Source organism: Nocardia sp. NPDC059228 (genome assembly GCF_042754245.1).
GTDB lineage: Bacteria > Actinomycetota > Actinomycetes > Mycobacteriales > Mycobacteriaceae > Nocardia.
The window spans coordinates 1-53,440 of the sequence record NZ_JBHZAL010000040.1 but is presented as its reverse complement, the minus strand read 5'-3'; the positions used below and the strand labels follow the sequence as shown (position 1 = coordinate 53,440).

52 protein-coding genes are annotated in these 53,440 nt (G+C 68.5%); 19 read left to right on the top strand and 33 right to left on the bottom strand.

The window, feature by feature from the left end; genetic code table 11:
* From ACFXKA_RS36815 to ACFXKA_RS36775, 9 genes are all read right to left on the bottom strand, one after another.
* A partial coding sequence (locus ACFXKA_RS36815) for an AMP-binding protein (protein WP_354848092.1) occupies positions 1–817 on the bottom strand: 817 nt, incomplete at its 3' end.
* A 113-nt stretch (positions 818–930) separates the two neighbouring features.
* On the bottom strand, positions 931–1,722 hold the full coding sequence (eutC, locus tag ACFXKA_RS36810) for an ethanolamine ammonia-lyase subunit EutC (protein WP_379430892.1): 792 nt from the start codon (positions 1,720–1,722) through the stop codon (positions 931–933).
* Positions 1,719–3,131 (bottom strand): ethanolamine ammonia-lyase subunit EutB, encoded by a 1,413-nt coding sequence (locus tag ACFXKA_RS36805; RefSeq protein WP_379430891.1) that lies wholly within the window; start codon positions 3,129–3,131, stop codon positions 1,719–1,721. Before ACFXKA_RS36805 ends, eutC begins: the two co-directional genes overlap by 4 nt.
* Positions 3,128–4,558 carry an ethanolamine permease gene (gene eat, locus ACFXKA_RS36800; RefSeq protein ID WP_379430890.1) on the bottom strand — a complete coding sequence of 477 codons (1,431 nt, stop codon included), beginning with the start codon at positions 4,556–4,558 and terminating at the stop codon, positions 3,128–3,130. Before eat ends, ACFXKA_RS36805 begins: the two co-directional genes overlap by 4 nt.
* A gap of 25 nt (positions 4,559–4,583) precedes the next feature.
* Entirely contained in the window at positions 4,584–5,141 is a 558-nt protein-coding gene (locus ACFXKA_RS36795) for a DUF779 domain-containing protein (protein ID WP_379430889.1), read from the bottom strand.
* A complete protein-coding gene (adh, locus tag ACFXKA_RS36790; RefSeq protein ID WP_354848106.1) occupies positions 5,141–6,664 on the bottom strand; it encodes an aldehyde dehydrogenase in 1,524 nt (507 codons plus the stop codon). The genes ACFXKA_RS36795 and adh overlap by 1 nt, the downstream gene beginning before the upstream one ends.
* Before the next feature lie 92 nt (positions 6,665–6,756).
* Entirely contained in the window at positions 6,757–8,088 is a 1,332-nt protein-coding gene (locus ACFXKA_RS36785; RefSeq protein ID WP_379430894.1) for a transcriptional regulator, read from the bottom strand.
* A 122-nt stretch (positions 8,089–8,210) separates the two neighbouring features.
* On the bottom strand, positions 8,211–8,333 hold the full coding sequence (locus ACFXKA_RS36780; protein WP_379430888.1) for a hypothetical protein: 123 nt from the start codon (positions 8,331–8,333) through the stop codon (positions 8,211–8,213).
* A gap of 280 nt (positions 8,334–8,613) precedes the next feature.
* Positions 8,614–9,651, bottom strand: coding sequence for a beta-ketoacyl-ACP synthase III (locus ACFXKA_RS36775; protein ID WP_379430887.1), 1,038 nt, complete (start codon positions 9,649–9,651; stop codon positions 8,614–8,616).
* 97 nt (positions 9,652–9,748) lie between these two features.
* On the opposite strand from ACFXKA_RS36775, the gene ACFXKA_RS36770 reads away from it, so the two are divergent.
* From ACFXKA_RS36770 to ACFXKA_RS36760, 3 genes are all read left to right on the top strand, one after another.
* Positions 9,749–10,333 carry a TetR/AcrR family transcriptional regulator gene (locus ACFXKA_RS36770; protein WP_354848117.1) on the top strand — a complete coding sequence of 195 codons (585 nt, stop codon included), beginning with the start codon at positions 9,749–9,751 and terminating at the stop codon, positions 10,331–10,333.
* A gap of 112 nt (positions 10,334–10,445) precedes the next feature.
* Complete coding sequence (locus ACFXKA_RS36765) at positions 10,446–11,429, top strand: aldo/keto reductase (RefSeq protein ID WP_379430886.1); 984 nt, start codon at positions 10,446–10,448, stop codon at positions 11,427–11,429.
* A 33-nt stretch (positions 11,430–11,462) separates the two neighbouring features.
* Positions 11,463–11,939 (top strand): RpiB/LacA/LacB family sugar-phosphate isomerase, encoded by a 477-nt coding sequence (locus ACFXKA_RS36760; protein WP_379430885.1) that lies wholly within the window; start codon positions 11,463–11,465, stop codon positions 11,937–11,939.
* Here the strand turns inward: ACFXKA_RS36760 and ACFXKA_RS36755 are convergent.
* From ACFXKA_RS36755 to ACFXKA_RS36740, 4 genes are all read right to left on the bottom strand, one after another.
* Entirely contained in the window at positions 11,901–13,496 is a 1,596-nt protein-coding gene (locus ACFXKA_RS36755; RefSeq protein ID WP_379430884.1) for an acyl-CoA synthetase, read from the bottom strand. The two genes, ACFXKA_RS36760 and ACFXKA_RS36755, sit on opposite strands and share 39 nt — an antisense overlap.
* A 34-nt stretch (positions 13,497–13,530) precedes the next feature.
* A complete protein-coding gene (locus tag ACFXKA_RS36750; protein ID WP_379430883.1) occupies positions 13,531–13,944 on the bottom strand; it encodes a gamma-glutamylcyclotransferase family protein in 414 nt (137 codons plus the stop codon).
* Between the two features lie 83 nt (positions 13,945–14,027).
* On the bottom strand, positions 14,028–14,804 hold the full coding sequence (locus tag ACFXKA_RS36745; protein WP_379430882.1) for an MBL fold metallo-hydrolase: 777 nt from the start codon (positions 14,802–14,804) through the stop codon (positions 14,028–14,030).
* Positions 14,805–14,917: 113 nt separating this feature from the next.
* Entirely contained in the window at positions 14,918–15,826 is a 909-nt protein-coding gene (locus ACFXKA_RS36740; RefSeq protein WP_379401570.1) for a hydrogen peroxide-inducible genes activator, read from the bottom strand.
* A 108-nt stretch (positions 15,827–15,934) separates the two neighbouring features.
* Here ACFXKA_RS36740 and ACFXKA_RS36735 point away from each other — a divergent pair, with 108 nt between their 5' ends.
* The 3 genes from ACFXKA_RS36735 to ACFXKA_RS36725 all read left to right on the top strand — a co-directional run bounded on the left by ACFXKA_RS36735 (position 15,935) and on the right by ACFXKA_RS36725 (position 17,947).
* A complete protein-coding gene (locus tag ACFXKA_RS36735; RefSeq protein WP_354848138.1) occupies positions 15,935–16,522 on the top strand; it encodes a peroxiredoxin in 588 nt (195 codons plus the stop codon).
* Positions 16,523–16,545: 23 nt separating this feature from the next.
* Positions 16,546–17,085: a carboxymuconolactone decarboxylase family protein gene (locus ACFXKA_RS36730; protein WP_354848140.1), complete on the top strand. Its 540-nt coding sequence runs from the start codon at positions 16,546–16,548 to the stop codon at positions 17,083–17,085.
* Positions 17,086–17,254: 169 nt separating this feature from the next.
* Positions 17,255–17,947, top strand: coding sequence for a PhzF family phenazine biosynthesis protein (locus tag ACFXKA_RS36725; RefSeq protein ID WP_379430881.1), 693 nt, complete (start codon positions 17,255–17,257; stop codon positions 17,945–17,947).
* Positions 17,948–17,993: 46 nt separating this feature from the next.
* Here the strand turns inward: ACFXKA_RS36725 and ACFXKA_RS36720 are convergent, their stop codons facing one another.
* Positions 17,994–18,359 carry a VOC family protein gene (locus ACFXKA_RS36720; protein ID WP_379430880.1) on the bottom strand — a complete coding sequence of 122 codons (366 nt, stop codon included), beginning with the start codon at positions 18,357–18,359 and terminating at the stop codon, positions 17,994–17,996.
* Positions 18,360–18,485: 126 nt separating this feature from the next.
* On the opposite strand from ACFXKA_RS36720, the gene ACFXKA_RS36715 reads away from it, so the two are divergent.
* Entirely contained in the window at positions 18,486–20,045 is a 1,560-nt protein-coding gene (locus tag ACFXKA_RS36715; protein ID WP_379430879.1) for an MFS transporter, read from the top strand.
* A gap of 26 nt (positions 20,046–20,071) precedes the next feature.
* On the opposite strand, the gene ACFXKA_RS36710 is transcribed toward ACFXKA_RS36715, so the two are convergent.
* Positions 20,072–21,298 (bottom strand): aspartate aminotransferase family protein, encoded by a 1,227-nt coding sequence (locus ACFXKA_RS36710; RefSeq protein WP_379430878.1) that lies wholly within the window; start codon positions 21,296–21,298, stop codon positions 20,072–20,074.
* Between the two features lie 105 nt (positions 21,299–21,403).
* Positions 21,404–22,021 (bottom strand): DUF5134 domain-containing protein, encoded by a 618-nt coding sequence (locus ACFXKA_RS36705; RefSeq protein WP_379430877.1) that lies wholly within the window; start codon positions 22,019–22,021, stop codon positions 21,404–21,406.
* Between the two features lie 469 nt (positions 22,022–22,490).
* Between ACFXKA_RS36705 and ACFXKA_RS36700 the strand changes: the two genes are divergently transcribed.
* The gene (locus ACFXKA_RS36700) at positions 22,491–23,555 is read left to right on the top strand and encodes an MspA family porin (protein ID WP_379430876.1); all 1,065 of its coding nucleotides are present in this window, start codon (positions 22,491–22,493) and stop codon (positions 23,553–23,555) included.
* A gap of 29 nt (positions 23,556–23,584) precedes the next feature.
* Here ACFXKA_RS36700 and ACFXKA_RS36695 read toward each other — a convergent pair whose 3' ends face one another.
* From ACFXKA_RS36695 to ACFXKA_RS36685, 3 genes are all read right to left on the bottom strand, one after another.
* Positions 23,585–23,788 (bottom strand): hypothetical protein, encoded by a 204-nt coding sequence (locus ACFXKA_RS36695; RefSeq protein WP_379430875.1) that lies wholly within the window; start codon positions 23,786–23,788, stop codon positions 23,585–23,587.
* 186 nt (positions 23,789–23,974) lie between these two features.
* A complete protein-coding gene (locus ACFXKA_RS36690) occupies positions 23,975–24,703 on the bottom strand; it encodes an IclR family transcriptional regulator (RefSeq protein ID WP_379430874.1) in 729 nt (242 codons plus the stop codon).
* A 5-nt stretch (positions 24,704–24,708) separates the two neighbouring features.
* Positions 24,709–26,148 carry an APC family permease gene (locus ACFXKA_RS36685; protein ID WP_379430873.1) on the bottom strand — a complete coding sequence of 480 codons (1,440 nt, stop codon included), beginning with the start codon at positions 26,146–26,148 and terminating at the stop codon, positions 24,709–24,711.
* A 278-nt stretch (positions 26,149–26,426) separates the two neighbouring features.
* On the opposite strand from ACFXKA_RS36685, the gene ACFXKA_RS36680 reads away from it, so the two are divergent.
* Together ACFXKA_RS36680 and ACFXKA_RS36675 are read left to right on the top strand one after the other, a co-directional pair.
* Positions 26,427–27,944 (top strand): APC family permease, encoded by a 1,518-nt coding sequence (locus tag ACFXKA_RS36680; RefSeq protein ID WP_379430872.1) that lies wholly within the window; start codon positions 26,427–26,429, stop codon positions 27,942–27,944.
* A gap of 375 nt (positions 27,945–28,319) precedes the next feature.
* Positions 28,320–28,781, top strand: coding sequence for a GNAT family N-acetyltransferase (locus tag ACFXKA_RS36675; RefSeq protein WP_379430871.1), 462 nt, complete (start codon positions 28,320–28,322; stop codon positions 28,779–28,781).
* Positions 28,782–28,822: 41 nt separating this feature from the next.
* Here ACFXKA_RS36675 and ACFXKA_RS36670 read toward each other — a convergent pair whose 3' ends face one another.
* Positions 28,823–29,446 carry a Pr6Pr family membrane protein gene (locus tag ACFXKA_RS36670; RefSeq protein ID WP_379430870.1) on the bottom strand — a complete coding sequence of 208 codons (624 nt, stop codon included), beginning with the start codon at positions 29,444–29,446 and terminating at the stop codon, positions 28,823–28,825.
* Between the two features lie 137 nt (positions 29,447–29,583).
* On the opposite strand from ACFXKA_RS36670, the gene hrpA reads away from it, so the two are divergent.
* Positions 29,584–33,996, top strand: a complete 4,413-nt coding sequence (gene hrpA, locus ACFXKA_RS36665) for an ATP-dependent RNA helicase HrpA (protein WP_379430869.1) — start codon at positions 29,584–29,586, stop codon at positions 33,994–33,996.
* A gap of 180 nt (positions 33,997–34,176) precedes the next feature.
* Here hrpA and nrdR read toward each other — a convergent pair whose 3' ends face one another.
* The 3 genes from nrdR to ACFXKA_RS36650 all read right to left on the bottom strand — a co-directional run bounded on the left by nrdR (position 34,177) and on the right by ACFXKA_RS36650 (position 36,574).
* Positions 34,177–34,653 (bottom strand): transcriptional regulator NrdR, encoded by a 477-nt coding sequence (gene nrdR, locus ACFXKA_RS36660; protein ID WP_354848181.1) that lies wholly within the window; start codon positions 34,651–34,653, stop codon positions 34,177–34,179.
* Between the two features lie 106 nt (positions 34,654–34,759).
* Positions 34,760–35,983 (bottom strand): hypothetical protein, encoded by a 1,224-nt coding sequence (locus ACFXKA_RS36655; RefSeq protein WP_379430868.1) that lies wholly within the window; start codon positions 35,981–35,983, stop codon positions 34,760–34,762.
* Between the two features lie 186 nt (positions 35,984–36,169).
* The gene (locus tag ACFXKA_RS36650) at positions 36,170–36,574 is read right to left on the bottom strand and encodes a hypothetical protein (protein WP_379430867.1); all 405 of its coding nucleotides are present in this window, start codon (positions 36,572–36,574) and stop codon (positions 36,170–36,172) included.
* A 318-nt stretch (positions 36,575–36,892) separates the two neighbouring features.
* On the opposite strand from ACFXKA_RS36650, the gene lexA reads away from it, so the two are divergent.
* Complete coding sequence (gene lexA / locus ACFXKA_RS36645; protein ID WP_354848357.1) at positions 36,893–37,585, top strand: transcriptional repressor LexA; 693 nt, start codon at positions 36,893–36,895, stop codon at positions 37,583–37,585.
* 70 nt (positions 37,586–37,655) lie between these two features.
* Here the strand turns inward: lexA and ACFXKA_RS36640 are convergent, their stop codons facing one another.
* The 5 genes from ACFXKA_RS36640 to ACFXKA_RS36620 all read right to left on the bottom strand — a co-directional run bounded on the left by ACFXKA_RS36640 (position 37,656) and on the right by ACFXKA_RS36620 (position 42,535).
* On the bottom strand, positions 37,656–38,120 hold the full coding sequence (locus ACFXKA_RS36640; RefSeq protein WP_379430866.1) for a DUF2231 domain-containing protein: 465 nt from the start codon (positions 38,118–38,120) through the stop codon (positions 37,656–37,658).
* Between the two features lie 130 nt (positions 38,121–38,250).
* The gene (locus tag ACFXKA_RS36635) at positions 38,251–39,042 is read right to left on the bottom strand and encodes a hypothetical protein (protein ID WP_379430865.1); all 792 of its coding nucleotides are present in this window, start codon (positions 39,040–39,042) and stop codon (positions 38,251–38,253) included.
* A gap of 255 nt (positions 39,043–39,297) precedes the next feature.
* Entirely contained in the window at positions 39,298–40,947 is a 1,650-nt protein-coding gene (locus tag ACFXKA_RS36630; protein WP_379430864.1) for an alpha/beta hydrolase, read from the bottom strand.
* A gap of 227 nt (positions 40,948–41,174) precedes the next feature.
* The gene (locus ACFXKA_RS36625) at positions 41,175–41,483 is read right to left on the bottom strand and encodes a hypothetical protein (protein ID WP_379430863.1); all 309 of its coding nucleotides are present in this window, start codon (positions 41,481–41,483) and stop codon (positions 41,175–41,177) included.
* A gap of 104 nt (positions 41,484–41,587) precedes the next feature.
* The gene (locus ACFXKA_RS36620; RefSeq protein ID WP_354848200.1) at positions 41,588–42,535 is read right to left on the bottom strand and encodes an acyl-ACP desaturase; all 948 of its coding nucleotides are present in this window, start codon (positions 42,533–42,535) and stop codon (positions 41,588–41,590) included.
* A 505-nt stretch (positions 42,536–43,040) separates the two neighbouring features.
* On the opposite strand from ACFXKA_RS36620, the gene ACFXKA_RS36615 reads away from it, so the two are divergent.
* Positions 43,041–44,078 (top strand): YbhN family protein, encoded by a 1,038-nt coding sequence (locus ACFXKA_RS36615; RefSeq protein ID WP_379430862.1) that lies wholly within the window; start codon positions 43,041–43,043, stop codon positions 44,076–44,078.
* Positions 44,079–44,112: 34 nt separating this feature from the next.
* Here the strand turns inward: ACFXKA_RS36615 and ACFXKA_RS36610 are convergent, their stop codons facing one another.
* Entirely contained in the window at positions 44,113–44,367 is a 255-nt protein-coding gene (locus ACFXKA_RS36610; protein WP_354848205.1) for a hypothetical protein, read from the bottom strand.
* Between the two features lie 92 nt (positions 44,368–44,459).
* On the opposite strand from ACFXKA_RS36610, the gene ACFXKA_RS36605 reads away from it, so the two are divergent.
* Positions 44,460–44,813 (top strand): YggT family protein, encoded by a 354-nt coding sequence (locus ACFXKA_RS36605; RefSeq protein ID WP_379430861.1) that lies wholly within the window; start codon positions 44,460–44,462, stop codon positions 44,811–44,813.
* On the opposite strand, the gene ACFXKA_RS36600 is transcribed toward ACFXKA_RS36605, so the two are convergent.
* Positions 44,803–46,050 carry an MFS transporter gene (locus ACFXKA_RS36600; RefSeq protein ID WP_379430860.1) on the bottom strand — a complete coding sequence of 416 codons (1,248 nt, stop codon included), beginning with the start codon at positions 46,048–46,050 and terminating at the stop codon, positions 44,803–44,805. The two genes, ACFXKA_RS36605 and ACFXKA_RS36600, sit on opposite strands and share 11 nt — an antisense overlap.
* Before the next feature lie 125 nt (positions 46,051–46,175).
* Between ACFXKA_RS36600 and ACFXKA_RS36595 the strand changes: the two genes are divergently transcribed.
* Genes ACFXKA_RS36595 through ACFXKA_RS36585 form a run of 3 tightly spaced genes read left to right on the top strand, consistent with a single transcriptional unit; the run spans position 46,176 to position 48,086 of the window.
* Complete coding sequence (locus ACFXKA_RS36595; RefSeq protein WP_379430859.1) at positions 46,176–47,108, top strand: LysR family transcriptional regulator; 933 nt, start codon at positions 46,176–46,178, stop codon at positions 47,106–47,108.
* Between the two features lie 29 nt (positions 47,109–47,137).
* Positions 47,138–47,650: a DinB family protein gene (locus ACFXKA_RS36590; protein WP_379430858.1), complete on the top strand. Its 513-nt coding sequence runs from the start codon at positions 47,138–47,140 to the stop codon at positions 47,648–47,650.
* A 31-nt stretch (positions 47,651–47,681) separates the two neighbouring features.
* Positions 47,682–48,086, top strand: coding sequence for a VOC family protein (locus ACFXKA_RS36585; protein WP_379430857.1), 405 nt, complete (start codon positions 47,682–47,684; stop codon positions 48,084–48,086).
* Positions 48,087–48,099: 13 nt separating this feature from the next.
* Here the strand turns inward: ACFXKA_RS36585 and ACFXKA_RS36580 are convergent, their stop codons facing one another.
* On the bottom strand, positions 48,100–49,077 hold the full coding sequence (locus ACFXKA_RS36580; RefSeq protein ID WP_379430856.1) for an oxidoreductase: 978 nt from the start codon (positions 49,075–49,077) through the stop codon (positions 48,100–48,102).
* Between the two features lie 296 nt (positions 49,078–49,373).
* Here ACFXKA_RS36580 and ACFXKA_RS36575 point away from each other — a divergent pair, with 296 nt between their 5' ends.
* Entirely contained in the window at positions 49,374–49,541 is a 168-nt protein-coding gene (locus tag ACFXKA_RS36575; protein ID WP_379430855.1) for a hypothetical protein, read from the top strand.
* Positions 49,542–49,829: 288 nt separating this feature from the next.
* Here the strand turns inward: ACFXKA_RS36575 and ACFXKA_RS36570 are convergent, their stop codons facing one another.
* On the bottom strand, positions 49,830–50,606 hold the full coding sequence (locus ACFXKA_RS36570; RefSeq protein ID WP_379430854.1) for a GntR family transcriptional regulator: 777 nt from the start codon (positions 50,604–50,606) through the stop codon (positions 49,830–49,832).
* Positions 50,607–50,761: 155 nt separating this feature from the next.
* Here ACFXKA_RS36570 and ACFXKA_RS36565 point away from each other — a divergent pair, with 155 nt between their 5' ends.
* Positions 50,762–52,210 carry an ABC1 kinase family protein gene (locus ACFXKA_RS36565; RefSeq protein ID WP_379430853.1) on the top strand — a complete coding sequence of 483 codons (1,449 nt, stop codon included), beginning with the start codon at positions 50,762–50,764 and terminating at the stop codon, positions 52,208–52,210.
* 84 nt (positions 52,211–52,294) lie between these two features.
* Here ACFXKA_RS36565 and ACFXKA_RS36560 read toward each other — a convergent pair whose 3' ends face one another.
* Positions 52,295–53,419, bottom strand: a complete 1,125-nt coding sequence (locus tag ACFXKA_RS36560) for a DUF1254 domain-containing protein (RefSeq protein WP_379430893.1) — start codon at positions 53,417–53,419, stop codon at positions 52,295–52,297.
* Positions 53,420–53,440 lie beyond the last annotated feature (21 nt).

The following is a 53,440-nucleotide window of genomic DNA, read 5'->3' as shown; positions in this document are numbered from 1 at the left end:
GCAGGATGCCCTTGGGCTTTCCGGTGGTGCCGGAGGTGTAGAGGATGAACAGCGGGTGCTCGGCGTCGAAGGCCTGCGCCTCGTGCTCGGGGGAGGCGTCGGAAACCGTGTTGTGCCACCACAGATCACGCCCCTCGGTCCAGGGCGTCTCGATTCCCGTGCGCTGCACTACCAGCACGTGCTCGACACTCGAATCACCCTCGGCGAGGGCCTCGTCCACGGCCGCCTTGAGCGGGGCCGGCTTGCCGCGCCGCCACTGGCCGTCGGTGGTGACGACCAGCTTGGCCGCGGCATCGTCGATTCGCTGCCGTAGCGCACTCGCCGAGAAGCCCGCGAACACCACCGAATGCACCAGACCGAGCCGGGCGCAGGCCAGCATCGAGACAATGGCCTCGGGCACCATCGGCATGTAGATGGCGACGCGGTCGCCCATGGACAGCCCGAGGTCGGTGAAAGCGTTTGCCGCCCTGGATACTTCGGCCAGCAGCTCGGCATAGGTGATGTCGCGGGAGTCGCCGGGCTCGCCCTCCCAGTGGATGGCGACCCGGTCGCCGTGCCCGTCGAGCACGTGCCGGTCCACGCAGTTGTAGGCGACATTGAGCTTGCCGTCGGCGAACCACTTCGCGAAGGGCGCGTCGTCCCAGTCCAGCACCTGGGTGAAGGGCTGATGCCAGTGCAGGCGCCGTGCCTGCTCGGCCCAGAACCCGTCCCGGTCGGCTTGGGCTCGAGCATAAAGAGAGGCGTCGCCGTTGGCGGCGGCCGCGAACTCAGCGCTGGGCGGATAGGCATCCAGGTGGTCGGCGGTGGTTTCGGTCATCTCGTCTCTTCTTCTCTCGCATGCAGGCCACGTGGGGGTGACGGCGGCACTACAACACTGGATGGCGATCATGTCGGCCGCCGCCGTGTCCGGGGTCGGCGGCGACCCTTCTTCTATTCGGCTGTATCCAAAATCGTCAGCGCCGCAGTGGAAGCCAATTCTTGGGCGCGGGAGGTGTCCTTGAGGTCCACGCCGGATCTGCCGAGCTTCCGTGCGCCGGAGATCAAGCTGGACACCACCTTTGCCGCCTGGTGGTAGCCGAGGCCTTCGGGCGGATGAATATTGGAGATGCAGTTGCGGTCGGCGTCGGTTCGGCCGGGCCGTGGTAGGTGAGTGAGGTAGATGCCGAGGCTGTCGGCCACCGAGAGGCCAGGGCGTTCACCGATGAGGACGACCAGGGTGCGTACGCCCATGGCGGTGGCGATGTGATCCCCGAGGGCGACACGGGCCTGGGTGGCGATGACTGGTGGCGCGATCGAATAGGTGTCGGCGAGTTCTTCGGCGATGGCGGCAAGAAGAGGTGCGCCGTGGTTCATGAGGGCGCGCGGTGACAGTCCGTCGCCGAGAACGAAGCCGAGGTCGGCACCGGTGTGGGGGACGGCGGTCAGGTCGTCGGGGAGTCGGCCGAGGTCGGGGCGGCGCAGGTATTCGGGACGAGAGGTGGCCCGGCTGCGAATGGTCACGGGTGTGCCGAGGCCGACCGCTTCGACCCGAGCTGCCAAGACGGGTACGTCGAGTGGCAGGTGTACTGCATCGCGGGCCGCAGCGTGTGCCGAGCGGAGTTCGAGCACATTCGCCGTCGGCAGTGCGTCGCCGACGCGGCCCAGACCGATCCTGGACTGGGTGCTCGGGCGCAGCATGTCCCAGAAGTCTTGCGGCGTTCGGTCTCCGCGTTCGACGCTCATAGCGCTCCGGTCAATTCGCGTAATGGGGAGGAGGCGATTTCGACAGGCAGTATCCGCCCGCCCGCGTCGGCCATGCCAAGTCCTTGCAGCCACGTCTCGAACTCCGGTGCGACGCGCAGGCCGAGTACCCGCCGCGCGTATAGGGCATCGTGGAAGCTGAGGCTCTGGTAGCCGAGCATTACGTCATCGGCGCCTGGCACCGCGATAACGAACGCCGCTCCGGCCGCGCCGAGGAGAGTGACCAGGGTGTCCATATCGTCTTGGTCGGCTTCGGCGTGGTTGGTGTAGCAAACATCGACGCCCATGGGCAGGCCGAGCAATTTGCCGCAGAAGTGGTCTTCGAGGCCGGCGCGGATGATCTGTTTGCCGTCGTAGAGATACTCGGGGCCGATGAAGCCGACGACGGTATTCACCAAGAGCGGCTGCAGATCTCTCGCCACGGCGTACGCGCGGGCCTCCAGGGTCTGCTGGTCGACGGGTTTGCCATCAGTGCCCAGATGCGCGTTCGCCGACAGCGCCGATCCCTGTCCGGTTTCCAGGTACATCACATTGTTGCCGACGGTGCCGCGATGCAGCGATCGCCCTGCTTCGTTGCCTTCGCGCAGCAGCGCAATATTCACTCCGAAGCCGGTATTCGCACCTTCGGTGCCCGCGACGGATTGGAAAACCAGATCCACCGGAACACCTTTCTCGATCAGCTCGATCGTCGTGGTCACATGCGAGAGCACGCACGACTGGGTGGGAATGGCGAAGCGCTGACGAATCTCGTCGAGTAGATGGAGCAGATCCGCGGTGGCATGCGGGGAATCTGTCGCCGGATTGATGCCGATCACCGCGTCACCGCAGCCGAGGAGCAGTCCATCGAGAGTCGCGGCGGCGATACCCCGCGGGTCGTCGGTCGGATGGTTGGGCTGCAGACGGGTGCTCAGTCGCCCGGGCAGCCCGATCGTTGTACGGAAGCCCGCCGTCACCTCGGTGGCACGGGCTACCGCAATCAGGTCCTGATTGCGCATGATTTTGCTGACCGCGGCCACCATTTCCGGTGTCAGCCCTGGGGATACGGCCCGCAGCCTGGCGGCGGCATCGTCGCGGGCCGATGTCTCCATCAGCCAGTCCCGCAGGCCGCCGACGGTCAGATGCGAGAGCGCTTGGAAGGCAACGCGATCGTGCGAGTCGATGATCAGTCGGGTGACCTCGTCGTCCTCGTAGGGCACCAAGAGTTCTCGGAGGAACCAGTCGAGCGGCACCTCGGCGAGCGCCCACTGCGCGGCCGCGCGTTCGGCGTCCGATGCCGCCGCACAGCCGGCCAGTTCGTCGCCGCCACGCCGTGGCGTCGCCTTGGCCATCAATTCGACGAGACCGTCGAAGGTGTAGTTGGTGCCGCCGATCTGCTGGTGGTAGACCGTCATTCGAGCTCCTCCTCCGCCTTGGCCAGGGCGGCGAATTCCTCGTCCGGCGAGTTGGCGACCAGGTGATGGCGGCTGTAGAGACCGAAGTAGGCCATGAACCCGGCGAAGGCGAGCAAGGCCCAGGTCGCGGCCGTGCGGTCGACGAGGAAGGTGGCGATGACGGCCGCGCAGGCGATCACGAGGGCGAAGGCCGTGGTGAGAATCCCGCCTGGGGTGCGATACGGCCGGGGCATGTTCGGCTCCCGGACGCGCAGCACGATGTGGCTGATCATCATGAGGACGTAGCTCAGCGCCGCGCCGAAGACGGCCATGTTCAGCAGCATCGCGCCCTCACCGGTCAGCGAGAGTGCGAATCCGATGATGCCGGGCACGATGAGCGCGAGCATGGGCGCTTTGCGCGCGTTGGTGACCGACAGGCTCGTCGGCAGATATCCGGCTCGCGAGAGCGCGAAGGTCTGCCGCGAGTAGGCGTAGACGATCGAGAAGAAGCTCGCGACCAACCCGGCCAGACCGATGTAGTTGACGAGCTTGCCGGCACCCGAATCCCCGAGCGCCGCGACCAGCGGGTTGCCCGAACTCGAAATCGCTTTGGCGCCGAGAGCCCCGGTCGCAAGGAACAGCACCGTCGCGCCGGTGGTGATCAGCACCAGCATGCTGATGATGATGCCCTTGGGCACGTTCTTCTCCGGTTCCCGTGCTTCTTCGGCGGCCAACGGCACACCCTCCACCGCCAGGAAGAACCAGATCGCGAACGGCACCGCAGCCCAGATCCCGAAGTACCCGAACGGCAGGAACGACGAACTGCCCACCGCCGCAGGATCTGCCGGAATGTCGGTCAGGTTCCCAGCGTCGAACAATCCCCACGCCGACACCACGAAGACGGCCAACCCGACCAACGCGATCGCGGTGATGACGAACATCGCCTTGAGCGCCTCACCGGCACCGGTGAGATGAATGCCGATGAACAGCGCATACACGGCCAGATAGACCCACCAGCCGTCCGTGATCCCGAACAGATTCAGCGATTCGACATACGCACCGATAAAGGTCGCGATGGCCGCGGGCGCGATGGCGTACTCGATGAGGACGGCCGCGCCAGTGGCGAATCCGCCCCAGGGCCCGAGCGCGCGCCGGGCGAAGGTGTAGCCACCGCCCGCCGCGGGCAATGCCGAGGACATCTCGGCCATGCCCAGCACCATGGCCAGATACATGCCCGCGATCACCACGGTGGCGATGAGCAAGCCTCCGAAACCGCCCTGCGCCAAGCCGTTGTTCCAGCCGGCGTAGTCGCCGGAGATCACATAGCTGACGCCGAGACCGGCGAGAAGCAACCAGCCCGCAGACCCCGATCTCAGGGTTCGCTTCGCAAGGTAAGCACTGTCCTGGTTGTGGTCGTCGTGGGTGGGCTGATCAGTGGGGATCGCCATCGCGACCTCCTTCTTGCTGGATGAATCACACAGAGTTCTTGGGTGTTCCGCGAACGGGAACAGGACACGCATCGGCCGCTCGGCCGACGACCTGGGGTTGGGCTGGTGTTGTCGGACGCGCGCCGCGCTCCCAGTCCGCACCTGTCAAGGTTTCGGTCCCGGCCAGCGCGAGTAGTTCGGCGTGCTCGAAAACCCTTCCGCGACTGAGGAATCGAAGTCCTTCCGGCGATTCCAGGCTGAATCCGGAACCACGTCCCGGTACGGCGTCGAGGACGAGCTGGGTGTGCTGCCAGGCGGCGAACTGCGGACCCGAGATCCACACCGGCGCAGTATCGTCCGGTGCGGGAGGAGTGTCGGGCAGTTCGTCGACCAGCAACCGCAGATCGAGCAGTCCGAGTAGGACATCGTGGCCGCCGACCACGAATTCGCCTGCGGGATAGCACATCGGGGCCGAGCCATCACAGCATCCGCCGGATTGGTGCAGCATCAGCGGTCCGTGCAGACCGCGGAGGCGACGGAGCAGATCCATCGCCGCCACGGTGGCAAGCACCCGCCGGGGGACTACCGCAGCGGCATCGACCATCAGAAGAAGCCTTGCGCCTTCGACGCGTAGCCGACCAGGAGGTTCTTCGTCTGCTGGTAGTGGTCGAGCATCATGTGATGGTTCTCGCGGCCGATCCCGGACTGCTTGTACCCTCCGAACGCCGCATGCGCGGGGTACTGGTGGTAGGTATTGGTCCACACCCGCCCGGCCTGGATGTCGCGGCCTGCCCGGTAGGCTACCGCGCCGTCGCGTGACCATACGCCCGCGCCGAGCCCGTACAGGGTGTCGTTGGCGATCTTGATGGCATCGTCGTAGTCGGCGAACGAAGTCGCCGAGACGACGGGGCCGAAGATCTCTTCCTGGAAGATCCGCATTGCGTTGTGTCCAGCGAACACCGTGGGCTGCACGTAGTAGCCGCCGGACAGGTCGCCGCCGAGGTCAGCGCGCTCACCGCCGGTGAGCAGAGTTGCGCCCTCGCCCTTGCCGATCTCGATGTAGGAGAGGATCTTTTCGAGCTGATCGTTGCTGGCTTGCGCGCCGATCATGGTCTCCGTATCGAGCGGATTGCCCTGTCGCACAGCCTTGGTGCGCACCACGGCAGAGGCCAGGAATTCGTCGTAGATATCAGCCTGGATGAGCGCGCGCGATGGACAGGTGCAGACCTCGCCCTGGTTGAGCGCGAACATGGTGAAACCTTCCAGGGCCTTGTCCTGGTAGTCGTCGTTCGCGGCGAGCACATCGGAGAAGAAGATGTTCGGGCTCTTGCCGCCGAGCTCCAGGGTGACCGGAATCAGATTCTGGGAGGCGTACTGCATGATCAGGCGGCCGGTAGTGGTTTCGCCGGTGAACGCGATCTTCTTGATTCGTGGACTCGACGCCAGCGGTTTGCCTGCCTCGACGCCGAAGCCGTTGACGATATTGACAACGCCGGGCGGCAGCAGATCTCCGATGAGACTGATCAGGAACAGGATCGAGACCGGCGTCTGTTCGGCCGGCTTGAGGACAACGGCATTGCCTGCGGCGAGGGCAGGTGCGAGCTTCCAGGTGGCCATCAAAATCGGGAAGTTCCACGGAATGATCTGGCCGACCACGCCGAGCGGCTCATGGAAGTGATAGGCGACGGTGTCGACATCGATCTCCGACAGCGAGCCCTCCTGGGCGCGGATCGCGCCGGCGAAGTAGCGGAAGTGGTCGATCGCGAGCGGGATGTCGGCGGCCAGGGTCTCGCGGATCGGCTTGCCGTTGTCCCAGGTCTCTGCGAGGGCGATCGCGTCGAGGTGCTGCTCCATCCGGTCCGCGATCTTGTTGAGGATGATGGCGCGCTCGGCAACCGAGGTCTTGCCCCAGGCCGGTGCGGCGGCATGGGCGGCATCGAGAGCGAGTTCGATGTCCTCGGCGGTGCCACGGGCGACCTCGCAGAACGGCTGACCCGTGACCGGGGTCGGATTCTCGAAGTACTGCCCCTTGACAGGTGCTACCCACTCGCCGCCGATCCAGTTGTCGTAGCGAGCCTGGAACGACATGACGGCATCGGGTGTTCCTGGGCGGGCAAAGACGGTCATCGAATGCTCCTCGGTCTTGTGACATTTCCTGCAGCAGGTGTGACCCGGAACACTAGGAGCAACCATGTTGCACAACAGTTGCAAGAAACTGGTCAGATGCCCAGCCTGCGGTCCAGCAGCGCCAGCTTGGACTTGACCTGGGCATACATCGAGGACTGTCGGTCGAGCGAGGCAAGGTAGGCGGTCCACGCCGCAACGTCGTCGCGCCCGTCGACCGAACTGGTCCACTGGCCGAGGAGTCGGCGATCGCCCGCCGTCAGCAGAGCGGCGCGCAGGCAACCACGCAACTCGGTGCGCAGCTCGGTAATGCCGGGCGCCAGCGAGCGGGGCAAAATCGGGCCCGGGTAGGCGCGCATTGCCGCCGCCGCGTCGCCGCGCCCCAGTGCCCGTCGAACCTCGTTGACATCGGTGTCGAGCTCCATCAGCAGTCGGTATGGTCGCGAGCCGAGGCTGTTGACGCCCAACAGCTTTCGCACCCGCGACAGCTCCGCACGCACCGTTACCGGATCCAACTCCGATTCGTCGAGCAGCATGGCGAGGTGGTCGGCGCTCAAACCCTCCGGATGGTCGGCCAGCAGCAACAGGATCTCGGCATGCCGCTGCGACAGGCGGATGCGCTCACCGCCGCGGGTCAGAGACGGCCGATCCGAGCCGAGCACCCGCAGTTGCGTCGTCGTGTCGAGCGGTTCGGGCGAATTGAGCAGGTGTAGCCGTAGCTCGGATTCCGCAGCCAGCACTGTCGCCCTGATCAGCGACAACACCTCCACCGCGGCGACGCGCGGGCCACCGGTGATGTCGATGGCGCCGATGATCTGGCCGGTCAGCGGATCGTGCACAGGGGCGGCCGAGCAGCTCCAGTCGTGCACGGCGCGGCTGAAATGTTCGGCCCCGAAGAACTGCACGTGGTGATCGAGGGCGAGCGCGGTACCGGGGGCATTGGTACCGACCCTGTCTTCGCTCCAGTCGGCGCCCTCCACGAAGTTCATGGCAAGGGCTCGGTCCTTGGCCTTGGAATCGCCCTCGACCCAGAGCAATCGCCCCTCGGCGTCACTGATCGCTACGAGCAGCCCGGCCTCGGCGGCGTCCTCGACCAGCAGCTTTCGCACGACCGGCCGGATAAGCGCCGTTGGATGCGCGGACCGATACCGCTGCAGGTCCAGACCATCGAGATCCACCCCGTCTCCGAAGTCGTCGGGGTTGACACCGTTGCTGCGGCTGCGACGCCAGGAATCGAGAACCACCGGGCGCACCGAGTAATACTCGGGGCGCAGGGTCGGCATCAGGTCCACACCTTCGAGGAAAGAGCGGTGAGCGGACGACACTCGCTGCGTCAACTGTGTGAGGTCATCATCCGGCCTGACGGCGACCCAGGGGTTGCCGCGCGATGTTGTGTTCAATCCGTTTCCTTCGCGTTTGCCCGTCAGGCATTGTAATACTGGTCACAGCGTTGGTTCACGGTGGTGGAGCTGTAGACGATCACTCCATGCATGCCCGCTTGGTCGACGTGCGGGTGGAGGAAACAGGTGTCCGCGGCGGGGACGGTGATCTAGTAGCGGAACGTGCCACCGGGCGTCACCGCAGGCTGGGTGAGGTCGGGCATGCCGTCCATATCGTGACGCGGTGCGACCGGGCTGACCGCGGAGTCCAAGGCGTCGCCATTGGCGTGCACGGCAGGGAAGGCGGAGGCGAAGGCGAGCTCATCGTTTGCTGGACCGCTGCTATCGGGTTCCAGTCGAAGTAGTCCGGATCGACACCGAAGTAGTCGGCCAGCAGGGCCGGCCGGTCACCGAGCCGGGCCACATCCTCCAGAACGACACGATCGCCGCAACCTCTCCAATCGAGAGTGTCGCGACGACCGTGTGAACCCGCGACTTCCGTGCGGGGGCGCTTCTCATTGCTACGGTTTCCGTTGCTTCACACAACGGATTTCGTTGTCCGCGAGCCGATCGTCAGGCGATGGCGGGGAGTTTGACCACCTGACCGGCGTAGGCCAGGCCCGCACCGAAACCCAGCAGCAGCGCGGTGTCGCCGGGCCGGGAAGCGCCGGAGCGCAGCAGCTGCTCCATGGCCATCGGGATCGAGGCGGCGCTGGTGTTACCGGTCTCGGCGATATCCCTTGCGACAGCGATGCTTTCGGGCATGTGCAGGGTGCGCACCAGCGCATCGGTGATGCGGCTGTTGGCCTGATGCGGCACGAACGCGTCCAGATCCTCGACGGTGACGCCCGCCTGATCCAGCGCGTCCCGGCACGCCTTCTCCAAGAACGTGACGGCCCAACGGAATACGGCCGTACCGTTCATCCGGATGTACGGCCGCACCGTGCTGCCACCGGTCGCCTCGGCCTCGGCCACCTCGGCGAAGTACTGCTGAAAGTCCTTGTCCTGCTTGATCGCCGCAGTCTGACTGCCGTCCGAACCCCAGGCCACCGGCCCGATGCCCTCGGCCTCCGACGGTCCCACCACGACCGCGCCCGCACCGTCGGCGAAGATGAACGCGCAGGTCCGGTCCTCCTGGTCGAGCAGGTCCGAGAGCCGTTCCACGCCGATCACCAGCACATGGCGGGCCTGTCCGGCGCGCACCAGGTTGGCGGCATTGGCCAGCGCGTAGCAGAAGCCCGCGCAGCCGGCGGAGACGTCGAAGGCGGCGGTGTCGTGCATGCCGAGTTCGGTGGCGACCACGGCGCCGGCCGACGGTCCCAGCACCATCTGCGAGGACGTGGCCAGGATGACCGCGTCGATCTGCTGTGCGGTGACGCCCGCGGCCTCGAGCGCGTCGACGGCGGCGGCGGTGCTCATGCTCACGATGGTCTCGTCCGCTTCGGCCCAGTGGCGGGCCTCGATGCCGGAGCGGGTCCGGATCCATTCGTCCGAGGAGTTGATGCGGTCGACGATCTCGGCATTGGGGACCACCCGGCGTGGTCGGTACACGCCCAGGCCGAGCAGCGCGGCGTGGGCGACCGGGGTGGCGGTGGCGATCTGGGCTGACATGCGCGGAATTCCTCTTTTCCCATATGAACCGATCGGTCCACATGGGAAAGGTTTAACATGGACCGATCGGTTCACACAAGGGCTGGAGGGATTTGCAATGACGGCGGGACCGCGCGCCCGATTGATCGCGAGCACCATCACCACCGTCCAGGAGCACGGCGTGCACGCGGCCGGGCTGAACGAGCTGCTCAAGCGCAGCAATGCCTCCCGAAACTCGCTCTACCAGCACTTCCCGTCCGGCAAGGGCGAATTGGTGGCGACCGCCGCCCGCATCGTGTCCCGCATGGTCTACTCGCACGTGAGCCGCATGTCCGACGCATTGCCGGGCGCGCCCTCACTGGCGGCGTGGGTGGACGAACTGCTCGGCTTCTGGCGCGGCCAGCTGGAGACCAGCGAGTTCCGGGCGGGCTCGTTCATGATGGCCGCCGCTCTCGACGAACTCGACCCGGCACTGCAGTCCGCGGCCGGGCAGGCGTTCTCCGAATGGACCGCGCGCCTGGCCGACGGATTGGTGGCGGCCGGGGTCGAGCGGGCGACGGCGTGCTCGCTGTCGGGTTTCGCACTGTCGGTGATCGAGGGCGCGATCGTGCAGAGCCGGGCGCTGAAATCGGCCCTGCCCTTCACCGACGCGGGCACCCAGCTCACCGTCCTGCTCCGCCACCACATGCCGACCCGCCGGTGAGGGTGCGACACCGCGTATTCCAGGTTGACCTGGAGCACACTCCAGGTCGTAGCGTCATGTCCGTGCGCGGCTCCCGCCGCGAATTCCAGTCCTACCGAGGAGGATTCACCGCATGATCGCGACCAGGAAGCTCGGCGAACTGACCGTCGGCGCGCAGGGCCTCGGCTGCATGGGCATGAGCCACGCCTACGGCGCGCACGACGATGACACCGAGTCCATCGCCACCATCCACCGCGCTCTGGACCTCGGCGTCACCCTGCTCGACACCGCGAATGTCTACGGCCCCGAGACCAATGAGCGCCTCGTGGGCCGCGCCATCGCCGACCGCCGCGACAAGGTCGTCCTCGCAACCAAGTTCGGCATCGTCTGGGGCGACGAGGGCGCCATGGGCGCCCGCGGCGACGCCGCCTACGTGAAGCAGTCCTGCGATGAATCCCTCGCACGGCTCGGCGTCGACCACATCGACCTCTACTACCAGCACCGCGTCGACCCGAACGTGCCGATCGAGGAGACCTGGGGCGCCCTGGCGGAGCTGGTCCAGGCGGGCAAGGTCCGCTATCTCGGCATCTCCGAAGCCTCGGTGGACAGCATCCGCCGCGCCCACGCCGTCCACCCGGTGACCGCGCTCCAGAGCGAATGGTCCCTCTGGACCCGCGATATCGAGGCCGAGGTCCTCCCCGCCTGCCGCGAACTCGGCATCGGCATCGTCCCCTTCTCCCCGCTGGGTCGCGGCTTCCTCACCGGCGCGATCACCTCGACCGCCGACCTCGCGGCCGACGACCTGCGCCGCCGCCTGCCCCGTTTCGCCGACGGCAACTTCGACGCCAACCTCGCCATCGTCGCGGCACTGCGCAGCCTCGCCGACGAAAAGGGCGTCACCCCCGGTCAATTGGCGCTGGCCTGGGTCCAGTCCCGCGGTCAGGACGTGGTCCCCATCCCCGGCACCAAGCGCCGCACCTACCTCGAGCAGAACGTCGCGGCCACCGAGATCACGCTGACCGCCGAGGACCTGGCCCGGATCGAGTCCGCCGCCCCCTCCAGCGCCGTCGCGGGCGCCCGATACCCCGAGGAACTGGCGCGGGCGGCCGGTCGATGACCGTCCGCGCGCCGCAGCGGCGATACTGCATCCATGAGGATTTCGGTTGCCGCTGACGAGGACACCGGCGTGGCCGCGGCCGTGGTCGAGGAGCTGCGGGCCCGCGGGCACGAGGTGACCGTGCACGGCGCGCTGCAGCCCGCGGAACGCGACGACTGGGCCTGGGCCAGTGAGGCCGCGGCGCGGGATGTCGCGGAGGGACGGGCCGAGCAGGCGGTGGTGTGCTGCTGGACCGGGACCGGCGCTTCCATTGCGGCGAACAAGGTGCCGGGGGTGCGGGCGGCGCTGTGCGTGGACGCGTATACCGCCGAGGGAGCACGGAAGTGGAATGACGCCAACGTGCTGGCATTGAGTCTGCGGCTCACCTCACGGGCGCAGCTGGCCGAGATTCTGGACGCCTGGTTCGCCGGGGCCCCGAGTGCGGACCCCGGCGATCGCGCGAATGTCGCGCACCTGGACGGGATCGCGGGATCAGGCCTCGGTGGCGAGATGGGCGTGGGCGGTGCGTAGTTCGCGTTTGAGGATCTTGCCGCTGGGGTTCTTGGGGAGCGCCTCGACGAACGTCACGTACTTGGGGACCTTGTAGCCGGCGAGCCGCTGCTTGCAGTGCGCGATGACGGTGGCGGCGTCGGGGTCGGTTCCATTGCGGGCCACCACGATCGCGGTGACGGCTTCGATCCAGTGCGGGTGCGGGATGCCCACCACGGCGGCCTCGGAGATCTCGGGGTGCTCGTAGAGGACCTCTTCGACCTCGCGGCTGGCGACGTTCTCGCCGCCGGTCTTGATCATGTCCTTCTTGCGGTCGACGACGCTGAGGTAGCCGTCGGCGTCCAGGACGCCGAGGTCGCCGCTGTGGAACCAGCCGTTGCGGAAGGCTTCCGCGGTTTTCGCGGGGTCGTTCCAGTAGCCGAGCATGGCCTGCGGGGAGCGGTGCACGATCTCGCCGACGACGCCGACGCCCACCGGGATGTCGTCGTCATCGACCACGCGGGTCTCGACATTGAGGGCCGGGCGGCCCGCCGAACCGGGCTTGGTCAGCTGGTCCTCGGGCGCGAGGACCGTGGCCAGCGGCGCGAGTTCGGTCTGGCCGTAGAAGTTGGTGAGCCCCACCCCGGGTAGCCGGTCGGAGAGTTCGGCCAGCACCTCGACGGGCATGATGCTGGCGCCGTAGTAGCCCTTGCGCAGGGAGGACAGGTCATAGCCGTCGAAGTCGGGATGCCGCAGTAGCGACACCCACACCGTCGGCGGGCAGAACAGTTTGGTGGCGCGCTCGGTTTCGATGGTGCGCAGGATCGTCGCGGGATCGGGGCTCGGCAGCAGAATGCTGGTCGCGCCGAGCCACAGGTCGGGCGTGAGGAAGCAGTGCAGCTGGGCGCAGTGGTACAGCGGGAGCGCGTGCACCTCGATGTCGTCGGCGCTCATGCGCCCGTCCACCACCACACTGGTGTACTGCGCGATGAGCCCGCGGCTGGACAGCACCGCGCCCTTGGGGCGGGACTCGGTGCCGGAGGTGTACATGATCTGGATGGGATCGTCGTCGCCGACGAACACCTGCGGCGCCGAGGCGTCGGGGTGGTGTTCCCACGCGCTCACGTCCTCCCACCCGGCCGTCGCGGGCAGCCCGCCCAGCCCGATCCAGCCGAACAGCCGGATCTCGCTGTGGCCCAGCTGTTTCACCGCGGCCTCGGCCTCCCCGGCCAGTCCGTCCTCGGTGATCAGTGCGACAGCCCCGGAGTGTTCGAGGATGAAGGCCACCTCGTCGGCGGTGAGCATGAAGTTGATCGGCACCGAGATCGCGCCCAGCCGCGCCAGCGCGAAGTACACGAGCACGAACTCACGGCAGTTGTGCGAATAGATCGCGACCCGATCGCCCTGCGTCACACCGCGATCGGCCAGGCTGTGCGCGACCCGGTTCACCGCCGCATCGAGATCGGCGTAGCTCTCCCGCCGCTCCCGCCAGACCAGCGCGGTCTTGTCCGGGACCCGGGCGGCGCTGCGCCGCAGGAGATCTCCGAGCGCCTGCGATCGCGCGCTCGCCACTGTTGGCTCAGTGCCCTCTGCATCCATGCGATCAACTTCTACCGCACGAGTGTGTCCGGCGTCATACAGTCTCGCTGAGCAGGACCAGATTTCGCCGCCACGCAGCGCATTTCCCCACGTAACGCGGAAGGTGCTCGGAGGCGAACGCCCCGGGCGACCACTCGAAGTCCTCGACCTCGGCGGTCCAGGCATAGGTCCACGCGTAGCCGACCCGCTTCCCCGCGTGCACGGACACCGGCAGCAGATCGTATTCGTCGTCCTCGAAAGCGTCGAGCACCCGCCACTCGTCGGCGGTCAGCCCGGCGAGCAGGTAGCCCTCGGTCACGGAGCCGGTCGCGGTCACCAGTCCCGGATACGCGCGGCCGGGCAGCGCGGCCGCCCGCCGCCCGATCGAGCGCGCGGGTTCCATTGCCGGTACCCGCCCGATCAATTCGGTCAGCACCGGGCCGAATTGCAGAGTCCCGTAGACGAACAAGGGCTCACCCGCCGCCGGTAACCGCGATCGGCTCCACCGCGAACCGCAGGGCGGCGCGGGAAGTTCCCGAGAGCCGGGGCCGGTCATCTGCCGGCCGTACGGGCGAAAATACCCGCGTCGTGCGAGTTGATGATGGTCACCTGGTCACCGTGCAGCTTCCTGAGTTCCCGCAGCCGCCGCTGATTGGCCCGATACGCCTCGCCCGCAATGGCTCCGGTCTCGTACACCTTCCACCAGAACGGCGTGAACGGCTCCTCGGGATGGATGCTGGACTCCGCGAAGAACGAGTCACCCGCGTGCAGCAGCCACCCGTTGCCATGGTCGATCGCGACCCCGGCGTGCCCGCGGGTGTGCCCCGCCAGCGGCACCACCAGGATCTCCGGCGGCAGTCCGGGCAGGTCGCGCACCGCGGTGAACCCGAACCAGTCCGCGCCGCCCTCGACCTCGTTCACCATCCACTTGGGCCCGTGCGCCCACTGCGCGGCCCGGTAGCGCAACCGCTCGGACAGGGTGGGTGTGGCGGTGGCGGCGCGGAATTCGGGTCCGTGCACGTGCACGGTGGCCTCGGGGAAGTCCGACAGCCCGCCGGAGTGGTCCAGGTCGAGATGGGTCAGGATGACGTGGCGGACATCACGCGGGTCATAGCCCAGGCGCTGGATCTGGCGCACCGCTGTCTCGGCCTCGGCCGGCTTCGCCCCCAGCAGGAAACGGCTGGCACCCACCATCTTGCCGGGCTGCCGCACGGCCTCCAGCCCGAACCCGGTGTCGACGAGCACGAGCGCGTCCCGGGTCTCGATGAGCAGGCAGTGATCGATCAGGCCGAATCCCATGGTGCCGCAGTTCAGGTGGTGAATCCGCATAGGCCCGAGCGTTTCAGACACCCTGTGGTGACGCAACCGCGCAGGTTGCCGGAATTGCCGGGGTCGCCGCCGTGCACTGCACGAGGGGCCAGCGCCGTGCACGGCACGAGGGGTCAGCGCGGCCGGCATTCCCGGATGATCTCGGCGAGCTGGTCGTAATCGTCGCCCCGGGCGGTGGAGGAGCGGAACGCCAGTCCGACCGTGCGGCCCGGCGCGGGCGCCGCGAAGGTCGCGATGTCCAAGGTGCCGCGCGCGGTTTCGGCGGCCACCGCCATGGCCGGGATCAGCGTGACGCCGAGATCGCCCGCGACGCACTGCACCACCGTGGCCAGCGAGGCCGCGCGGGTGTCGCCGACCGCACCCGGCTGCGCGTCGTGCGCCCGGCACAGTTCCAGGGTCTGGTCGCGCAGGCAGTGGCCCTCGTCGAGGAGCAGCAGCGGCTGCGCGTCCAGGTCGGCGGGTGTCAGGTCGGTGCGCCCGGCCAGTTCGTGCTCGCGTGGCAGCACCAGCACGAACTCCTCGGTGTAGAGCGGTATCTCGACCAGTCCGGCGACATCGGTGGGCAGCGCCAGCAGCGCCACGTCCAGGATGCCCGAGCGCAGCCCGTCGAGCAGACGGGCGGTCCGGTCCTCGATGACGTGCGGCACCAGAGCGGGCACCCGCGTACGCAATTCGGGCAGCAGCCGGGGCAGCACGTACGGCGCGATGGTCGGGATGATGCCGAGCCGCAGGGTGCCGCGCAGCCCCTCACCAGCAGCGGAGGCGACAAATCGGTCGGCGGCCTCGAGGGTGGCAATGGCTTGCGGCAGTAGCCGTTTGCCGTCGGCGGTGACCAGGACCCGGCGCGTACTGCGCTCGATCAACTGGAGCCCCAGTCCGTTTTCCAATGATGCCAATGCCTGCGATAGCGTGGGCTGGCTCACGCCGAGCCGCGTCGCCGCGGTGCCGAAGTGCCGGTATTCCGCGATGGCAGCGAACGCACGCAGCTGTGACAGGGTGGGCTGATAAGTTTGATCAGTCACGCCTATCAGTATAGTGCGACCGATCACGTTTACCTCTCACCGCAGTTCGGCAAAGATCGTATATACGTCTCGACACAATCGGCACGACTACATATGAGGAGAGCAAGCATGGCCCTGCTGACCATCGGCGATCAGTTCCCCGCCTACAACCTGAAGGCTGTCATCGGCGGCGATCTCTCGAAGGTGAACGCTCAGCAGCCCGACGACTACTTCACCCAGATCTCGAGCGACGACTACGCCGGCAAGTGGCGCATCGTCTTCTTCTGGCCCAAGGACTTCACCTTCGTGTGCCCGACCGAGATCGCCGCCTTCGGCAAGCTGAACGACGAGTTCGCCGACCGCGACGCGCAGGTGCTGGGCGCCTCTGTCGACAACGAGTTCGTCCACTTCCAGTGGCGCGCCCAGCACGAGGACCTCAAGACCCTCCCGTTCCCGATGCTGAGCGACCTCAAGCGCGAACTGGCCACCGCCACCGGCGTTCTCAATGCCGACGGCGTCGCCGACCGCGCCACCTTCATCGTCGACCCGAACAACGAGATCCAGTTCGTGTCCGTCACCGCCGGTTCGGTGGGCCGCAATGTCGAGGAGGTGCTGCGGGTGCTGGACGCGCTGCAGTCCGACGAGCTGTGCGCCTGCAACTGGAAGAAGGGTGACCCGACCATCCAGGCCGGCGAGCTCATGACCGCTTCGGTGTAACAAGGCTCGCAGAGGAATTCGTCGTGACCATCGAAAATCTCAAGAACTCGCTGCCCGAGTACGCCAAGGATCTGAAGCTCAACCTGTCCTCGCTGGCGCGCACCACCGTGCTCAACGAGCAGCAGCTGTGGGGCACCCTGCTGGCGTCGGCCGCGGCCACCCGCTCGGCGACCACGCTGCGCGAGATCGCCGAGGAGGCGGCCGACGTGCTGTCCGCCGAGGCGTACAACGCCGCGCTCGGCGCCGCGTCGATCATGGGCATGAACAATGTGTTCTACCGCGGCAAGGCATTCCTGGAGGGCCGCTACGACGATCTGCGCGCGGGCCTGCGCATGCAGATCATCGGCACGCCGGGCGTGGACAAGGCCGATTTCGAGCTGTGGTCGTTCGCGGTCTCCTCGATCAACGGCTGCCAGCACTGCCTGGAGGCGCACGAGCACACGCTGCGCGAGGCGGGCGTCTCGCGCGAGGTGATCTTCGAGGCGCTGCGCGCCGCCGCGATCGTGGCGGGCGTGGGCCAGGCCGTGGCATCGACCGAGGCGCTGGCCACCGCCACCGTCTAGTCGAGTCCAGCCGAAAGGGCTGTACACCTGCGGGTGTACAGCCCTTTTCTGCATTTGCTCATCGATTGCCGCAATACGGTCGCCGGTCGGATCGGAAACCGCCCCGGCCAACAAGCGAGGCATATGCGGGCCTCCCGCGAATCGATAACTGTCGGTAAGCTCGCTTGACATGACCGTTCCGGAAAGTGATGGCGCTCAAATCGAAGTCGTGCGCGTGTTCACCGACGCGGCCGGGCGTTTCGGCAATCTGCTCGGCATCGTCCGCCGCTCCGCCGTCGAGAATGCCGACCATCAGGCGCTGGCGGCCCGCGTGGGCTACAGCGAGACCGTGGTGGTCGACGACCCGGTCGACGGGCGAGTGAAAATGCGTATCTACACCCCCGCCACCGAGCTGCCCTTCGCCGGGCACCCCACGGTCGGCACCGCGTGGTGGCTCAATGACCAGCTGCAACCCGTGAAGATCATCGACGTGCCCGCCGGGCCGGTCGAGGTGACCCTCGCCGAGGGCCTGACCTGGGCCCGCGCCCGGGCCGAATGGGCCCCCGCCTTCGAATTCCACCAGTTCGAGGATCCGGCCGAGATCGCCACCCTGGATCCGGCCGACTTCCCGGCAGGCCAGCACTACTGCTGGGCCTGGACCGACGAGCCGCGCGGCGCGGTCCGCGCGCGAATGTTCGCCCCCGCCATGGGACTTCGCGAGGACCAGGCCACGGGCGCGGCGGCCATCGCGCTGACCGCCCTGCTCACCCGCGGGCTGAACATCACGCAGGGCGAGGGCTCCCAGATCTTCACCGAATGGGATTCCGACGGCTGGGCCCGGGTCGGCGGCCGCGTGGTCGCCGATCACCCGATTCTGATCTAGCGGCAAAACCCTTTCGGCACACCGTGACCCGATCGGCCCGGACGGCCTAGGCCGTCGGGCCGGTGCGCTGTCCGAAGGCGAGCCGATGGCCGCCCGGGATGCGCAGCACGAAATCCCGCAGCCCCCACGGGTGTTCGGTGAGCTCGGTGGTGATCTCGCCGCCGTGGCGCACGCAGTGCGCGTAGAGCGCGTCGACATCGTCCACGCCGACGTATCCGGCGGTGGTCTCGTTGACAGCCGGGCGGGGCGTCCGCACGATGCCCAGTCCCACTCCGCCGCGGCGCAGCAGCGCCAGCCCCATCGCGGGCTCGTCAACCTCGACGACGAACCCCGGCACATCGCGCAGGAAGTCGACGGTGGGCGTGAGGTCGGCTACCTCGAGGTTGGCGCGGTAGCTCTCGAACTCGGCCATTGCCGCAGCCTACCGCCGGTGCGGCGGCAAAATCGGTTGCGCGGCTGTCGGGGGGCGGTGGGATGGTTGGGGGCGCGCCGCAGCCATCGGCCGCAGCTGATCACCCCCTGGAAAGGACATTTCGCCGTGGACACCTCCGTCGAGTCACCGACCGCGCCCGAGCGGTCCGACCGGGCGGGACGGCGCGAGTGGATCGGCCTCGGGGTGCTGGCGCTGGCCTGCCTGGTCTACGCCATGGATCTGACCGTGCTGCACCTGGCCGTGCCACAGATCAGCGCGACACTGCATCCGAGCAGCACCGCACTGCTGTGGATCATCGACGTCTACGGGTTCACGCTGGCCGGTCTGCTCATCACCATGGGCACGCTCGGCGACCGCATCGGGCGACGGCGATTATTGCTGCTCGGCGGGGCGCTGTTCGGCGTGGTGTCGGTGGTCGCGGCCTTCTCCCCCACCGCCGAATTCCTGATCGGGTGCCGGGCGCTGCTGGGCATCGCGGGCGCGACCATCGCGCCGTCGACACTGTCGTTGATCTTCAACATGTTTCGCGATCCCCGGCAGCGGTCGCTGGCCGTGGGCACCTGGGTGAGCGCGTTCTCCGCGGGCGGTGTGGTCGGCCCGCTGCTGGGCGGCATACTGCTGGAGCATTTCTGGTGGGGTTCGGTATTCCTGCTGGCCGTACCGGTCATGGCGCTGTTGCTGGTGCTCGGGCCGCGGGTGCTGCCGGAGTTCCGTGATCCGGAGGCCGGGCGGCTCGATCTGACCAGCGCCGCACTCAGTGTGGTCACCATGGTGGCGCTGGTGCTGGCCATGAAGAAGCTCGCGCAGGATGGGCCGGGGACAGTGCCGCTGGTGGCCGCGGTGGCCGGGCTGCTCGCGGGCGCGCTGTTCGTGCGCCGTCAGCTCACCCGTCCCGATCCCATGCTGGATCTGCGGCTGTTCCGGCTGGGCGCGTTCCGCACCGCGCTGGGCATCAATGTGATCGCCATCTTCGTGGCGTTCGGCTATTTCCTGTTCGTGGCCCAGTACTTCCAGCTGGTTCTGGAAATGACGCCCATGCAGGCCGGTGCGGCCATGGCGCCGTCCAGTGTCGGCTTCATCATTGGTTCGCAGGCGGCCCCGCGTATCGTGCGGGTCGTGCGGCCCGCCTACCTGATCGGCGCCGGAATGCTGCTGGCCGCACTGGGATTGGTCATGCTCACGCAGCTGTCGGCGCACGGCGGCCCGGTCCTGGCGGTGATCGCCTCGCTGCTCATCGCCCTGGGGCTGGCCCCGGTCTTCGGCATCACCACCGAGCTCATCGTCGGCTCCGCCCCGCCGGAGCAGGCGGGGACCGCCTCGGGGGTGTCCGAGACCGGCGCGGAACTCGGTGGCGCCCTGGGCATCTCGATCCTGGGCAGCATCAGCCTGGCCATCTACCGCGCCGATCTGGCCGACGCGCTGCCGCGCGAGCTGCCAGGTGCGGACGCGGTGCGCGAAACGCTGGGGGAGGCGGTCCAGGTGGCCGCGACGCTCCCCGGCGATATGGGTTCCGCGGTCCTGACCGCGGCCCGCACGGCGTTCATCCACGGTGTGCACATCACGGCGGGAGTCGCGGCGGTGGGCGCACTCCTCGTGGGTGTGCTGGCCGTGGCCAAGCTACGCCACGTGCCCGCCGGTGAACTCTCCGGCGGGCACGGTCACTAGCGGTCGGGCACTCCGCCCGGTCCGGTTCAGCCCAGGGCGCGGGCGAAGCGGTCGGCCATCTCCGCGACCTGGGCCTCGGTGATGACGAACGACGGCGAGATCTGCAGGGCACCCTGACCGGCAGCGCGGGTCGAGACACCGTGGGCGCGCAGGGTTTTCACCATGGCGAGGGCCTCGGCCGGATCGGCCAGCTGGACCGCGGCGACCGCACCCAGGCCGCTGCGCACCTCGGCGACCCGCGGGTGCTCGGCCAGCGGCGAGAAGTACTGGTGCAGCAGGGATTCCAGGTTCTTGCTGGCATCGAGCAGATGCTCGCGCTCGACGATGTCGAGGTTGGCCATGGCCGCGGCGGCCGCGCCGGCGTGACCGCCGTAGGTGTAGCCGTGCCGCCACCAGACGCCGCCGGCGAAGAACGGCTCGGCGACGCGGGGCGCGACGAAGACCGCGCCCATGGGGACGTACCCGGAGGTGAGGCCCTTGGCGGTGGTCATGAGGTCGGGTTCCAGGCCGAAACGCGAGGAGGCGAACCAGGATCCGCCGATGCGGCCGAAACCGGTGACGACCTCGTCGGCGACGAAGAGGATGTCGTTGTCGCGGCAGATCCGCCGGACCTCGGTGAGGTAGCCCTCCGGCGGCAGATACACCCCGCCCGCGCCGATGATGGGCTCGGCGAAGAACGCCGCGATCCGGTCCGCGCCGACCTCCTCGATGAGCGCGGTCAGTGCCTTGGCCCGATCCCATTCGATGGTGCGGGTGTCGGGCATCAGGACACCGGTGTAGCCGTCGGCGTTGACCGGGATGCCGGACAGCGCGGTGCCGCCGACATGCATGCCGTGGTACGCCTTCTGACGGCCGACCAGGATGGTCTTCTCGGGGCGGCCCAGCTCCTGCCAGTACCGGCGGGCCAGCTTGGCGGCGGTGTCGACGCCGTCGGATCCGCCGGACGTGAAGAAGATCTTGCTGCCGGGCACCGGCGCCAGGGCCGAGAGCCGCTCGGCCAGATCACGGGTCACCGGTGAGGTCAGATCGCCGAAGTTGGAGTAGTGCGCGACCTGGGTCAGCTGGGCGGCGACCGCGTCGGCGATCTCGCGGCGGCCGTGCCCGATATTGGCGAACCAGAGACCGCCGGTGGCATCGAGGTACTGTGTCCCGCCCTCGTCCCAGATGTACGCGCCCTCGCCGCGCGCCACCACGAACGCCCCGTCCCGCTCGACCGCACCCATATCGGCGAAGCCATGCCACAGCGAACCCATCCAGAGCACCTCCATCACCCGATATCGGCCACGCCCATCCGGGCGAACCGACCTTTCTTCACCATCTCACCATCACGACGGTGAACAGGTCGAACGGCCCCCGCGTCACCCGGCCGCGGCGGCGACGAGCATGTAGGCGGTGCCGAGATCCATTACCAGGTGCGGCACCACGGCCAGCGATCCGGCCATGCCCATGGGATGCGGGAACACCCGTGGCAACCGGTGGCGCAGCGCCGGCACCGCCATGACCGCCGCGTCCGCCGCGAACAGCGTGGCCAATATCAGCACCGCACCGGGCGCGGGCCCCGCGTGCCCGTGCCCACCGTCTTCCGGCCCGTGCCCGCTCATCGCGTACAGCATCGCCGCGGCCCCCAGCACGTGATACGCGAACGCGCCGACCGTGCCGCCCCCGGTGTCCGGGTCCGAATTCCCGCTGCGCCACCGCAGCATCCGATCTGCCAGCAACAGCGTGTACACAACCACCATGGCCGTCAGCACCGCGCGCACCGCGTGCGGATCGGCGACCGTCGGAAACACGAGCATTCCCAGCATGACCAGGCACATCACCAGGTGTGCGGCGTCCGACTCCCGATCCCCGCGCGACCCGGCGCACGGGCCCTGGCGCGGCGTGCCCAGTCTGGCGGCCACCAGGGCGGCGGCCAGGCAGAAGGCGATCACCGCCACCCACCGCACCACCCCGTCCTGCTCCATGAATACCGCCACACCCCACCACCTCTCACCGCGGCGACCGGCTCCCCTCCCATGCTGACACCCTCCGGCCCCGGCTCCCCCGCCTTTCCCCTGCCGAATCCCCCGCCCGGGCACCGCCACTGGGTGACCGATTACCCGGCCGAGCGCGAACCTGAACCTGCTGCGCTATTCGGTCGAGCAGAGGCGATGAAAGGGATCCCCCGCGAGATGCGGAGCTTCGACGCACGACTGCGCGCCCTGGACGGTCTCGGCAATCCTGCAGCGAACAAGTAGTGCAGCTCGAAACCTTTTTCCGGCAATGTATTTCGTGGCGGATATTTCCTGGTCAGCAGGAATTACCTGGTCGACACGCCTTATCGCCGCGTTCGCTACCCGACCCGATGTCTCCGATACGCTCTATTTGCCAGCCAATAGCGGCTGTTCCTGCGATATCGAACTCTGGAAGAAACGCTAGCGCACATCTTCGAGAAAGGATCCAGGTTTGCGGCGTCTACTAATCGTCGCCGCGGCGGGCACGGCCGTGGCAACCCTGGGGGTCCTGGGCGTGTGGGCCTGGGGTACCAACCCGGGCCGAGCCCAGCCGCCCGGCTCGGATGTAACCGGTTCGGGAGTTCATGTGACGGCATCCGTCGACAGCGTCGGGGTGAATCCGCCCGGCAACCGGACTCCGAACTACCTTATGACGTTCTCGCATGCCGCGCAGATGTCCGGCGATTACTCGGTCAATGTGGAGGGTGACCCGATCACGTCCGGCCAGGCCGTCGCAGGGTTCATCCTCGGCTGCGGGATCAGTGTGGCCGGCGGCTTCACCGTCGGAATCGAGCCCAATCAAGGCTGGGCCGGCGCCCTTGCCCCGACAGTGAGCCCCGCGACCCCCGCGAGCCCCGCGAGCGATGTCAGCGCGCCGATCGCGACGGTCACGCCCATCCCGAGTACGCCCATCGCCTCGGTCACCACACCCAGCGCCATCACACCCACTACCAGCCCAGCACGCGTTGCCTTACGCACTACCAGCCCAGCCCGCGCCGCCTTGACCGCGACCAGCCCGGCCAGCGCCGTCCCAACCACCACCAGCCCGGCCAGCGCCGCCCCAACCACGACCACCCCAACGACCCCAACCACCCCAACGACCCCAACCACACCAACCACTCCGTCCACCCCAACCACCCCAGCCAGCGCCAGCGAAACCACCCTGACCACCCCGACCACACCAACGACCCCAACTACCACGACCACGACCACGACCACCCCGACCAGCGCCAGTCCGCCCAGCATCGACCTCGGACCCAGTGTCGGCGGGGCGCTGGGCCTGACAGAGGTCTTGACGGCCACCTTGGGGCCCGGCCAGGTCACCATCGCGACAACGGCAACGTCTGCCCTGGACGACACCACCGTGTTCCCGTACCGCATCACGTTCAACAACGCCGCGTTGAACGTCGCCCAATGCGCCTCGCCGGTGTCGGCCGTCCCCTTCGTCACGACCACGGTGAGTACCGTGCAGGGGGTGGTGCAGACCACCGCCTACGGCGATCAGTTCACCTTCTGAGATAAAGCCGATCCGAGAAGTGTTGGGGGTCAGCGGATCCGGAAGACCGGTCCGTGGGGGCGGAACGGCAGCGCGGCGCCCGCAGGGATCGGGAAGGCGTGTTCGTGGCGGATGCGCAGGACATCGATCATGCCGTCGGTGATGACCAGAATCGGTCCGTCGGCCGGGAAGTCGTCGGCGCGTTCGAGCAGCCGGATGCCCGGTTGCAGCACGGTGCCGCCGCGACCGCGCACGCGAACGCGGGAGGAGATCGCACCACCGCGACACGCAGCAGCAGCTCCGGCAACTGGTCCGGAGTCACCGTGGCAGTCGCTCCACATCGTCCTTTCAGGTCGGATGTGGACCCAGGTCAGGAGCGCACACCCGAGGGCGGCCAATGATTTCGGCGCGGGACGACGTCGATGGAGCAGCGGGGCGAGTCAGTAGAGCAGCGGGCCCAGGCGGGCGGCGCAATCACGGGCCGGATCGCGGTGGGTCTCGAGCGCCGGCAGCCGGTTGCTCGGGCCGCTCAGGCACAGCGCACCCGCGAGGCTGCCCAGAGCGTTGTAGATGGGCAGCGCCAGACAGGCGACGCCGGGCACGAGTTCGTCTGCGGCCCTGGCATATCCGGACTCACGGACGGTCCGCAGATCCTCGGCGAGGGCGGTGTGATCGATCTTGGTGCGCGCCGCGATCCGCACCGGGTGCGCGACCAGCGTGCGCCATTCGGTCCGTGCGGCGAGCAGTAGTTTGCCCGCGGCGGAGGCGTGCAGATGCCGTGACAGTTCCCGCTCGCCCGGAATCGGATGGTCCGGGTCCTCGCTGAGCACCTGGACCGCGGCCGGGCGGAAGTTCATGAGGTGCACCGCGAATCGGGTGGACGCACGGAATTCGCCGAGCAGCGCGTCCGCGGCCGCAGGCACCACCGGCATCCGGATGGCGGCCGCGAACCCGTGCAGCCGCGCGCCCAGCGCGAAGCCGCGCAGATCGGCGGTGCGGACCAGATACTCGTCGGCGACAAGGGAGTTCAGCAGCCGATAGGTGGTGGCGGGGGCGATGCCGAGGCGTTCGGCGATCTCCTTGGCGGTGACGCCCACGCCGCAGTCGGCGACCGCCTCGAGAATGGCGATGGAGTTGGAGACGGTGGTGGTGCGGCGGGAGTCCTTCATCGCGCCTACCGGAAGGTCGCGGTGGGCAGCAGGTCCGCGCGCTGCGGCTCGTCGTAGATGCCGAGACCGCGCAACCGATCCGGCGCGCAGACCCGCAGCGCGACGGTGAAGAGCGCGGCGGCCGCAAGCACCGCGGCGTAGGCGATCACGACGGTGACATTGTCGTTGCGGGCCGATACCGCGGCGGCGACCATGAGGATTCCGAGCAGGGTCGCGGTGACCGTGCCGAGCAGCGCCATGCCACGGCTGGGTTCGCCGATGCGGCGCAGCAGCGCCGGAGTGGCCAGGCAGGCGGGCAGATACGAGCCCAGATAGCCGAGCGCGCTCAGGGTGAGGAAGCTCCGAATCCCGTCCTGCGGTTCGGCTCCCGACAGCAGGTACCAGACCGCGCAGGCCGTCACCGCGCCGACCACCGCGACGATCGCGGGCGCGGGCGTGTGGAAACGCGGGTGCGTGCGACCGGCCGCGGCCGGGGCGATGCCCTCGCGGCCCATGGTGAACAGCACACGGACCAGGGCATTGATCGAGGCGACCGTGCAGGCGAAGAACGACGCCGCCACCCCGAGGTCCAGCACCGCGCTCAGGAATCGCGAATTGTCCTGCAACACCAGGTCCGTCACCGGTGTGGAACCGGCGGCCAGGCCCGGCGGCGCGGCGGCCAGCGCCACCGCCTGCGCGGACACCGTGATCAGATAGATGACCGCGGCGGCGATCGGCGTCCACGCCAGGGTGCGCGGCACCGACCGGAACGGCCGGTAGGCCTCGGCGGACAGCGTTGTCGCACTCTCGAACCCGACGAAAGCGCTGATGGCCACCACCGCACTCATGGCGAGACCACCGGTGCCACCGTGCCATTCGAAGGCGCGGCCGGCCTGTGCGCCGACGCCGTCGCGGGTCAGCAGGTAGCCCATCAGGGCCAGGACCGTCACCACCGAGACGCATTCGATCAGCAGGGTCACCGAGGCGGACAGCCGGATCCCCCGCACCATGAGCACGGCCGCGGCCGAGGCCGCGATCAGCAGCAGCGCGACAATCGTTGCGGTCCCGCCGAATCCGCCGAGTCCGGCGGTCACCGCGACCTGGTCCAGATACGTGCCGACCGCGATCAGCCCCGCCACGCTGACGCTCGCGTACCCGGCGATCGCCGACCAGCCGACCGGTACGGCCACCGCGGGACCGAGCCCCTTGGCCACATACGTGTACAGCCCGCCGGTCACCGCCAGCCGCTGCGCCATCGGCCGGATCACCAGCGCCACACCCCAGGCCAGCAGCGCCGCCGCCAGGAACGCGGCCACGCTCGCCCCGCCGCCGGCCGCGCCGATCACGAACGCCGGGGTGACCACGGCCGTTCCCGACGGGGCGATGGCCGCGACCGACTGCGCGAACACCGGCACGAAAGGCAGTTCGCGCCGGGTCAATCCGCGCACCGGCGAACGTCCGGACACCGGGGGCCGACTCGGCGCAGCCGATCTCATCCGTGCGCCTCTCTCTGGACCAGTTCCCTGACAACGGGTTGCCACAGCGTCGCCGATCCGTATTGCAAGGGCGTAAACACAGGTAACATCGGTTTGTCTCGAGGCGAGAGAAATATCCTGCGCCTTTCCCGCTGACGGTCACCGTCGCACACCCGCCGCTGTTACAGACCGCCTATAGCGTTCCGCGCCATCGGAAAAGAGCCCGCCACCCGGTGATTCCGGGGCGGGCGCAGCAGAGAGACGGATCCATGACGCAGCAGATCGAACGCGCCACCGCCGCGCCGCCCGGCGCCAATCCACCCGACGGGGTGCACCGCCTCAAAGCCAATGCCGTGGGTTTGCTCGGGGTGGTGTTCATGGCCATCGCCACTGCCGCGCCGATCACCGCCATGACCGGCAACGTGCCGTTCATGATCTCGGCCGGGACCGGGACGGGCACGCCCGCCGCGTTCCTGATCGCCATGGTGGTGCTCGCGGTGTTCTCGGTGGGCTTCACCACCATGTCCAAGCACATCACCGCGACCGGCGCGTTCTACGGGTTCATCTCGTTCGGACTGGGCCGCTCGGCCGGGCTGGCGGCGGGACTGCTGGCCACCTTCGCGTACATGGTGTTCGAGGGATCGCTGGTCGGGATCTTCTCCAGCTTCGGCACGAATACCGTTGCGGCACAGTTCGGTGTGCACGTGCCCTGGTGGGTGTTCGCGATCGTCATGCTGGCGATCAATGCCCTGGGCACCTGGTTCGGGGTGGCCGTCGCGGAGAAGTTCCTGGTCGTGCTGCTGGGCACCGAGTGCGCGGTGCTGGCCATCATGGGTATCGCGGTGGCGCTGCACGGCGGTGGGCCGCACGGATTCTCGTTCGCGCCGCTGAATCCGGTCCATGCCTTCACCGGGCCGTCGGCGGGGCTGGGCTTGTTCTTCGCGTTCTGGTCGTGGGTCGGATTCGAGTCGACGGCCATGTACGGCGAGGAATCCCGTGACCCCAAACGGATCATCCCCAAGGCCACCATGATCGCGGTCATCGGCGTGGGCGTGTTCTATGTACTCGTGTCGTGGATGGCCATGTCCGGCAACGGCATCGGGGAGTCGGCGGCGCTGGCGTCCTCCGACAACCCGATGGACCTGTTCTTCCACCCCACCCAGACCTATGTCGGGCATTGGGCGGTGAGCGCCATGCAGTGGCTCATGATGACCGGATCGCTGGCCTGCGGCATGGCATTCCACAACTGCGCCGCCCGCTACCTCTACGCACTCGGCCGGGAGGGCGTCTTCCCCGTGCTCGAGCGCACCGTCGGCCGCACCCATCCTCGGCACGGTTCACCGCACATCGCGGGCGTGGTCCAGACGGTCATCGCCTGCGCGCTGGTCGCGGGCTTCGGAATCGCGGGCAAGGATCCCTATTCCGGCACCTACACGCTGCTGGCGATCCTCGGCACCATGGCCATCCTGGTGGTCCAGGCGGCCTGTTCCTTCGCGGTGCTCAATTACTTCCGCACCCATCACCCCGAGAGCCGGCACTGGTTCCGCACCGTGCTGGCTCCGCTGCTGGGCGGCCTCGCCATGGCCGGGGTGGTCGGGTTGCTGGTCCTCAATATGGGTACCGCCGCGGGCGCCGAATCCAGCTCCCTGGTCCTGAAGGCCACCCCGTGGCTGGTCGCCGCAATCGCCCTGGGCGGCTTCGGTTTCGCCGAATATCTGAAGCGTCGCTCCCCCGCCCGGTACGCGCGGGTCGGCCGGACCGTCTTGGAGGAAACCCACGAACGCTGACCGCCCTGATCGGGCCATTCCGGAACTCGCGGCATGTGAGGTCCGGCGGCGTGGAAACGGCCCGGAGCCCTGCGGCTTCCGGGCCGTCTTCAGCTTCGAGCCGGCGTGCACGTATCCGACGCCCCGCGGCAGCACCCTCGGAACCGTGCGATTGCGGTTCGCCCCACGACGGCCCGAACAGCCGAGCCGGACAACCCGAAATGTTCACGAAATCCGGCCGACCACACCGAGTCTCACCGGTCGCAGGAGTGCACACGCACCACACTGGAACGGATGGCACGGTAGGTCGGCGGGTTGGCGCGTGCGGTCAGTACCCGGAACCGGGGGCGCGGCCCATGCAGTCATGGTCCCGAGCTCGGCGGATAGCCTGACGGCATGCGCATTGTGATCGACGATCTGAGCGGGGACGAGGTGATCGGACTACTCGAGGCCCACGTTGCCGAGATGCTGGCGAACTCGCCCGAGGACAGCATGCACGCCCTCGATGTGGCGGCGCTGCGCAAGCCGGAGATCACCTTCTGGTCGGCGTGGGAGGGCACGGAACTGGCCGGGTGCGGGGCGCTCAAGGAGCTGGATCCGATGCACGGTGAGATCAAGTCCATGCGGACCGCGGCGAGTCACCGGGGGCGTGGGGTGGCCTCACAGTTGTTGCGGCACATCCTCGCCGAGGCCGCCACGCGCGGATACGCGCGGTTGAGCCTGGAGACCGGGGCGTCGGAGTTCTATCGGCCCGCGGTGCGGCTGTACGAGCGCTACGGGTTCGAAGCGTGCGGGCCGTTCTCGGATTACGCGGCGGACCCGCACAGTGTCTTCATGACCCGCACAGTGTCTTCATGACTCGCGCAGTGTCTTCATGACCCGGGCGCTCCGAGCCGGAGTCAGCGGCCGACGGCCCTGGGCACCAGCCCGTTCAGCGCCGCCGCGAGCACGCCCAGGATGGCGAAGATCACGGCCATGATCACCAGCCCGCCGGACAGCTGGGCGTAGCCCTGGTCGCGGGGGTCGATGAACGGGTAGGGGTACCAATCGGCCAACGGCCCGCGCAACAGCGTGTAGGCGCCGTAGGCCAGCGGGTAGGCCAGCCAGCCCAGGATGAGCCGGATGGTCGGCTTCAGACCGGCGGTCACCAGCAACCAGTCCGCGATCAGCACGATCGGGATCGCCCGGTGCAGGGTGTCGTTGATCCACCGCTCGGTCAGCTGCACATCGATATCGGCCAGCAGCACCGCGTAGTTGACGAGGGTGATGGTCAGGTAGAGGGTGGCCGCGCCGCGCAGCACCTGCCAGCGCCGGCCGGCCGGGTCACGCAGCCCGCCGACCAGCAGCACGATGATGCCCAGGATGTTGGACTGGATGGTGAAGTAGCTGAAGAAGTTGAGATACGAATAGTTCGGGTTGCCCACATTGCGCAGCGGAATCCAGACCAGCGCGACCAAGCCCAGGATTCCGAAGACGATGCGCAGCACCCGGATCCACGCGGGCGTTCCACCTCTGACGGCCATGGCCCGATGGTCGCATGCCGAACCGCCCGACCGCGGACGATACGCCGGTGCGGCACACTTCGGGCAAGCGCGAGATCGGGCCGCCGGATACCGCGCCGACCGGCCCGGACCGACTCTTCGCTATCGTTGACGATGCAATGACCAGGACCGCCGCCACCTCTCGCGAGCTTCGTACCCGCCTGGCCGATCTCTCGATCCGCGACGAGCACCGGTTGCGTCGCAGGCTCGACAAGGCCCGCGGCGGCGATCTCACCGACCTCGAAACAGATATCGACGCCGCGCAGCGCCGGGTGGACGCCCGCCGCGCCGCCGTCCCGGCTATCAGGTATCCCGAGCAGCTACCGGTCTCCGCGCGCCGCGACGACATCGCCGACGCCATCGCCGCACACCAGGTCGTGATCGTGGCCGGTGAGACCGGCTCCGGCAAGACCACCCAGATCCCCAAGATCTGTCTCGAACTCGGGCGCGGGATCCGCGGCACCATCGGCCACACCCAGCCGCGGCGACTGGCCGCACGCACCGTGGCCGAGCGCATCGCCGAGGAACTCGGCACCGAACTGGGCGACGTGGTCGGCTACACGGTCCGCTTCACCGATCAGGCGTCGGACCGCACGCTGGTCAAACTCATGACCGACGGCATCCTGCTCGCCGAGATCCAGCGGGACCGGCTGCTGCGCCGCTACGACACGATCATCATCGACGAGGCGCACGAGCGCAGCCTCAATATCGACTTCCTGCTCGGGTATCTCAAGCAGCTGCTGCCCAAGCGGCCGGATCTGAAGATCATCATCACCTCCGCGACCATCGACCCGGAGCTGTTCGCACGGCACTTCTCCGACGAGAACGGCACGCCCGCACCGATTGTCGAGGTGTCGGGACGGTCGTATCCGGTGGAGGTCCGATACCGGCCGCTGTCGCTGGAGCTTCCGGTCACCTCCGAGGACCCCGACGACGAGGACACCCGGATCGTCGACCGCGACCCCACCGACGCCATCGGCGACGCGGTGCGGGAGCTGCAGGCCGAGGGCGACGGCGACATCCTGGTCTTCCTCTCCGGCGAGCGCGAGATCCGCGACACCGCGGATTCGCTGCGGGACATGCGGCTGCCGCGCACGGAGATTCTGCCGCTGTACGCGCGGCTGTCCGCGGCCGAGCAGCACCGGGTATTCGAATCGCACACCGGCCGGCGCGTGGTGCTCGCCACCAATGTGGCCGAGACCTCGCTGACGGTGCCGGGCATCCGCTACGTGATCGACCCTGGCACCGCACGCATTTCGCGCTACTCCATACGCACGAAGGTGCAGCGGCTGCCCATCGAGTCCATCTCGCAGGCATCGGCGCGGCAGCGGTCCGGTCGCTGCGGCCGTGTCGCGGACGGTATCGCCATCCGGTTGTACGCCGAGGACGACTTCGAATCCCGGCCGCAGTTCACCGAACCCGAGATCCTGCGCACCAACCTGGCCGCCGTCATTCTCCAGATGACCGCGCTCGGACTCGGCGATATCGAGAGCTTCCCGTTCGTCGAGGCTCCCGACGCCCGCGCCATTCGCGACGGCATCGCGCTGCTCGAGGAGCTCGGCGCGCTGGCCCGGGCGGAGGCCGAAGCCGGTGCGCGCAAGGACATTCCCGACGCCGGTCTGATCCTCACCCCCATCGGCCGCGAAATGGCGCAGATCCCGGTCGATCCGCGCATGGCCCGCATGCTGGTCGAGGCCAACCGCGGCGGCTGCCTCGCCGAGGTCCTCATCATCGTCGCGGCCCTGTCCATCCAGGACGTCCGCGAACGCCCCGTCGAACACCAGCAGGCCGCCGACACCAAACACGCGCGCTTCACCGTCGAGGGCTCCGACTTCCTGGCCTACCTGCGCCTCTGGGACTACCTCCGCGAACAGCGGAACGCCCTGTCCTCCAACCAGTTCCGCCGCCTGTGCCGCGACGAGTTCCTGCACTACCTCCGCATTCGCGAATGGCAGGACCTGCACGGCCAGCTCCGCACCATCACCCGCGGACTCGGCTGGAACACCGCGGGCTCGGACGCCCAATTCGACCGCACCGCAGCGTCTTCCGACGACGCCGGAAACAACCCGCGCAACCGCCGCGGCCGTCACCCAGGCCGTGGCAGCGGTACCGGCAGTGCCGGGCGCGACGGGAACGGCTCCGGAACCGAATCCGCCGAGCGCGGCGGTGCCGCCGCAAGCTCAGTGCAGGGCCACAACATCAACGGCGGCAATGCCACTCAGCGTGGTGGGCAGAGCTCCGAGGCCGGGCGAGCGGAGTCGGCATCGGTCGCTGAGGACACGCGTCGCAGCGGATCGGTGCGCGGCCGGGATTCGCGCCGCGCCGATGACAGCGGGCGCGGCAGTTCCAGCGGACGCGGCAATGATTCGGGCCGCCGGGGCGGCGGCGCGGGATCGAGCGGGCAGTCCGGCCTGGCCGAGACCCTCGCGGCGAAGGCGGGGCTGGACAACGACTCGCTGCCGTGGGATGTGACGTCGATCCACCAGGCGTTGCTGGCCGGCATGCTGTCGCATATCGGTGTGCGGGAGGCGGAGACCCGGGAGTTCCTGGGCGCCCGCAATGCCAAGTTCATGATCTTCCCCGGATCGTCGCTGGCCAAGAAGCCACCACGGTGGGTGATGGCGGCCGAACTGGTCGAGACCTCGCGGTTGTGGGGCCGGACGGCGGCCCGGATCGAACCCGAGTGGGCCGAGCGGCTGGCCGGGGATCTGGTGAAACGCACGTACTCCGAACCGCACTGGTCGGCGAAACGGGGTGCGGCGGCGGCCTACGAGCGGGTGACGCTGTACGGCATTCCGCTGGTGACGCAACGGCGGGTGGACTTCGGGCGGATCGATCCGGAGTTGTCGCGGGAGCTGTTCATCCGGCACGCGCTGGTGCAGGGCGAGTGGCAGACCAAGCACGACTTCTTCGCGCGGAACCGCGAATTGCTCGACGACGTCGCGGATCTGGAGCATCGGGCGCGACGGCGCGACATCCTGGTCGACGACCAGGTGCTGTTCGACTTCTACGACCAGCGCATCCCGTCGGACATCGTGTCGGTGCGGCACTTCGACAGCTGGTGGCGCAAGACCCAGCGCACCGATCCGAACCTGCTGGACTTCACCGCATCCACGGTGGTGAACGAGGATGCGGCACTGCTGGATCCGACCGCCTACCCCGACAGCTGGCGGCAGGGCGAGCTGACCTTCCCGCTCACCTACCAGTTCGAGCCCGGTCAGGCCGACGATGGTGTCACCGTGCACATTCCGATCGCCCAGCTCGCGCACGTGCGCTCGGTCGGCTTCGACTGGCTGGTCCCCGGCATGCGTGAGGAGCTCGCCGCCGCGTTCATCAAGACGCTGCCGAAACAGCTGCGCCGCACCGTGGTTCCCGCACCCGACTTCGCCAAGGCCGCCCTGGACCGCCTCACCCCGCGCGCCGAACCACTGCGCACCGGGCTGGCCCGGGAACTGTCACAGCTCGGTTCGGTGACCATCGCCGCCACCATGCTCGATCCGGCGGGCCTGCCCGACCACCTGCGCATGACCTTCGCCGCCACCGACCCGACCGGCGCCGTCGTGGCCCGCAGCAAGAGCCTGGCCGAACTGAAATCCAGCCTGGCGGAACAGGTCTCGAAGTCGGTAGCGCGCGCCAACAACGCCGCCGAGCGGGCCCCGTCCACGGTGTGGACCTCCGAATCCCTGGGCACCCTGCCGTCCTCGGTGAAGCGCCAGGTCAGCGGTCAGACCATTACCGGTTATCCGGCCCTGGTCGCGGAGCCGGACGGCGTGGCGGTACGCGTCCTCAGCTCCCCCGCCGCCCAGGCCACCGCCATGCGCACCGGCACCCGCGCCCTGCTGCTGGGCGCGGTCACCACCAATACCCGCGCCGTCACCGCGGGCCTGCCGCCCACCGATCGCCTTGCGCTGAGCCAGAATCCGTACGGCACCCTCGACGCCCTGGTCGAGGACTGCCGCGCCTGCGCCGCCGACGAACTCATCGCCGTCAATGGCGGACCGGTGCGCAGTCCCGAGCAATTCCAGGCGTTGGTGGAGAAGGTCCGCCCGCGGTTCACCACGGCCGTCGCGACCATCGTCCGCTCGGTCGTCCCGGTTCTCGCCGAGGCGCACCGGCTGCGTGCCGCCCTCGCCGAATCCCGCGACCGGGACGCCACCGACGATGTCACGCACCAGCTCGACGACCTGATCTTCCCCGGATTCATCGCCGAGTGGGGCAGCGCCCGGCTGCGGGAACTTCCCCGCTATCTGGAGGCCGCCCGCCTGCGCCTGGAGGCGCTCCCCGCCTCCGCCAACCGCGACCGTGCCGGCCTGGCCGAACTCGACCGCGTCCACGCCGCCTACGACCGCCTCGTCGGCAATCTCCCCGAGGCGCGCCGGGGCGGCCGCGACATCGTCGAAATCTGGTGGATGATCGAGGAACTCCGCGTCAGCCTCTTCGCCCAGCAACTCGGCACCCCCTACCCGGTGTCGGCGAAGCGCATCGAGAAGGCGATCGACATCGCCCGCCGCCCGCCCCAGCAAAAGCGCTGACGGGCACGATCTTTCGTGCAACACCACGGGCATGCGCACATGCCTTCTCCCAAACCGGTTGCGGGCCGGCGCATCGCCCCTCCGCCGGACATGAGACGCCGGGAAATGAAGCGGTCCGGCTCCGAATTCTTCGGGGCCGGACCGGGAATCGATGTGGGGTGACCGGTATCGGTCGCCCGTTTACTTGGTTGCCGCGCCCACGGTGTGGTCGGCGCGGTGCTTGCGCAGGTCGGCGATCTCGCGTTCGAAATCCTCGGCGGAGCTGAAGGATCGGTAGACCGAGGCGAATCGGAGGTAGGCGACCTCGTCGAGATCACGCAGCGGGCCGAGGATGGCGAGGCCGACCTCATGGCTGGGCACCTCGGGGGAACCCTTGGCACGCACCGCATCCTCCACCTGCTGCGCGAGCAGGTTCAGCGCATCGGAATCGACCTCGCGGCCCTGGCAGGCGCGGCTGACGCCGCGGATGACCTTCTCGCGGCTGAACGGCTCGGTGACACCGCTGCGCTTCACGACCGACAGGATCGCGGTTTCGACCGTGGTGAACCTGCGCCCACACTCCGGACAGGCACGTCGCCTCCTGATGGCGGTGCCTTCCTCGGCCTCACGCGAGTCGACCACCCTCGAATCGGGATGACGACAGTACGGGCAATGCATCCGGGATCCTTCGTCGATGCCTGGGCTTCCACAGCAACCTCGAGCAATCTCGAGGATACCGTGACGGACCCGGTCGGCGGCGTCCGCCCGTATCCACAGGCCGGAATCAGGTGGTCACCTGCCACTGCGAGGTCAGGTCGGCGAGCAGATCCGGCAAGCGCTGCACCAGCCGCCCATTGGTCAGCATGACCGGGAACGGCACGGCCAGAACCGGTCTCGCGGCGGCCGGATTCGCGCACAGTTCCAGGTAGCGCGGCAGCAGGTCGTGGGTGATGTAGTTCCACCGCGCGTCGCGGTCGGCCCAGTTGAAGTCGGGCAGCGGAGCGCGCAGCGACATCGCGCCGGTGGTGAGGGTGGTGGGCGCGAAGACGCCGGGCGCGCGGACGCCGGGAACGGCGGCCTTGCCCGCGATCGTGCTCACGTAGGTCATGACCCGGCCCATGTCGCCGCGGCCGTGCGAGGTGACATCCCACTGGTCGGCGATGATCTGGTTCTGTTCCCGGTCGGTCATGCGCAGCGCGGCGTCGGCCAGGCCGTCGGGGGTGCCGGAATCGATCTCGCGCCAGGCGGTGATGGCGTTCTCGTCCAGCACGCCGGCCCGGTACATCTCCTCGACACCGGCCAGGCCCGCGGTTGCGTAGGCCTCGTGCATGGGTACCTGGTCGATGAAGATGTGCTTCTGCATGATCATCAGCCGGGTCTGGTACCAGGCCAGATCGTCGGCGGTGAGCCGCTCGCCCGCGGTGCCGAGGGTCCGGATGTCGGCGGGCAGGATGTCCAGCAGCTGCGGCGGGGTGCCGCGCAGCAGATCGGCCACCGCGTCACCGAGCTGATGGATGCCCGGCACGGTGACAATCGCCGACACGTCGCCCATGTCGAAGAAGCCCGACGCGAACGACCCGCCGGCGAGCCCGGCCAGTCCGGTCCACCAGTAGTCCGGGTGCGCGTTGTCGAGCCGCAGGTAGTTCACGTAGACCTGGGTGAAGGTGCGGGTATTCGCCGCGACGCCGCGCCCGGGATCCCAGGCCGCCAGGTCGATGTCGGCATTCTGGGTCGCGGTGACCAGCCAGTACTGATGCAGCAGGGTCGCGTAGTGCCGCGGCTCGACACCCGCGGCGCGCGCGTCGTCGAGCGCGGCACGCAGGGTGTCGGGATCCAGGGGCAGTGCGGGATTCAATCCGCCGCCGCCCGCGCCGTCACCATTGACCGACGGCACATCCAGATACGCGGCATAGGCGGACTCCGCATGCGCGGCCGGTGCGATCACCAGCCCGATCATCAGGCAGGTGAGGACACCGGCCACCCGAATCAGCCCTCGAACTCTCGGCATCGACGCCCCCTGTCGCTGTGCGCGCGGGCCGGAGCACGGGCCGCGCGGATGTAGCCTCTGTCACATCCAGGGGGACGCTAGCAACACGTTTCAGTTTTCAATCTGCATTTCCGGCCACGCCCATGGCCGTCGAGCTCTATCCCGAATAACGGCTATGACCGGGCAACTACCACAGCAGCGGGCTCGCTATCGCACCGGCGCCCGGACCAGCTGGACCGAGGACGGGGTGGTCTGCGAATCGAAGTCGCCGGAACGCAAGTGGGCCAGACCGATCAGACCGGCCACGGCCAGCGCGCTCATCAATGCGGTGACGGCCAGGGCCGCGAGACCGACCTGGGCGCGCTGCACCCGGTCCAGCGGATGCGCGCCACGGGCGCGCCGGGCCGCGTGTCGCACGACGACATGGTCGCGTCGAACATCTGCGCCGGCGACGGGCCGGACCCGCGCGCGGCAGGGGCGGCGGTCCAGGACGGGACGGCCCGCAGCCGCGGGCGTCCCGGTCCGGAACCGATCCGAACGCAGCTCCGAGGGGATGCTGTCGAATCCCAGATCGCTTCCCAGAGTGTCGATTTCGCTGACCACGGCGCGCATCGAAGAAACCTCCAAAGTAGGGCGGACCGAATGATGCTGGACAACTGACTCGATCATGTGTTCGAAGAACTGATGTTCGAATTTCTACCACGGCCCACCGACAATGTCACTGATTTCCCCGACATGCGTCGAACAGATGTTTGATCACACGCGTCACACGGACTACAGTCGAGACACGAGTTCCACGGACGCACGATGAACCGCATCCGGGAACGAATTCCGGTGAGCGACAGCAGTGAACGGAGGACGGCGGCGGTGAGCGAACACGGCGGCGCGGATGGTGAGAACGGACCCCTTGGTCCCGGCGGTGACGGCCCCCTGTCCGAATCGTCCGGTGTCGGCGCCGATCTGACCGTGCGCCAGCGCAAGGTACTGGAGGTCATCCGCACCTCGGTGCACGACCGCGGCTATCCGCCCAGCATCCGCGAGATCGGCGATGCCGTCGGCCTCACCTCGACTTCCTCGGTGGCACACCAGCTCCGGGCGCTCGAGCGCAAGGGCTACCTACGCCGCGACCCCAATCGCCCACGCGCCGTGGATGTCCGGGGCCTGGACGAGACGGCGGTGCGCGCCACCGCCGGCGTGTCGCAGCTGCGCGCGGTCAATACCGAGGCCGACGCCTCCGACGAGCACCCTGCCCCGACCTACGTCCCGGTGCTGGGCCGGATCGCCGCCGGTGGCCCGATCCTGGCCGAGCAGGCGGTGGAGGACGTCTTCCCGCTGCCGCGCGAACTGGTCGGCGAGGGTTCGCTGTTCCTGCTGAAGGTCGTCGGCCAGTCCATGATCGACGCCGCCATCTGCGACGGTGACTGGGTGGTCGTGCGGCAGCAGAACGTGGCCGACAACGGCGACATCGTGGCCGCCATGATCGAGGGCGAGGCCACCGTGAAGACCTTCAAGCGCACCGGATCCCAGGTGTGGCTGATGCCGCACAACCCCCTGTTCGAGCCGATTCCGGGCAATGACGCCCAGATTCTCGGCAAGGTCGTCACGGTCATCCGCAAGATCTGACCGTGCCCGCACTGCCGTGGCCCGGCGACCGCCCCGCAGACCGGCCGCCGGGTCACGACAGTCGTCTCCGTCAGTGGTTGAGCACGCCGTTCCACACGGCGTGCGCCCCCGAGTCCCCGACCCGGTAGGTCTGCCACCCGGCCGCCGCGCCGCTCGCGATCACCAGCAGTGCGATCACCGCCGGCACCACCCGGCCCAGCGGCTTCCCGCGGCCGCGCCGCAGGTGCACGAAGACCAGCAGCACGGTCGAAACCAGCAGCGGCGCAACGAAATACAACATCTGATGGCCGAGCCGCGCGTGCTCGTCCACCACCGGGGGATTACCGAGCTGCCGCTGGAACCACTCCCCCGCCTCCACGGTCACCGGCGTCAATGCCGTCACCAGGACCGCCAGGACGGAAGTCGGCCAGATCAGCCGGGTGCGGGCCGCGGGCCACAGTGCGCACAGGATCAGCAACCCCGCGGTCAGCGGGACCAGCACGACAATCACGTGCACCAGCAGGACATGGGCGGGCAGCCCATTGAATGTCGACATATATCGGCTCTTTCGAACTCGGCGAACGAAGCCCGGCGTATCAGAACAACGTAAGCCGGGCCCGGCCGGTTCGGTTCGGACCCACGGTCGTCCGGCGAGTTCGGATCGGGACCGTGGGTCGCGCGAGCAGTCAGTCGGTTTCGGTGGGCACCACGATGCGAGAGATGAGCTGGGTGGGCGCCTCGTCGCGTCCGGGCATCGGCTGGGTGGCGACCGGCGCGGCGCCCTTCGGGGCGACGGTCTCGGGCGCCGCGGACGCGGCCGGCTCGAGCGCCGCGGGCTCGGGGGCGGCGACCGCCTCCGGCGCGGGAACCGGTAGCACATCCACGATCTGAGGGGCCGGCTTGTCCTGGGCGGGCGTCGCGGGCAGATCCGGCATGGAGGCCAGCGCAGCGGCCGGGTCCAGGTCGCGGGCGGCGGGTGCGTCGGAGTTCAGCGCGGCCAGGCGGCGGGCCCGCAGGTCGCCGCTGAGCGCCGTGGTCACCTGATCCGGCGATCCGGCGGGGGCCTGGACGATACGGCGGGTCGGGACGTCCTCGACCGGCGCGGCCTCGGCCCCGCTCGGCAGGCCGGAGCCGGCGACGAAGCCGAGCACCTCGTACTGCGTGCCGATCGTCATGACGGCCGAGTTCTTGTCGTGCGCAATGTATCCCTGGTTGGTGCCCATGACGCGACGCAGCGACTCCAGCCAGCGATGGTCGAGGACGCGGCAGTCGGCCCAGGGGAAGTACTCCAGCCCGGTCCGTAGATAGAAGCGGTCGCCGATGCGCGCACCGCGCAACAGCTCCAGCAGCCAGGCATCGATGAGATTCGGCTGCGCATTGCGATAGATGCGGGACTGCGGGGGCACGGAGCCGTTCGCAAATTCCCCGAAGGAGTTCAGCAACTCACCCGGAAACTCTTCCAGCTTCCCAAAACCCACGACATCTAAACCAAGAAGTTGCTCTGGAAGTTGGGCGGCGATCCTGCGCTCGTCGTGGAGTTTGAACTTTCTATTGATGTTCTCAGTGCGCATTTGTCTCCGACTTCCCATTCCAACCTGACGGAACCCTAGCATGAACCCGACCGTTTCAAACCAGTTTGGTCGGCCGCCCAGAGCCGTGGTACCGGCACTCCCGCAACTAATCCGCAACCAGCAGTTACGGCTATCACGACGCAACGAACCGCCCGTTCGGGATCATTGGCCATAGCGTCCGGCGATGATTTCCCCTTGATGCCGCAGTCCCGGATTCGCAGGCTCCCAGTAGTTTCCGTGTGACACGACATCGAACGGCAGGGCCCGCAACACCGGAAGGTCGATAGTGGCTCCGGAAGAAGTGAAAGCCGTTGCGCGAAATTCGCGATCGACCGGATCGACCCCATGGAGAAACTGTCCGAACCTGGGCACCGGATCAGCGGGGTCGGCCGTGGCATAGACGTGCGCACCGTTGTGGCCCGCAGGAATACCCGTCAAACGCAATTTCGAAACATCATCAACACCTACCCCAGGACTTCCCACGAACACCACATCGTCGGCCGCCAGAGAGTTCGCTCCGCTGGCCGCCGCTCCGATCACGGCGCTCCCGTAGCTGTGCCCGACGACCGTCTGATGGGCCGCGAGCCCCGGGTGGCCGGCCCGCAGGCCACTCTCGAACCGATCCAGCGCGGGCGCGCCCGCCCGAGCCCGGCGATCACGCGCCGCCTCGGCCAGATCCGGCGGTGCGTCGTACCCGTACCACGCGATAACCGACGTCCGCGCGGCCGGATCGGCTCGCTCGGCCGCATCGAGCAGCGCACGCGCCCGGTCGACACCGACACCGATACCGGTCAGCGACGATCCGGTACCGGGAACGAAGGTCGCGACATTGACGGCGAGATCCGGATTGTTCAGTGCGATCGCGCCGTGCCCGTTCCGGTCCACCGTCAGTACCAACCGGCCCGAGCCCGGATCCCCGGCCTGATTCGCGAGCGCCGCGTATCCGGCATCGCGCTGCTGCGCCTCCTCCCGCGCGGCTTCCCACTCCCGCAACCGAATCCAGCCCGCGCTGGTGGTCGGCAGGTTCTCGTGCCGCGTCCAGTCCCGGTGCCGGTCGGCCAGCCGCCGATCCTCCGCCGCGGCCTCGGCCCGCAACCGCCCTAAGGTGATCCGGTTGTAGTGGTCGCGGGCCAGTGCCGGCATCCCATCGCGGTCCCCGAGCAGCGGATCGGCCGCGAAAAGCGCGTCCTGATCCGCGGGCGTGAGGGACTTCCACAGCGCGCAGAGCACTGTGGGATCTTCCGGAAGACTCGCGGTCCCGTCGAGAATCCCGGCGATCCGAGTGCTCGGCCCGCCGCCCGTCGGATCGACGGCCAGCCCCGCCAGTGCCTCCGTCGCCGCGCCGAGGCGGGCCCCGACCCGCTCGTCGATCTCCCCCGCGAGATCCAGCAGGGGCACCAGCCGGGCCTGCACCTGCTTCGCCTTCGCGTCGAAGCCTGCCTGGAAGATCAAGTCCAGCGCCGAGTTCCCGGTATCGGAGCGCGGCCCGCGGACCGTGCCGTCCTCCGCGATCCGGCAGCCGGTGGCCCGGGCCTCGTCGGCGAGCCGCCCGACCAGCGCGCACACCCGCTCGAGCGCGCCCGCCTCGGCGAACGCGTCGGCGATGTCGAGCAGTGCCGCACCGATATGGTTCGCCGCCAGCTGCGACTCCCATGCCCGCAGCGCGGCCGCCGTCCCCGCCGCCCCCTGCCACCCGGCGACCGCGACATCGGCCAGGCGCCCCACCTGTGTCATCGCCCCGGAGAACGCCGAATCAGCCGCCGCCACACCCGAACTGGCGCGGATCGCGGCGCCCGGCTCCCACCCTCGCACTTGCGAAAACCCCGCTCGCACCATCGCGCCTCCCCACGCAATCCCTTCCGATTCGCGAAATCCGCACTGCCGCCGGGCTCGAGCGTCCCGCGCTGGGCGCCCGACTCCGTCCAACGCGCCACTGGTCACCCTCGGCGCGGAATGCCGCACCGGTAGGCGCCAACGGCGAATACCGTTCAGCAGGAGGCCAATTCGTTGTTCGCGCGGCCGCCGGACCGGCGGGCCGGTCAGGAAGCGCCGTGCAGGTAGCCGTCCAGCTGGGTTTCGAGGGCTAGTTCGGTGGCCTCGTAGGTGGTTGCGGTGTGGGCGGTGGCGTCGGCGAAGGCATGGAGGTGGGCGGCCAGCCTGCGGAGGGCGGCGAGGAGCGGGTCGCCGACGGTGACGGCGGCGGCGGCGATCGCGGAATTCGGCATGGCCCGACCGACTTTCGCGATCAGGTCGACCGGGTCGATGGCCGCGATGGCCCCGGCTTCGGAGTGGATGCCCGCCGCCATGATTCGAAGCGCCGTGATGTCGGCGCGCAGCATGTCTGTCATGCCTCCCCCTTCGTGTGGACCACACCCTAGCGGCGGCGGGACGGGAGGGCTCGGCGAAAAGGCGGGGGCTGTGGACAGCGCGGTGGCTGTTCACATGGGTGGGTTCAGGTGGTCGCGGCGGCCCGGCGGGCGGCATCGCGGGCGAGCGCACGGTCGCGCTGCTCTTCGAACCGGACCACGTCCTTGCCGAGTTTGTCCAGGTAGGTGGCCAGCCTGTCTCGGATCTGCTCGCCGCGCGCGGTGAAGTCGGTGCGCTCGAAGATGTTCCATTTGCGCAGCACCGGGAGGATCACCTCGTCGAGATGCTGGCGCAGATCGTAGATGCCGTGCTTGGCGATGAGGACGCTGTTGCGGCGGAAGTCGGGCATGCCGGCACCGGGCATGCGGAAGTTCTCGATGACCGCGGTGATCGCCGCGAGGGCGTCGTCGGGGACCAGGTCCAGGGCCGCGCCGCAGATATTGCGGTAGAAGACCATGTGCAGGTTCTCGTCGGTGGCGATACGGGCGAGCAGGCGGTCGGCCACCGGATCGCGGCAGGCCTTGCCCGTATTGCGGTGCGAGACACGGGTGGCCAGCTCCTGGAACGTCACATAGGCGACCCCGTGCAGAACGGCGTGGTCACCGGTTCCGGTGGGGTCGTCGACGCCGGTCCCGACACAGATCATGCGGGCGTGCTCGAGCGCTACCGGATCGACGCCGCGGGTGACCACCAGGTAGTCGCGTATGGCGATTCCGTGCCGGTTCTCCTCGGCGGTCCAGCGATCCACCCAGGTGCCCCAGGCGCGCTCGCGGGTGAACGACTCGGAGATGAGCCGGTGGTAGGAGGGCAGATTGTCCTCGGTGAGCAGATTGGTGATCATGGCGGCCCGCGCCGCCGGGCTGAGCCGGGACTGCCCGGGTTCCCAGTCGATTCCACCCAGGGCGGCGAAGTTGCGCCCCTGGTCCCAGGGCACGTAGTCGTGCGGATGCCACTCCTTGGCCACCGAGAGGTGCCGGTTCAGATTCGCTTCCGCCACCGGTTCGAGTTCGGCAAGCACTGCGCTCGCGGTCATGGAATTCGCCACGTCGTGTCCCTGCCCTACGACTTGATCTCGGCACTCCCCATCGCCAGCGAGCCTACCCGGATCTGCGGTGAATCGCCCTGGCGCTCTTGGAAGACGACCGTTCTGTCGATTGGCGAAATCCGGGTGATCGATACCGATGGGCTGTAAAGATTTTCTCCGTCTGCCACACCGCACTCGTTTTCGATCTTCAAATCGTGTTCAATGAACCCGGCAATCCATTGCCTTCGGTTCGAATCACCGATGGGTCCGCGACCGCGGTCCGGACCAGGTAGTCCTCGCCCGCCAGGTGCCGGCTACACCCAACGCCAGCAGAACTTCCAGCCCGATAGGAAGCGCCGGTCCGGCAACGCCGTGATCAGGAGGCGGGTCCCCGGCAACACGCCACGGACCACTCGGGCGACGCGAGTCCACGCGCCACCGACCGCGTTAATGTTGATCTGCGCAAATGCGATTCACCGGCGAAAAAAGATATCTGCGATACCTAGGAGGGCAGATGGCGGCCGTTCCCGCATCTGCGAGAAAGGCACTACCCCCCATCGTCTTCACCGTGCTGGTGATGGCCGCGGCGTTCTGGCAGCGGGATGCGGTCCTGACCGGAGTCCACGCCCTCGCCGGAGCCGACCCGCGCTGGCTGCTGCTGGCCGCGCTCGCCACCCTCGCCCTCTGGCCCACCTCGGTTTTCATGCTGCGTGGTTCGATACCCGCCGACACCTCCGCACGGCAGCTGTTCGCCCTCCAGCTCGCGGTACCCGCCATCGGCTTGGTACCCGCGGCCTCACTGCTGCTGCGAATGCGGTTTCTGCGCCGCACCGGACTCAGTCATACCGGCGCGGTGGCGTCCATCGCGCTGATGGGATTCGCCGCGCTGGTGGTGCGGGTGCCGCTGGTGGTGATCGCGGCGCTGGCCGCGCCGGGCCTGATGAGCCGCAATGGCGCGCAACCCCCGTGGCACGACCTGGGTACCCGCGTTTCGGCGTGGTGGCACCACCTGATCGGCGGAAATCTCTGGCACACAGCCGCGATCATGATCATCGCCGTGCTCGTGGGAGGCATCGTCCTGGCGGTGGGCGCCCGGGCGATGAACCGCCGGGTACAGGCGCACGGCGGCTGGCGGCAGCTGCCCTCCCGTATGCGGCACGCCCGCTCGGACGCCGAATTGGCCTGGAAATCGGTGGCTGCCACCGCGGTCCGTCCGCGCCGCGCGGCGGCCCTCTGGATCTGTGCGCTGATCCAGCCGCTGCTCATGGTGGTGGCGTTGTGGGCGGTGCTGCACGCGGTCGGCGCGAACCTCAGCCTGCCCGACACGTTCGTGGTGGAACTGGTGACCGTGGCCCTGGCCCCGCTACTGCCCTCCCCGAACGGGGTGGCCACCAAGGAGATCACCATCGCGGCCGGCCTCACCGCGGTCGCGGGCCTGACCGGCGGGGTGGCGGTCGGCGCGGCCCTGGGATTCCGGCTCCTCACCTTCTGGTGCCAGATCCCGCTGGGCCTCGCCTCCTTCGCGTATCTGAACCATCGCCGCGCCATCTGAGCGCGGCCCGGATTCGGTTACCGATCTCGCGCTATCAGTTGCCGATCTTGCAGTCGATGGTCGCGAACTTGGCGACCCCGCCCCACTTGGTCTGCGCGACGCCCTGAGCCTGATACTTCCCGTGTTTGGCCTCCACCGTCACGGCGGGCAACTGCTCCCCCGCCCACGTCTGCGCGGTACAGGTGTAGGTCGGAACGGCGGCCTGGGCGGTCGCGGCATCGACAGCCGCCAGGACCGGTGACATGGCAGCGACGGCCAGGGGCAGGCCGACCAGATACTTCTTGCTCACGGCGACTCCTTGTGCGATCTCGAGTGAGCTGGGCGAACAGCAGCCCAGATTCTCGCACGGCTGCGGCGAGCCCGCCGCCGAACCTGCCGAGCATGGTCGACGATGAGGGCACTTTCGGCGGCGTCGCGGCGTTGATCACCCTGAGGGCGGCCACTACGAAGGAGTTCGCCATGTCATTCCTCGGTTCCCTGCTCGGGCTCGCCCTGACGCTGTTCATGCTGCTGTTGCTGGCCCGCCTCATCATCGATTGGATCGGCGTGCTCGGCGATACCCCGCCGGCCCTGCGGAAGGCTCGGGATGTCGTCCATCGCCTCACCGAGCCGGTGATCGCGCCGGTGCGCAGGGTCCTGAAACCGGTCCGGTTCGGCGGCGTCTCGATCGATCTCGCCTTCACCGTGGTGTTCATCGCGGTCCTCGTGCTGCGCGCGATCGCCTTCAGCTTGTAGCGGCCGCCACGGGTTCCGCGGCGGGGAGGTTGGGAAAACTGTTGGGGCGCAACAGCGGAATCGTGGCCAGCATGAGCAGTCCGGCGAGCGCGATGGCGGTGCGGGGGCCGGTGACGGCAGCGAGGAGGCCCCAGAGTGCCGTCATGGCCGCGGTATTCATATTGCTGGTGATCGACCAGGCGGAGAGCATGCGGGTGGTGCGGTCGGGTGCCGCGCGTTCGAGGCGGAAGGTCGCGTAGACCGGGTTGAAGACTCCGCAGCAGGTGATGAGGCCGAATTCCACCACGATCACCACGAGCAGGCCGGCGAGGCCGGGGCCGATGCAGGCGAGGACGGGCACCCAACAGGCCCGCAGCATCCCGGCGGCGACCAGCACCCGGCGCTGACCGAACCGGCCGACCAGCGGTGTCGCCAGCCGCGAGCCGATCAGGCCGCCGAGGCAGGGAATGCCGAACGCGAGCCCGTACTGCCAGGGCGCATAGCCGAGATCGCGCAGCATGATGACGGCCAGCAGCGGTTGGGTCGCCAGGATCAGGCCGTTGACCAGGATCGTGTTGACGAACAGCGGCCGCAGCGCGCGGTGGGTCAGGATGTAGCGCCAGCCCTCGACCAGGTCGCCCATCCGGAAGCCGGCGCTCCCGCTCGGCGCGGGCTGCGGCTCGCCGCCGCCGATGGCCCGAATTCCCAAGGCGGACAACAGGAAGCTGACGGCGTTGGCCGCCACGGTGACCACCGGTCCGAAGATCCCGATCGCCGCGCCGCCGAGCGGCGGGCCCAGCACGCTCGCTGTCCACATGGTCGATTCGAATCGCCCGTTCGCCAGGAGCAGGTCCTCCTTGGGCAGCAGGGTTTTCAGGTATGCCCCCGACGCTGCCCGGAATGCGATGTCCGAGGCCGCGACGATCACCGAAACCACCACCAGCTGTGCGAAACTCAGCACGCCCGCCGCGAATGCCAGCGGCACGCTGAGCACCACCGCGAAGCGCGCCAGATCGGTGGCGATCATGACCGGCCGCTTGCGCCGGAATTCCATCCACGGTCCCAGCGGTATCGCCACCACCGCGCCCACCGCCAGTCCGGCGGCCGCCAGCAGCGACACCTGCCCGGGCCCGGCGTGCAGGACCAGCACCGCGATCAAGGGGAAGGCGTCGAAGGCCAGCCACGATCCCGCCGTGCTCACCGCGAAAGCCGTCCACAACCAGCCGAATCCGCGTCCCAGTGACCGCCTGCCCGTCATACCGCCCGCCTCGCGCCGTCCCGTCGTCGTTGTCCGGCAAGATCGAAGCAGACCCGCGACCTCGGGATCAAACAACCGAACCGCCCGCGAGCCACAACCGGACGTTGTGCGCATACTCTCGTCGCATGGATCTCGAGGCCGTGCGCACCTTCGTCGCGGTGGCGGACACGGAACGTTTCCAGGACGCCGCCACGGATCTGTCGATCAGCCAGCAGGCGGTCTCGAAACGCATTGCGGCCCTGGAGAAGACGTTGGGCGCCCGGTTGTTCACCCGCACGGCGCGCGGCGCCCGCCTGACTCTCGACGGGCAGGCTTTCCTCCCCCATGCCCGCACCCTGCTCCACACCGCCGAACGCGCCCTGGCCTCGGTGAGCCCGGGCCGGCGGGCGCTGCGCGTGGATGTGGTGGGTCGCCAGCTCGCCCCGGCCGGGCTGCTGCGCGACTTCCACCGCGCCCATCCCGATTTCGAACTGGACGTGGTGCGGCTCCCGCACGCGGGCGCGGCCATGGAGGCGCTGCTGGAGGGCTCGGTCGACGCCGCGTTCCGCTGTGTGCCCGCGCCGGGGCACGCACTGCCCGAGGGCCTGCAGGCGACGCCGATCTTCGACGAGCCACTCGAACTGCTCGTCGGCCCGGCCCACCGGCTGGCCAGGGCGCGGACAGTGTCGCCGGAAGATCTGGCCGGTCATCGCATCTGGATGCCGAGCCTGGTGAGCGGAACCGAATGGTCGGCCTATTACGCGTCACTCGCCGCGGCCTTCGATCTCACCATCGATTCGGTCGGCCCGAACTTCGGCCTGGAGCCGCTGCTGGACGCGGTCGCCGACTCCCCGGAGGTCGCGACGCTGGTCGGCGAGGACACCCGTTTCCTCTGGCCCGACACCCACGGTCTGCGGCGGGTGCCGTTGCGCGATCCCACGCCCGTCTACCCGCACTCCCTGCTCCAGCGCGCCGCGGATCCCCATCCCACGCTGGCCGCGCTGCACGGCCATCTGGCCGGCGCGGATGTGGACCGTCCCGGCACCTGGGTTCCGGATTGGGCGCGCGCCTCGGAATAACCTCCGGCCCGTGGTGATTGGATGAGGGCATGACGAGCGCTGACTTGCTGGTGGACGCATTCGGGCGGATCAAGGAGAACGTGCACGGCGCGGTGGAGGGGCTCACCCCGGCGGAACTGGCCACGCGGCCGGACGGGGATGCCAATTCCATCGCCTGGCTGATCTGGCATCTGACCCGCGTGCAGGACGATCACATCGCGGATGTCGCGGGCCTCGAACAGGTGTGGACGGCGCAGGGCTGGGCGAAGCGATTCGACCTGCCCTTCGACGATTCCGCCACCGGATACGCGCACAGTTCCGCCGAAGTGGCGCGGCTGGACGGCGTTTCCGCCGACCTGCTGCTCGGCTACTTCGACGCGGTGCACGATCAGACCATCGGGTACGTGTCTGCGCTCACCGACGCCGATCTGCCCCGTATCGTGGACACCCGCTGGGATCCGCCGGTCACCCTGGGAGTCCGCCTGATCAGCGTGGTCGACGACGATATTCAGCATTCCGGCCAGGCGGCCTACATTCGCGGAATGCTGTTGCGCCGCCGTTGATCTTGCCGCGGGACGCACGGAGAATGCGGACATGGCATTCACCGTGGACCGTTTCGATCATGTGGTCATCAACTGTGTCGACCCGGTGGCGACAGCCGACTGGTATGCCCGTGTGCTGGGCATGAGCGTGGAGCGGTTCGGCCCCGCCGCGCGGCTCGCGCTCACCTTCGGGAATCAGAAGATCAATCTCCGCCCGGTCGGTGCGCTGGACAGCGACCCGAACTGGACCACCGGGGCCACCGAAGCCGCTGGGGCACAGGACCTCTGCTTCGTGACCAGGGCCGGGCCCGAGGCGGTCGCGGAGCACCTGACCGCGTGCGGGGTCGAGATCGTCAACGGCCCGGTGGTCAAGATCGGCGCGCTGGGCGAGATGGTCTCGCACTACTGCCGCGATCTCGACGGGAATCTCATCGAGATCGCGGTCTACCCGTCCTAGCTCCGGCTGCCGGTCAGGCCCACCGGTAGTCGACGCCGGTCAGCTCCGCACTGAGCTCCCAGAGCTTACGGGCTTGGAATCGGCTGTAGGCGAGGGGATTTCGCAGGGTGCGGCGAGGATATCCGAAGGCCCCGAAGGCCGGGCCGCAGTAGGAGTTGCCCGCCAGACCGGGTATGGTCGCCGCATACAGTTGCGGCAGCGCGCCCTTGGCGTCGGATTGCGCCAGCGAGAACAGCATTCGCTGCTGGACGGCCGCGAAGGCCGCCGCCACACCCTTCTCCGGGCCGGAATCGTAGAGATTGGTCGCCGACAGTCCCGGGTGCGCGGCCACTGCGGTCAGCGTCGATCCGGCGGCGCGGGCCCGCCGCTGCAGTTCGGCGGTGAACAAGAGGTTGGCGAGTTTGGATTGGCTGTAGGCCAGCCAACGGCTGTACACCACACGCCAATTCGGATCCAGCCAGTTGATCAGGCCACCCCAGGCGGCGATGGACGACACGGTCACCACGCGCGCTTCGGGTGCGCGCAACAACTGGGGCAGCAGTAGTCCGGTCAATGCGTAGTGGCCCAGGTGATTGGTGCCGAACTGCGCGTCGAAACCGTCGGCGGTGCGCTGATGCCGCGGCAGGGCCATCACGCCCGCGTTGTTGACCAGGATGTCGATCGGTGTGCCGCGCACGTCGAGGTGGTCGGCGGCGCGGCGGATGGAGGTCAGGTCGGCCAGATCCAGTGGCAGCACTTCGGGTTTGGGGCCGGTGGCCGCGGCACCCACCCGCTCCAGCGCGGCCGCCGCCTTGAGCTCGTTACGGCAGGCGAGCAGGACGTGCGCGCCCTTGGCCGCCAGGGCTTCCGCGGTGCGCAGACCGAGTCCGCTGTTGGCGCCGGTGACCACGGCGGTCCGGCCGGTCTGGTCGGAGATGTCGTCGATGGTCCAGCGGCGGGCGAGCAGGGGTGGTCTGGTTACTCTCGGCCGGTCGGGCAGCGCCTCGGTCATACGGTCGTTCTCCTCCTCCTCGAATTTCCGTCTCAGACAATGTACCCGGCGATGCGGGACCACGCAGTTCGGCGCGCGGGGTCGAGTAGCCAGGATCAGATCCCGTCTCCATTCTGTCTGGGACAATCCAGGGGACGAGGGTCCATCCTGCTCGGCTTCGCACTGAACAATTCGTTCGGTTTCGGCGGCCACAATGCCGCGGTGCTGTTCGGCCGCTACTGAGCACGAAATCTACCGACTGCGCTCGATTCTGCGGGCCGGATGATCGTCGAGACGGGTCGGCGCGCCGTCAGCGCGTGGTCAAGGGCATGAGCCTGCTCGGCATGCACCCTGACCGGACCGGCCGCCGGATCGTCGCCGCGGTCGCGCGCAATCGTGCTCTGCTGCCGCTCCGCGTCGAATCCTGGCTGGTCTACCGGCTCACCAGCGCCTGCCCCGCATCTGCTGGGTCCCCATGGGGGTGACGACCGGACCCGAGGTCGAGCGGGTGGCGCGTTTCCTGATCGGCCACCCGGTTTCCTCGGCGTGGCCCGGGAAGCGGCCGAGATAATGCCCCAACGTCGAGGACTCCAAACATATTGGGAGCCCCCGGAATACGATGGCCTCCACCACCCATATCGACAGGAGACAGATCCATGACCGTCCATCCACCCGCCGAGCCACCCACCAAAGGCAACCGGGTGATCCTGGCGGTGCTAGCGCTGGCCATCATCGGCGCGCTCGTGGCGGCGGCCATGGCGACCGCCGTCTGATCAGGCGGACGCGCTCTGCCGGTGCACCGCGGAATCCAGGCCCGTACCCAGCAGTTCGTCGAATCTGACAAGTACCTTCTCGTGGTACATGGCGAACAGATCCTCGAACAGCGCCAGCTGCGCCTGGGACGGACCGGCCGTGGATTCCCACACCGCCAGCAGCGCCCGCCACACCAGTACGTGCAGATCGGCGGAGGCCGCGAAGTACGCCTGCACCGCCTCCGGCACCTCGAACAGCATCTCCCCCACCGAATTGAGCACCGCGCGCTGCATGGTGCGGCCCAGATCGGTGAGCACCAGGCGCACCAGGCCGACCTCGAGCTCGAGCATCCGGGCGTGATCGGGTTCGGTGCTGCGAGCCTGGGTTTCGAGTTGATCGACCGCGGCGGTCAGCACCGCGGGCTCGATGCCGCGCTCGGTGGCGGTGTAGTCGAGCAGTGCCTCCAGCACGATGGCGCGCTCGGCCGCCACGATATTGCCGAACATCTCCGCGGCCACCTCGGGCGCGTGCATGGACAGCCGGAACAGCCGCCGATACACATCCACCCCGCCCGCGCGGCGCACATCCCGGACGGTGAAACCGCGGCCACGATGCGCGTCCACGAAGCCGTAGGACTCCAGCCGGCCCAGCACCAATTGCGCTGTGGCCCGGTTCATATCGAATTCCTCGGCGACCTGGCGGACCGACGGCATCAGATCACCGGGCGCGTACTCACCGGTCGCGACGCGGCGAGCGAGCTCCTCCGCGACATCGGACACGACCGTCTGGGCACCCATCCTGTCACCTTTCGACAACTTTCGGATACGTCCCAGACAGTTTAGACTTTCGTGTGCCAAACTGCACGTGCATGCGCCGTGACGGGCTACTCATCGGCCCTGGTGAGGGCCATACCGGACGCCGGCGCGGTGCCGCGCACACGACGAGGTGAGCAATGTCGATTCGGCGTATCGGGGAACGGTCGGGGGACGACGGGGGCAGGCCGCCGGTTCGCGGCGCGGTCCGCAATGCGCGAATCGCCGGTCTTCCGGTCGCATTCGCGGGCCGCCAGGCCGCCGGGGTCGGCAAGCGGGCCCTCGGCCGTTCCGCCGCCGAGGTGGACTTCGAGATCCGGATGCGCACCGCTCAGCACATTTTCGAGGTACTCGGCGAATTGAAGGGCTGCGCCACCAAACTCGGGCAGCTGCTCTCGCTCTACGAACTCGCGCTGCCCTCGGAGATCGCGTCGCCGTACCGCACCGCGCTCGCCCAGCTGCAGGATGCGGTGCCCATCATGCTGCCCGGCACCGTGCGCGAGGCCATGGCCGCGGGCATGGGCGAGAACTGGCGCTGGCACTTCACCGAATTCGACGATCGGCGGGCCGCGGCGGCCTCCATCGGACAGGTGCATCGCGCGGTGTGGCGCGACGGCCGGCCGGTGGCGGTCAAGGTCATGTATCCGGGCGCGCACCAGGCGGTGCTCGCCGATCTGGAACAGCTGCGCCGGCTCTCGGTGCTGGCCACGGTGTTCGCGCCCGGCGCGGACGTACCCGCGGTGACCGAGGCCATCTGCACCTGTGTGGCCGACGAACTCGACTATGCGGCCGAGGCCGACCATCAGCGGCGCTTCGCCGAGGCGTACGCCGACGATCCGAATTTCGTGGTGCCCGGCGTGATCACGCAGCGCGGCGATGTGATCGTGACCGAATGGCTCACCGGCACACCGGTTTCGCGGATCATCGAATCCGGTGCGCCCGAGGAGCGCAGCCGGGTCGGGATGCTCATTATCCGTTTCCTGCTGTCGACCTGGTCGCGCACCGGCCTGCTGTACTGCGACCCACACCCGGGCAATTTCCGGGTGCTGCCCGACGGGCGGCTGGGCGTGGTGGATTTCGGGGCCTGCACGCCCTGGCCGCCCCCGGGCTTCGAGGCGCTGGTGGGCGAGGTGATGGAGGCCGCGTTCAACGGCGGCATACCGGAATTGGACGCGGCGGTGCGTCGGCACGGCTTCGTGCGACCCGGACGCAACTACGACGTGGCCGCCTTGGCCGAGGGTCTCGACGCGGTCGGCGAACCGCTCACCGTGCCCACCTTCCGGCTCACCACCGCCTGGCTGCGCGGGCACGTCCGCTCGGTGCTGGCGCCGCGGTTGTCCAATGTCCACCGGCAACTGGACATGCCCGCCTACTTCACCCCTTTCGCGCGCTGCTTCCTGACCGCGCTGGGCGTGGTGTGCCAGTTGGAGACCGAGGGGACCATCCGAGCCGAATTCGCGCGCTGGTCACCGGAATTGGCCGCGGTCTTCGACCGCTACGACACCCGCCACGCCCAGCCCACCGACCTGGCCGTCGTCCGGCACCTGCGCCCGGCCCCGCCGGATCGCCGTGCCTCGATAGTCGGCTGAACTTCCCACCCTCGCAACGTGTCTCGCGTATCGGCCGGCATGAACGCCACTCCTGGCTCGCGCCCATGCCGGCATGAACGCGGTTCAGCTGTTCGGAGTGAGCGCGGGCGGCTGCCAGCTTCCATTGGCGGCGTCGTCGCGCGGTGCGTAGAGGCGCATGGCGAGATTGAACGTCCCCGAGGATGGGATCGGCAGCCAGTTCCCCTGGGGAACTTCGGGTCCGGGCTTGGCGGCCTGCAGGACGAGGTCCACCGAACCATCGGGGTTGGGGGTGACGGCGGGCTGGTGGCCGACGGAGTAGATGTTGTCCGGGTTGGAAACCAGGAAGTGGTCGGCGGTGTAGGCGGTCAGCGACCAGAAGGCGTCCGCGGGCGGTAGCTGGCCGGCCGGAAAGTGGCATCGGTAGGTGCGCGGGGTGCCGCCGGAGTCGGCGGGAACATTGCCCATCATCGGATAGATCGCGTCGGCGGGCAGATTCGCGCCGAGGGCGGTCAACGCCGTGTTGGCGCGCAACGGGTAATCGGTGCCGTAGGTGCCGAGGTTGGTGGCATAGCTCCAGCCGTTGACATCCTTGGCACTCGGGTTCTTGTAGTCGTGGATCCGCTGCTGGGCGTCGCGGACCGCGGAATTCAAGGTGTCGGCGTCGATGCCGGTGACCGAGCCACCGGGCTTGATGCCCAGGCCGGCGAATCGGGCGAGCGCGTCGGCGTCGGCGGGTGCGGGAGCATCGGCCGCCATCAGTTCATTGAGCTTGGCGAAAAAGGCTGCGCCGTCCATGTTCTGGACCTGCTTGGCCGGGCTGTCGGACATGCTGCCCGGTGCACCATTGGGCGTGGGCGTGTCCGGGTTGGCGGTCCAGGCGCTCAGCGGCATGAGCTTGATCTGGTTCTGCAGAGCGACGACCGCGTCGTGGTCGTCCGGGCTGTTGAGAGCGAAACGGATGATGATCCATGTCGTACCGGTGGGCATGTCCAGGCGAGTGAGCCCATCGGGAAGCTGCCCGTTCCAACCGGGGCCGGTGACGGCGTACGTGAACGGACCGGACTGACCGCCGCCGGACACCTGCGGGCGCACGCTCGAGGGGTTGTGGACGGTATTGGTCCAGGCATCCATCATCTGAGCCAGCCAGTAGCGGTCGGGGCTGCTGCAGGATCGGGTGACAGTGGTTAAGCAGCCTGTCGGGCTGCTGGGGACATGATGGTTTCGAATTCGATCGGGGTCAACCGGCCG

Excerpts from the sequence above, each read along its gene's own strand:
- ACFXKA_RS36710 (WP_379430878.1), bottom strand. The coding sequence starts at position 21,298 with ATGGGTTCGCTGTGGCATGGCTTCGCCGATATGGGTGCGGTCGAGCGG.
- ACFXKA_RS36670 (WP_379430870.1), bottom strand. The coding sequence starts at position 29,446 with ATGGCCGTCAGAGGTGGAACGCCCGCGTGGATCCGGGTGCTGCGCATC.
- ACFXKA_RS36770 (WP_354848117.1), top strand. The coding sequence starts at position 9,749 with ATGACGGCGGGACCGCGCGCCCGATTGATCGCGAGCACCATCACCACC.
- ACFXKA_RS36720 (WP_379430880.1), bottom strand. The coding sequence starts at position 18,359 with ATGGCCGAGTTCGAGAGCTACCGCGCCAACCTCGAGGTAGCCGACCTC.
- ACFXKA_RS36690 (WP_379430874.1), bottom strand. The coding sequence starts at position 24,703 with ATGAAGGACTCCCGCCGCACCACCACCGTCTCCAACTCCATCGCCATT.
- ACFXKA_RS36595 (WP_379430859.1), top strand. The coding sequence starts at position 46,176 with ATGGATCTCGAGGCCGTGCGCACCTTCGTCGCGGTGGCGGACACGGAA.
- ACFXKA_RS36775 (WP_379430887.1), bottom strand. The coding sequence starts at position 9,651 with ATGTCAGCCCAGATCGCCACCGCCACCCCGGTCGCCCACGCCGCGCTG.
- nrdR (WP_354848181.1), bottom strand. The coding sequence starts at position 34,653 with ATGCATTGCCCGTACTGTCGTCATCCCGATTCGAGGGTGGTCGACTCG.
- ACFXKA_RS36765 (WP_379430886.1), top strand. The coding sequence starts at position 10,446 with ATGATCGCGACCAGGAAGCTCGGCGAACTGACCGTCGGCGCGCAGGGC.
- ACFXKA_RS36755 (WP_379430884.1), bottom strand. The coding sequence starts at position 13,496 with ATGGATGCAGAGGGCACTGAGCCAACAGTGGCGAGCGCGCGATCGCAG.
- ACFXKA_RS36655 (WP_379430868.1), bottom strand. The coding sequence starts at position 35,983 with ATGCCGAGAGTTCGAGGGCTGATTCGGGTGGCCGGTGTCCTCACCTGC.
- ACFXKA_RS36565 (WP_379430853.1), top strand. The coding sequence starts at position 50,762 with ATGTCGATTCGGCGTATCGGGGAACGGTCGGGGGACGACGGGGGCAGG.
- ACFXKA_RS36760 (WP_379430885.1), top strand. The coding sequence starts at position 11,463 with ATGAGGATTTCGGTTGCCGCTGACGAGGACACCGGCGTGGCCGCGGCC.
- ACFXKA_RS36585 (WP_379430857.1), top strand. The coding sequence starts at position 47,682 with ATGGCATTCACCGTGGACCGTTTCGATCATGTGGTCATCAACTGTGTC.
- ACFXKA_RS36625 (WP_379430863.1), bottom strand. The coding sequence starts at position 41,483 with ATGACAGACATGCTGCGCGCCGACATCACGGCGCTTCGAATCATGGCG.
- ACFXKA_RS36680 (WP_379430872.1), top strand. The coding sequence starts at position 26,427 with ATGACGCAGCAGATCGAACGCGCCACCGCCGCGCCGCCCGGCGCCAAT.
- ACFXKA_RS36735 (WP_354848138.1), top strand. The coding sequence starts at position 15,935 with ATGGCCCTGCTGACCATCGGCGATCAGTTCCCCGCCTACAACCTGAAG.
- ACFXKA_RS36605 (WP_379430861.1), top strand. The coding sequence starts at position 44,460 with ATGGTCGACGATGAGGGCACTTTCGGCGGCGTCGCGGCGTTGATCACC.
- ACFXKA_RS36570 (WP_379430854.1), bottom strand. The coding sequence starts at position 50,606 with ATGGGTGCCCAGACGGTCGTGTCCGATGTCGCGGAGGAGCTCGCTCGC.
- eutC (WP_379430892.1), bottom strand. The coding sequence starts at position 1,722 with ATGAGCGTCGAACGCGGAGACCGAACGCCGCAAGACTTCTGGGACATG.
- ACFXKA_RS36600 (WP_379430860.1), bottom strand. The coding sequence starts at position 46,050 with ATGACGGGCAGGCGGTCACTGGGACGCGGATTCGGCTGGTTGTGGACG.
- hrpA (WP_379430869.1), top strand. The coding sequence starts at position 29,584 with ATGACCAGGACCGCCGCCACCTCTCGCGAGCTTCGTACCCGCCTGGCC.
- ACFXKA_RS36675 (WP_379430871.1), top strand. The coding sequence starts at position 28,320 with ATGCGCATTGTGATCGACGATCTGAGCGGGGACGAGGTGATCGGACTA.
- ACFXKA_RS36620 (WP_354848200.1), bottom strand. The coding sequence starts at position 42,535 with ATGACCGCGAGCGCAGTGCTTGCCGAACTCGAACCGGTGGCGGAAGCG.
- adh (WP_354848106.1), bottom strand. The coding sequence starts at position 6,664 with ATGACCGTCTTTGCCCGCCCAGGAACACCCGATGCCGTCATGTCGTTC.
- ACFXKA_RS36805 (WP_379430891.1), bottom strand. The coding sequence starts at position 3,131 with ATGACGGTCTACCACCAGCAGATCGGCGGCACCAACTACACCTTCGAC.
- ACFXKA_RS36745 (WP_379430882.1), bottom strand. The coding sequence starts at position 14,804 with ATGCGGATTCACCACCTGAACTGCGGCACCATGGGATTCGGCCTGATC.
- ACFXKA_RS36615 (WP_379430862.1), top strand. The coding sequence starts at position 43,041 with ATGGCGGCCGTTCCCGCATCTGCGAGAAAGGCACTACCCCCCATCGTC.
- eat (WP_379430890.1), bottom strand. The coding sequence starts at position 4,558 with ATGGCGATCCCCACTGATCAGCCCACCCACGACGACCACAACCAGGAC.
- ACFXKA_RS36590 (WP_379430858.1), top strand. The coding sequence starts at position 47,138 with ATGACGAGCGCTGACTTGCTGGTGGACGCATTCGGGCGGATCAAGGAG.
- ACFXKA_RS36580 (WP_379430856.1), bottom strand. The coding sequence starts at position 49,077 with ATGACCGAGGCGCTGCCCGACCGGCCGAGAGTAACCAGACCACCCCTG.
- ACFXKA_RS36725 (WP_379430881.1), top strand. The coding sequence starts at position 17,255 with ATGACCGTTCCGGAAAGTGATGGCGCTCAAATCGAAGTCGTGCGCGTG.
- ACFXKA_RS36795 (WP_379430889.1), bottom strand. The coding sequence starts at position 5,141 with ATGGTCGATGCCGCTGCGGTAGTCCCCCGGCGGGTGCTTGCCACCGTG.
- ACFXKA_RS36640 (WP_379430866.1), bottom strand. The coding sequence starts at position 38,120 with ATGTCGACATTCAATGGGCTGCCCGCCCATGTCCTGCTGGTGCACGTG.
- ACFXKA_RS36650 (WP_379430867.1), bottom strand. The coding sequence starts at position 36,574 with ATGCGCGCCGTGGTCAGCGAAATCGACACTCTGGGAAGCGATCTGGGA.